Here is a 45,509-nt window from a genome sequence, read left to right on the forward strand (position 1 = left end):
GGATCGCCGGTGCCCTGAGTGATGATGAGCTTGCCGCCCCGGGCCGCAAAGGCCGAGAGATCTGAGCGGCCAAAATCCCATTCGGGATGTTCCTGGCGCCGCACCCACAGGGCTTCAAAATCGTCGTAGCTCAAATCGTGAATATCCATCTTCGGATCAGCCGTCAGCCAGCGCAGAATCTGCTCTGAAATTGGCATCACAAGCAGGCGGCCGTCGGGCCGGCGTCTAAAATAGCCGTAAAGCGGGTTGCCAAAGGGCAGAGGCCACTGGCGAATGGCCGGTCCAAAACTGTGTCCCATGCGCCTGCCGTCCCGGGTAAAGGGACCGCGCCACGTCTTCACCATGACTTCGAAATCCCTCTGTGTGATAGGGCCAGCAGTGGTGGCGACCCCGACCAGTCCATTGAGATACGCTTTAAAATCCGGATCGTCCTCGTCAAAGGGGCGCTCGCCGATGGCTTGATCTGCCCGCGCCAGAGCGTAAGCCGCCTGATATTTTTCAAGGGGCACGATGTGATGTTCATTTTCCTCGACAACCACTGGCCAAAGGCTCGCAAATACCACATCCCATTGGTAAATCGCCGGGGCGTCGGCCCAAAGTCCGTCGTAGTCCGCCGGATAGCAGACCCCTTCGGTCAGCACCTGCCGGCCGCCGCCGGACGTTCCCTGCAGATAGGATTTTTTCGGCGCTTCGCCGTAGGCCAGGGTGGTCACCGCCTTGCCCCAGACCGTTGTCTCGTGCAGCGCGCGGCCGATCCAGCTTTCAATGTGATGCCATTCCGGGGTGCCGTCCGCCTTAAAGCCCCAATCGCAGTTAAGCCGAGTGCCTGAGTCGTTGTCAGACGCGGCGCAGGCATAGCCATTCGCCAAGGCGACCGGCCAGCTCAAAACGTTAAACCGGCCAGAAGTGTACCAATCAATTTCGTTGTTGGTGCCGCCGCCGGCAATCCCCATAAAACAGCCATTCCATTTCGCCGGCAGGTAAACCCGGAAGGCAGCGGTGTGGCCGTCGCCGACGTCCTGTCCAATTCGCACCTCCCAAAAAGGCCCGAGGGCGGTCAGCGGCGCTTTGCCCGGCTCGGTGTACTGCCCAGCCGGATAATAGGTCACGCCGCGAAAGGAAAGCCCCGGCCCGTGGCTGAGCAGACGGCCCATCGCGTCCGATGTCGCCTGCGCCCGCAGCCTGTCTGAGTAATCTGGCAGCCCCGCTGCATCCACCCACTGATACAGCGGATGGCCGAGCCACACGTTGATGCTCGAGTCTGGTTCTTTGACGAGATTCATTTTCCGTTTCATGTTATTCCCCCTAGCCTGTGCCTATTATCGCTATTTTAGTTTATTATACTGCTCAGGGTCTCGACTTGTACAGGCAGAGAAATGCCGGGAAAGGGCAAATATCCGAAAAAACCGGTGTGCTGTGCACACCGGCTGAAATCATCTTTATAAAGTTGTCAGGGCTTCGCCTTTTAAAGTACCCGTCTTCCAGGGAATCAGCGCTTCGTGGCCGCCAGAGCGCCGATCAACCCGGTTGATCCACGCCGCTTCATGAGCCGCTTTTGCGCGAAGGGAGGGATTGGTCGTGTCAAGGCCATTGAAAGATTGGTTGACGACCCACCATTTCACGCCGATTTGCGCGCGTTTGAGATCATCCTCCAGCCGTTCGGCCTCGTATACCGGCGTCGCTTCCGGCAGGGTCACGATGATCACTTCAGTCTCATCGCTTTTGAGGCGCGGCAAAAGTTTTTTCACGGCTTCCGGCGTTTTCCCCTGGGTCCGCTTCAGTTCCTTGTCGTAGCTGTCTGTCGATTCGAGCAACAGCAGGGTGTGGCCGGTCGGTGCTGTGTCGATCACGACGATTTCATTTTCAGACTGTTCGACTAAATCAGCAAAAGCGCGGAACACCGCAATCTCTTGCGTGCACGGTGAGCGGAGATCTTCTTTGATATAGTCGAGATCATCTTCTGAAATCCCCGTGGCGAGCGCTTCCTGTATCACCGCGTTCTGATATTTTTTTAGTTCTTCCTTTTCGTCGATATGACTCATGCGCACGCCGTCGTGGGCGTCCAGTACAAATTTTAAATGGGCCGCCGGGTCCGTCGTTGCCAAATGCACCTTTTTCCCTTTTTTCGACAGATCAAGGGCAATGGCTGCCGCGACAGTGGTTTTCCCCACACCGCCTTTTCCCATGGTGAAGATCACCTTGCGGTGATGGGCGGCGATGTCGTCGACCACATCCGCCAGCTGGTACAGATGAGAAACGTCAATCGTCTGCTCTGCTGCTGCCGCGTGATCGCTCCTCAGCATCGCGCGGACGTTGTCGATTCCCGTGATGTTGTAAGTGCGCATCGGAATCTGGGTGGTGTCCATGTCTTGCAGAGCTTCCGGCATTTCCGCAAGGGCCCGTTGCTGTTTGTCGTACAGCGCTTCGGACACCGGGTCGCTGCCTTTTTTCGCGACGGCGTTCATGACGAGCACCTGCCGGTTGAGGCCCAGCTCCCGCAATTCGCGGGACGCCCGAGCCGCTTCCTTCAACGGGGTTTCTTCCGGCCGCGCGACCAGCACCAATGTCGTCTGCTCAGGATCCGCCAGTGTCGCCACCGCCTGCTGATACACCTGCTTCTTTTCGTCCAAGCCTGAGAGCTGCCCGAGACAGGACGCGCCGTGCTTACTCTGCTGAATAAAGCCCGCCCAGGCTGATGGCAGCTGCAGCAGGCGCAGGGTATGCCCTGTCGGCGCCGTATCGAAAATAATCTGGTCGTACTTTCCTTGAACCGCAGGATCGGTCAAAAATTCGGTGAATTCATTAAACGCGGCGATCTCTGTCGTACACGACCCCGACAGCTGTTCTTCCATATTTTGAATAGCTGATTCCGGCAATACCCCCCGGTACGGTGCCACTGCGCGCTCGCGGTACGCTGCGGCCGCCTCAACCGGGTCTAAATTGGCGACGAAAAGATTGGGCACTTCCGGAATCGCGGTGCCTTTATTGTCAAGATCTGCCGAAAACACGTCCTGAAGGTTGGACGCCGGGTCTGTGCTGACAAGCAGCACTTTTTTTCCCTGATCGGCGAGGAACACCGCGGTGGCGCAGGCCGTCGACGTCTTGCCGACGCCGCCTTTCCCGGTAAAGAACACGTACTTTGTCTGCGTGACCGCCGCAGGATTGAATGGTTCCATTTTGATGCCTCCGATGTTGTCAGCAGCAGCCTCCGCCGCAGCCACAGCCTGTGTCCCCGTCGTCGTCTGAATCCGGCGCGTCCGTCTGCGGGTCGTCGAGTTTCAGCCAGCCGAAAACTTCCGCGTTGCTCGGATAGCGGTCGGTCAAAACGACCGTGTCGTCGAGCATCGTTATCGGCAGAGCGTCCGTCCCCCGGACCGCCAGCATATTCTTGACCGTTTCGTTTTCGGCAAAGGCCGCCGGTGCACTGTTCAAATTAAAACGTTCCACTTCGACGCCCGCTTTTTTCAAATCGTCAATCAGCGTCGAGATCCGCAGCAGCTCCGGATCGATTGAAGGGCCGCATAGCCCTGTCGAGCAGCACATCGCCGGTTCAAAAAGTTGCAGTTTTTTCATTGTTTTGCCTCCTGAATGTATATTCGTTTTTTCCGTAAATGTTTCTCCCTGATTTGCCTTTCCCTTCGGCGGCACCCAGGGGGTATCTTCGCCAAAATAGGTGATCGCGCCAGCCGGGCAGCGCGTCCCGCAGCCGTGACAATGATCGACGCAGCCCACAGGATTGACCACCTGGGGCGTCGGCGCCGCGCCGCGGTCATAGACCCCGTGGCCGCACATCGCAATACATGCGCCGCATTCGCGGCAAAGGTCCCGATCGATGACCGGATACCAGTTTTCAGCCATTTGCCTATCCTCCTTTTTTACATTTATATATTTAAATTTATCAATGTATTGAGCAAAAACCCGCCCCTTCAAACGCTGTTTCAGCCGCAGGCGGGCCCTGAGCACTCTGACTCGACCGGCCTGCAGTCCAGCGCGGCGATAAATTGCTGGAAGGCCCGAAGGGTGTCGCAGTTCAGCGAATAATAGCACCATTTGCCCGCTTTTCTGACGTTGACCAGGCCGCAGTCCCGCAGAATCTTCATATGGTGCGACAGCGTCGGCTGAGAGATGTTCAGCGCTTCCAAAATGACACAGGCGCATTTTTCACAGCCCGACAGCGTCTGCACGATTTTCAAGCGGTTGGCATCGCCAAGGGCCTTGCAAATCGATGCGGTATCGATGGTTTCCATCTTATCACCTCTCACTTATTTCATATTGATATTGATCTATGTATAGAAGTTTATCAGATATATAGATATTCGTCAATATATAAAGCAAAAAAATAACAGACCCCACGCCGGGCCTGCTATTCTATTCTTTACCCAAATACAACGTCCAAAATCATCATCACCGAGAAACCCAGGGCGAACATCATGACGCCGACATTCGAATGGGCGCCGACGGACATTTCCGGGACCAGCTCTTCGACAACGACGTAGAGCATCGCGCCGGCGGCAAAGCCCAAAAGGGCCGGCAGCACCGGCACGATGAGATCGGCAAAGAGAATGGTCAAAAGTGCCGCTGCCGGTTCCACGGCGCCGGAGCCGGTGCCGGATAAAAAGGCCTTGGCCTTCGACTGCCCCGCCGCGCGCAGGGGCATCGAAATGATCGTGCCTTCCGGGAAATTTTGGATGGCAATGCCGACGGAGAGGGCCATCGCCCCCGACACGGTCATGCTTTTTCCGCCGAGGAGCAGCCCCGCGTAAACGGCGCCGACGGCCATCCCCTCCGGAATGTTGTGAAGGGTGACGGCGAGGACCATCATCGTCGTCTTGGCTAAATGGCTCTTGAGGCCTTCGGGCTGATCTTCGTCGAGGTGCAGATGGGGGATCAGCTCGTCGAGGAGCAGCATGAAAGCGGTGCCGCCCCAAAATCCGCCGACGGCCGGCAGAAAGGCCAGCCGGCCGAGGTGCGCGCTCTGCTCCATCGCCGGAATCAAAAGGCTCCAGACCGAAGCGGCGACCATGACGCCGGCGGCAAACCCCGTCAGCGCGCGCTGCAGCCCCTCTGACATTTGCTCCTTCATCAAAAAGACACAGGCCGCGCCGAGGGTCGTGCCGATAAATGGGATCATCAATCCCTGAAAAATAATGAGATTCATGTGTTTATCCTTTCCTTCCGCGTATTGCGGAAAACGTTCATTCTCTGCTGTATGATTATCCATTTTAACAGAAGTGATGCGTCTGGAAAAGATCAAGGTGGAGACTGAATCCCACCTGTCCCTTTAATTCATCGCGCCAGCATTCTATCGATACAAGGTAATTGCCGTATTTTTCACGGAATAATCGTATATCTCCACCAGTCTTTTCGCATCGGACAGTTCTGCCTTGCGAATTGCAATCATTGGGATTCTCCTTCAAATTCTAATTAGCTTTTTCTCTCTTATGTCTTTCGAGCAACAATAGCATTAACATCACTGCCCATATGATCCATGCAATCAGCGTTCCCTTCATGGGAAAGACAAAGTCAATAACAGCTCCAATTGCGAAAGGGATCGTCCATAACATATTCTGTTCGGCGCTTCGCGCAAAGAAAAAACGGACAGCGATTAAACTGTCCGTTATGCATTTGATTTGAGGATGCTGCCTATATCCTGGCCGCTATAAAAAATACGCACAATGTTCACCGTTTTGCTTTCATTGTTTATTATATAAATCACGACGTATTGATCAACTGGAACTTTGTGTGTATTTCTGCTTTTCCAGGGCTCCCAATCCACAAAAGCAAATCGTGAAGGCATCTGATCGAGCGATCTTATTTCATTTCGGATTCTATTAACCTGATCTTTTGCAATGTCAGGCACTTGCAGATCGTACGCGATATATGCGTAAATATTCCGCAAGTCATCATATGCTTCGGGCGCGTAGATGATCTCGTATAAATCACTCATATGCCAAACGCGTCATCCAACATGGCGTCCACTTCATCTGCCGTATAAGCATGACCGGATTGGATCGATTCGTATCCCTTGGAAAGTTCTGCATTGAGTTCATCGTGCGACATCGACCCCAGCGCCTTTGGTTTATCATAAGGAAGTTTGAGACTAATCGGAAAACTTTTCGTTAAAATAATTTGGCTGTAAAGCATCTGGATCGCGCTGGATGGTGAAATGCCAAGGCGGTGAAGGATGTTTTCAGCGTTTTCTTTTAGGTCTGTATCGATTCTTGCGTAAACAGGTGATGTCTTCGCCATAAAGATCACACTCCTTTTTTCTTTATTATAGCATGTTTATCAATTATCGCAAGCATACGCAAGCGTTTATTGTTTTTCATGTTGCAAATTCGCGCTTTAGGGCAAATAAAAAACGGACAGCGATTAGACTTGTCCGTTATGCATTTGATGATAGGTCGAACGCGTCATTTAGTAAAAATCTTCCATGTTCAAATGCTCTGGTCTTTACCTCTATGACCACATAGCAATGAAGCGTCACATTATAAAAAGCATATCTAAAAACTGTTCCGTTTCTCCAGCAGCGAGGCGATATTCCCGTCCAAGGAATGTGAAACCAGTTCCAAGTTCTAAAAGAAAACGCTGGATATCGCTTTCGATTGGATTATTCATCGTTCACACGCTCCATTTTGTTCCGCCTTATTTTCCTTCCGCTTCCGTCAATTTTTGATACATCTTCATGAGTTCTGCGACACAGTCAGATTCGCTCATCTTTCTCGAAAAGCCGTAGGCCTGCATCACCGCGCGGTCGTTCATCTGATGTGCCTTACGAAGCTCCGGCGGCATCGTCAGCGGATCGTAAAGGTCGGCTAGAGAACTGTCCGGATAAAGGTCGCGGGCGTCGAGAATCGCCTGCGCGGTTTTCTCAATTCTTTCCTTCTGCGCGGCTGTTGGGGTAGGCCAGGGGAAATTGTTGTAGACGATGTTTTTGGAGTAACGATAATCGCTTTTAAGTCTGCCGCAAACCGTACGCATCCAGGCGTTATGAACGTTAGAAGTTAAAACAGCAAAATCGAATAAAGTAGCATTAGGCACAATTTGGACAGCATCTGAAGCAATAATATCAGATGTCATGAATCCTATAGGAATATATCTTCGACGCTCTGAAGACACGCGCGGTATCATTAAATAATCTACATTATCAGGTTGCGTTATTTGTGCGAATAATTGAGGAACTTTAGCATATCCTTGTGTTGTTTTTGCTCTTGAATTGAGACGAAATTCTCTTACTGACTGAACTTTTTCTTTTAATATTTTGCTTTTGCTGATATCTGATGGTGTTGCATGTTTAAGCCAAAGGCACCAGCGTTTTTTGTTATTTAAGAATTCAGCTGCACCAATATATTCATGCAACCATTTAGAAAGATTTGGTTCTTTTTTTATTATTTCGTTTCTTTCTTCTTCGGATATGACAAAAAAACCACCGTCACGAGGTTGATTGCCAAAACACATTTTTGGAACGTCACATAATGGTGTTCTTCTTTCTGCAATAAAAACATCGCTGCCATCAAGCAAATAAGGGTTAATGTTTTTTACTATAGTTTTGTTATTTTCATCACTAAACAATATATTATTGTGAGAATTGTTCAGTGAAAATCCAATGATGACACAATGAACCGCTGCTTGATGCGTTGATTCACTGTTCCATCTGAACGTTTGATAAGCGAAATTGATATGAATATGGTATTGATTTAATAAAACCTGCCATAAAATGGGAACCTGCGAACCTTGGCAAATTGAATTTGTAGCAACAAAGCAACATTTGATTTGTGTAGATTGAATGTATTCAGCAGCTATTTTAAACCAGCATGTAACATAATCTAAATCCTGAACTTCATTTTTCGACATTTTATCAAAAATATGCTGAACATCTAATTTTTGAGGACTTCCTTGTGGCATAATTGAAGAACCCACAAACGGCGGATTCCCCATAATATAGTTTAGTTGATTCGATGGCACGACGTCATTCCAATCGATCCGCAGGGCGTTGCCTTCGACGATATTGGCGTTAGTGGTCAACGGCAGAAAGTCGAGTTCGGTCTTGATGATGCTCTCAGTCTCTTGCATCATCTGGCTTTCGGCGATCCACAACGCGGTTTTGGCGACGGTGACGGCGAAGTCGTTGATTTCAATGCCGTAGAATTGCGAGATAGACACTTGAATCGGGTTGCGCATCCCTTCGAGGGCGTACATGATCTGCCCATGCTGCAGTTCGGAGATTACCTCGTTTTCAATCCGCCGCACCGATAAATAGGTCTCGGTTAGGAAGTTACCGGAGCCGCAGGCCGGGTCTAACAAGACTCTATCTTTGATACAATGTACCTGTGTCAAAGATGCGCTCCGACACCCGTGAAAAGGCTTGATTTCAGGGCTTTTGCGACTTCTGGCAGGCGCAATCCGGTCTGTGAATCTTCTCCGATATGCTGTTGCTGCTCCGGCGCTCATTCCGGCTGCGCCTCCTTTCCGAAACCCCTAAAGGGCAATCCTTAAAAAGTATGGGTATCCTTAAATTGTGTTAGGAAACCTTAAAAGGTTTACATACTACCTCGTCAGCATATCCACGGCTTCCTCTTCCGTAGAAACAAAGAACACATCCTTGCCTTTGTTACTCTCATAGATGAAGTCCTTCAACGGCTTGCTGGTGTAATGAGAGCAGTCACCGTAAATTGCGATGCGTCCACCATAGTTGATGTACTTCTGCAAAATCTCTCCGGCCAGTCCGCTGCTGAGGATAAAGAAATCTTCGACAATCAGTTTTTTGTCGATGACAATGTCCTTAGTACCCGCATCATATTTCGCATTCATCAGCACATCCAGTGCTGACTGTGCATCTGTAATTACCGGCTCGTCTGCGATCACAACGGCGCAGATGGTGCCGTTCTTTTCTATCTTCTTAAATTCCATAATCGTTATCTCTTTCAAATCATATCTAAAGTCAGTTGCTCATACTTTTCCGGCATTCAGCCCGTATAGGCATCCTCTACTGTGTTCTTAAAGTTCTGTTTTTCCAGCCATTCTCGTTCTTCATCTGTCTCCGGAATATCGCTCCGCTCGATCTTGAAGATGACAGGCCGTGTGCCGTCGTTGCAGCAGTTCGATCCAATAGGACCGGCCGTCTTCATCTTCGTTGCCTTTATTTTTCCATCTGTTGATGAATTGTCGTGCTGCTTCGCGCTGTTCTGCGTCAGTCATTACCGTGTTCTCCCCTGTCTTCAATCGTTGTGTCTTATTTTACCATATTTTGTTCGGCCTTTGCGGCAAAGAAAAAACGGACAGCGATTAAACTGTCCGTTGTGCACTCGATGATAGTTCGAACGCGTCGTCCAATATGGCGTCTACTTCATCTGCCGTATAAGCATGACCGGAATGAACCGATTTGTATCCCTTGGAAACTTCCACATTGCGTTGATCGTGCCCAGCACTTTTGGATGTTCGTAAAGAAAAGCTTCCGATAATTTGCTTGAGCTTCCGCTGCTGAAGCATCCGCTTATGACCACGCTTCCGGGTTTTGAATCGTGCAGATTCCGGGTTTTAATTGAGCAAAGGATGTAAACCGAATCATGTTATAATAAAGGAGATTCTATCGAAATAAGGGGTGATTTTATGATTCGCAAAACACAAGTCAAACACGTGGAACACCTTGCCGGAGGCAAAGGCACGGTTAAAATTGAACATATCATTGATGAAAATGAACTCCTCGGCGCTGCACGCATGTACGCCAAGGTCACGATTCCGCCGGGCGCCTCTATCGGCGTCCACACCCACACCGGGGAAACGGAACCCTATTACATCCTCGAAGGGGTTGGCGATTTCCGGGACAATGACGGCTCGGTCACGCCGGTGGTCCCCGGGGACTGCTGCCTCATCAAACCTGGAGAATGCCACGGCATGAGCAATCCCTACAACGCCGATCTGGTGTTCATGGCCCTGATCTATTTTGACATCGACCACAAAAAATAAACCAGGCCGCAGACAAACACCCCCGTGCCATATGACGCAGGGGTGTTGCTTTAATTGTTTGAGATTATATGATTTTTTACTGCACCGAAAAATCCGATTTCGGCGCACCGCACACCGGGCATTTGAAATCGTCAGGAAGATCTTCCCATTTGGTGCCCGGAGCGATGCCGTGTTCCGGATCGCCTTTAGCTTCGTCGTAGGTCCAGCCGCACACGTTGCAGACGTAGACTTTGCTTTCGGATTTGGCCGGCTGTTCCGGCGTTTCTTCTCCGGCGAGGAGTTCCTGTACCATTTCCGGAATGGCTGCGAAGTCGCCGTCTTCCGGATTCCACAGGGAGCGGACGCTGGCGTCGACGACGTCAAAGCCGTCGGCGGCAAGGCGTTCTTTCAAGAGCTTCACCGATTCGCCGCTCCAGCCGTAGCATCCGAAGGCCGCGGCCTTTTTGTTTTTAAACTTCAGAGTTTTCGCAAAGGCGAGAAAGGCGCTGACGCTGGTGAGGACTTCGTTCACGCAGGTCGGCGAGCCCACGGCGATGGCCTTAGACTTAAACACTTCAGTCATGAGTTCGTTCTTGTCCGTTTCGGCGATGTTGAAAACCTTCACCACGGTGTCCGGGCTCTGTCTGTGAATTTCGTCGGCCACCGCGTGAGCCAGGGTCTTGGTCCCGTTCCACATCGTGTCGTAGGCGACGGTGATCTGATCTTCCTGATAGGCGTCCGCCCATTCGGCGTACTTCTTAACGATCTGTTCCGGATGATCCCGCCAGATGACGCCGTGAGCCGGCGCGATCATGTCGATGGGCAGGTTCAGCTTCGCGATTTCGGCAAGCTTGCGGGTGACAAAGGGCGCGAAGGGATTTAAGATATTGGCGAAGTATTTCATCGCTTCTTTATACAAGATGGCCTGGTTCGCCTTGTCGTTGAACATTTCTTCGACGGCGAAATGCTGGCCGAAGGCGTCCATGGAGAACAGGATGTTGTCTTCTGTCAGATAAGTTGCCATGGAATCCGGCCAGTGGAGCATCTTCATTTCCACGAAGATGAGCTGCTTGCCGTTGCCGACGTAGAGGGTGTCGCCGGTTTTGACTTTGTGGAAGTCCCAGCCCCGCTTGCCGTACTGGCCTTCGATGCTCTTCACAGCGGCGGCCGTGCAGTAAATCGGCGTGCCCGGGATTTCCTTCATGAGCGCCGGCAGGGAGCCCGAGTGATCCTGTTCCCCGTGGTTCATGACGATGGCGTCGATTTTCGACAGATCCCCGCCGAGTTCTTTCCGGAGGTTGTCGATAAAGGCGTCCCGATGGGACATCCACACCGTATCGACCAAAATGGTCTTGTCTTCTTCGATCAGATAAGCGTTCTGACTCGACCCGTTTTTCACTGAATATTCGTCGCCGTGGAACTGCTTCAGTTCCCAATCCATGTAGCCGACCCAGCTCACGTTGTTTTTAACCTGTTTTCTCATCCGTCCCGTCTCCTTATTTATATCATCAAACTTAAAAATCTCTCTTTTTTCCTGAACGGTTTAATTATAGTCCCCGGGCCGGCATATTTCCGTGGTTATGACAACGCTTTTGATTTTTTACGCGAGGTGCAGTTTGGCTTTCGCCGCGGTTTCGATCATGCCTGCTGTTTCTGCCAGGCCCATTTCGTCAGAACGGATGGCCAGATCGTAATGGGACAGGTCTTTCCAATGCTGATGGGTAAAATACTGGCAGTGATTCGCCCGTTCCCGCTCGACCTTCTCGATTTTCGCCCGGGCCGCCTTTTCGTCCAGACTGTCCCGTTCCATAACGGTTTTGATCTTGGCGTCCGGTGAAGCGCTGACAAACACATTGAAGCTCGGCACCTTGTCTTTCAAGATGAAATTGCCGAGGCGGCCGACGATGACGCAGGGCGCCTTTTCAGCGAGCTCGAGGATGATCTTTTCCTGGATGTCAAAAATCCGTTCGATGACGGGCAGCTCATCTTCCTGAGTCGTCCCCGCCGCCCAGAAATACAGAGAGTGAGCCAAGGGTCTGTCGATGATCTGATCGTTGTCCGTTAAAATTTTTTCGGTCATCCCGCTTCTTTTGGCCGCTTCGTGAATGATTTCTAAATCGTAATAGGCGATGCCCAGATCTTCGGCGATTTGCTTTCCGATCGTCCGGCCGCCGCTGCCGTATTCCCGGGCGATGGTGATCGCCCAGCTTTTCTGCGGTTCTGTTTTCGGACTTGCGGCTGTTTTCGTTTTTTCCGGATAGAGCCAGCGGTCCCGTTTGGCGCCAAAATGCCGGTTGACCACCCCTAAAATGTTGCCCACCAGAAAAGCAGCGATCACTGTGCCGATGCCGACGCTGCCCAACTGATGAAGCAGAACCATGCATGTGGCGAAAGAAATCACCACCATCGAGACGTCAAAGCCGATCTTAACTTTTGAAAATTCGATACCGGTCACATCAGAGACGGCCTTCATGACCCCTTCTCCGGCGAGAGGCATGATGTCCGGCGGCAGGTAAAAGAAAATCCCTACGGCGACGATCACCGAGCTGATGCCCACCATGACGAGACGGATCACGAGATTCGACGGAGCCGGCAGAAAATGCATCGTCCAATTTCCGAAAGTCGTAAAATACCCGAAGACGACCCCCACGGCAATCTGCAGCAGGTTCTTGATCTTGAAATGCCGGCGCAGCAGGACAATCTGAAACAGCACCAGAAAGCAGTGAAAGATGATGGTCGCCCGTCCCATTTCGATGCCCCAAACGCAGGTCATCGTGTAGGGAATGGAACTCACCGGGGAAACCCCGAGATCTGACTTCACCGAGACCGCGATCCCGATGGTCATGATAAACAAGCCAAAAAGATAACTGGCAAACCGTCTTCCAAGATGCTGATTCTTACGCATGCAGACTCCTTTCTTTTTTCATCTGATGACAAACCTTTTCCAAAGCCGTTTTGAGGACCTGCCGTTCTGTTTCAGACAGCGGCGCCAGGACCTTCTCGTCTTCTTCTTCAAAAATCTGCGCCATTCCCAAAGCTTTCTTTTTCCCCTCTGGTGTGAGATAGGCGTACAGGGAGCGGCGGTTGTCCGGCTTTTTCCGCCGTTCAATGAGCCCGGCCTTTTCCATGCCCAAAAGAATACTGCCCAGAGTCGCCGGCTCAATTTCGCAGATCGCCGCCAAGGTCTTCTGATCCTGACCTTCGTGATGAATCAAAGCCTCTAAGACTTTGGGCTGGCCCGAGGTCAGATGCAGTTCTGCTCTGGCCCTCGCCATAATATCCCGCCTCAAAAGTGAGTGGGTTTTCATAAGTGTATAGTGAAATGACATGACGCACCTCCTTTTAATAAGCTTTCTTATTGTATGGTTTCTTATTATATTTGTCAAAAAAAAGAACGGCCTTTTTTAATCAAGGCTGTTCTTGAGAAATTTAATAAACTTCGTATGGTTCAATCGCTTTAAATAAGGACGTGGTGGTCATTTCGTTTTCCGCCACGATCTGGTCCATCATGTCCTCGATTTCCGCCACGTCGGGCAGGGGAAAATTGAACACGGTGATTTCTTTTCCCATGTCCCCGGGAATCACCAGATGGGGCGAAATGAGTACGACGTTTTTCCGGGCCTCGGAGTTGTGCAGGGACGGGATCAGGAAATCAAAGATTACGTCCAAAAGCACGAAGATGAGATCTATCATCTAAATTTAAGCCACTACGATCTGTGGGGCATTCTCAAATATGCAAAATCAAAGGGCGTTGAGCCCAATGATTTGACCATTAGGGAAATCTCGCAGTTTTGGAATGAATAAGACGGCAGTGCTGAGCTGCCAGAAGATACCCCCGCCTGCCGCATTTCTGCAGCAGACGGGGGTTGTACGCTCTCACGCATCCTCATTCACATAGCGTTTTCCCGGCCGCATCGGTTTCGCTTCAGGGTGGGCTTCCTTCACCATTATGTACAACAGCGCCAGATCCTCGCTGTGGTCGTCTTCCCGTTCTTCGTAGTCCAGGGTTTTGATCACCGACCATTGAAACGCCGACGGGTCGGCATTGTAGGCTTCCTGCATTTCCCGGTTCGGCCAGGAACCCAGTTCCAGCTGGAAGGAAGAGCCGTTGTAATCCGCCTTGGTGTCCGTTGATTTCGCGATCCACATGTCATCGCCGTTGGACCAACACACGATCCCCATTTCCGGATGGCGCCGGTCGTACTGGGCCCGGAGTGCTTTTTTCTTGGTTTTGTCCATTTTTTCTCTCCAAATATTTTTATATTTTTTAATTCATTATAACAGTTTTTTTCTTTCCCGATCAAACACCAGCCCCGCCACCGCTAAATTCACCAGGCCCAGCGCCGCCGCCAGCAGATAGGTCCGGCTTCCGGCCACTGCAGAGACCACGAGGGACGAAACGAACTGGCCAGAGAACTGGGCAATGGAGTAGCCGCTCAGATTGCGTGCCTTCGTCTCCGGCGTGCTCCGCTCGACGGTCAGGTTGTTGATCAAAGGCGTCGAGAACCCGAAGCCGATGCCCATGATCGGCGCTGCGGCGAAGAGCAGGCCGTGATGGTTCAGGGCCACGAAATACAATAAATGGCCGACAGTAAAGCAGAGCGCCGAAACCGTCAGGGAGCATTTTGCGGAAGTTCTGCCGACGAATTTCGGCATGAATCCGGCGAAGATCACCGCCACCACTGAAATGGACGCCAGGTAAATCCCGCTGAAGGCGGCGGAATACCCCATATCGGTCTGGATGTAGACCGGCAGAGAGACGATGGCCGTGAAGAACGTCAGCATGCTGATGAAAGCCAAGGCGAGGACTACGGAAATGCCGCTCTGCCCAGATTTGAGCGCCTTGGTCTGGTCGATTTCTTCGCCGTCGTAGGCCGGGGCCTGTTTCGGCACAAAGGCCAGGATCAGAATCAGGGCTGCCGCTGCGATCAAATAGATCAAATAGGACGCGTTCCACGCGATCTCGGTCAGCACCCCGCCGAGGCTCAAAAAGATGACCCCGCCCATTTCAATGGCCATCCCCTGCACGGCGATCATCTTCAGGCGCGCCTGCCCGTGATAGAATTCCGAGATCAGACTTGTGGACGAGGTCATGACGGCTGCGCAGGCCATCCCGAGCAGAAACCGGTCGAGAAGCTCGACGCCAATATTGGGCATCACCGCGCCGGAGACCCCGAAGAGGGCGTAAAAGAACAGGCCGACGCAGATCGTCTTGTAAGCGCCAAAGCGGTTGAGCACTTTTCCCGTGCCCAGCGCCCCGCACACGACCCCGAGGGACGGCACGGTGATGAGCCAGCTCGTGGAAAATGTCATGGCGTAATGGCGGCCAATGGCCGGCAGCGCCGAGGTCAGCGCCTCCCCGACCATGATGGTCAGGCTGCTCGCGAGCATGATCGCGAAAACGCCCATAAAAGACAGCGGTTGTTTTGTTTTTTCGTTCATACGCAAATTCCTTTCTTTTAGTCTTTACCATAAAAAAAGTTCCGGAGATTCGGAACTTTTGAGAAGCCGTTATTTAATGAGATACCCGCCGAAGAACACGCACAGCTTCGGGTTCGCTGTCACCGCTGCAAAGGCCTGGGCGATCTGGGCGCTGTTCATGCCGGCGAAATCGCAGCCACTGAAGCCGCAACCGCTATTTTTACTTTAATATCATTTTTCATCCGATATCTTTCCCCCTTATTAATCTTTTATGTATAGTATTACATTTATAATTATTTACCTAATATTCTGCTATTAAGATACTATAACTTCAAAAGATATACATAAATTTATATTTAAAAATAGGGGCTTATCGATAATCAAAAAGCGGCTCCTAAGCAAACGCCAATTTGACGTTTGCTTTGCATAAAAATTTCACTTACCGATCGCTCCGTCTTCTGCGGAAGCTGTGTCCTTTGTCACGGTACATGTTAAAGTCAGACTCCGTGAGCAGCGCGTCAAAATCGGTCACCTTGCCGCACCTGCAGGCATAGCCGATTGCCATGCTGATGCCATTGTTGACCGCGCTCTGGCGCATATGATGGATCAACAGGCGGATATCCCGTTCCTCCAAATCTTCAGTCACGACGACGAACTCGTCGCCGCCGGTCCGGAAAACGCTGTCCTCACCCGCACATTCTCGGAGCACCCGCGCCGTTTCACTGATCAGTACATCACCGGCGTGATGGCCTTGGGTATCGTTGGTGTTTTTCAATCCATTCAAATCGATAGAAATCACGCCCAAGGTGCCGTCACCCTGCCATGCCTGGATGCGCTGTTCCAGCGCCCAGCGGTTGCCCGCGCCGGTCAGCTGGTCGATCAGGCTTTGTTTCTCCAGCTCCCGCATGCTGTTCCGGTTGCGGACCATCACCGCGATGAAATCCGTCAGCGTCGAATACAAGACGCTTCCAGTATTAAAGCTTTCTTCCGACGGGTTGACAACCAGTGTAAAGCCTTCCGTCTGATTCTGAAGGAGCAGATGGCCGGAGACAAAGCTGTGCACGCCGTGGATTCGGAATGAGAAATTCGGATGAACCTTCTGGTATGCGTCCATATCGCGGACCATGACCAGATGCTCTGAAATAAACTGGGTGTACAGTGCCCGAAGCTCGGTCTTCGGGATGCTCTGCAGCTCCGCCTGAAGCGGGACAACACCCGGCGCCGTCCATTCGTAGGTGGCGCTGACGGTATTATCGTCCCCCTCTTCAAAAATGAGGAAGCGCTCCGGCTGCATGTTCTCAGCGATGCTCGAGATGGTCTTCTCAATGCCCATTTCAGGGTCAGCCTCCTGCATCCCGCGGAAGATGGCCTCGTTCGCCCGCATTTCCTGGTAAAACAGCTCCCGTTCTTTCGCCATGGAGTCGAGATATTCGTTCAGGTTAAAGGCAATGGTCATCTTCAACGTGCGATTCTCCCAGATGGTCAGGAAAGAACGAACGATTAGATTTTCCCCGGTTTTATGGTTCATATGATTGGCCGAAAACGCGCGGTCCATCCGCAGCATCAAGTTGGGGCAGTCCCGGCACGGCGTGTCAAAGCCCTCGAGTGTCCGATAACAGCGGCATCCTTCCAAGCTGGCGTCCGAATCGACGCCGAGAACTTTCCGTGCAGCTTGGTTGAGATAGACCAGCTCGTAAGAATCCGGATCGCTGATGACAACGTGTTCCGGCAGATCATCCAGCACTTCCCGCCTGATGTAGATGCGGTCTTCCGTGTAGGGTTTGTCTCCAAACGCCTCTTTTTCCGCGCTGCTCAGCCTCCGGATCAACAACTGAAGCATTTCATCAAGACTCAGCACCTCCGAGCCGTACACCACCGCATGGGTCAGCACCGGAACGCCTTGTATCCCCTGCTGCTTCCACAATAGCGGCAGCATCTCCGCTACCGTTTTGAGTTTTTCTTCCACATTCCCCATGCTTTTCCGCTGGCAAAAGCAGAGGAAACAGCAGAGGCCGATCCGCGCAATCGTCCATCCAGGCGTCAACACTTTCCGAAGGGCCTCCGATATTCTCGTTAGAATCACTTTCCCATTCTCGGTGCTGTTGCGCATCACTTCCGCGAAGGCGGGCACATCAATCAAAAGCCCAGTATAATCTAAGTTTTTCAAACGGAAATGGTCCGCGTAGAGCAGGCCGGCCTCAATCGCGCCTCGGAAGCTCAACAGGCCTGTTTCCGGATCGACCAGCCCCAGACGGTTTTCTTCCTCTCGGTTTTCCGGCGCGCTGCCCCAGACCATGTTCAGTGTTCCCGCAATTTCCTTTTCCCGATACCAGGGGGCGCGGTCCACCCGGACGTCCTGAAGCCGGCCATCGACCAGCGCCATCTCCTCTACTGCACCGGCTTCCTCCCCGTCGCCTTGTATTTTCTCCCCGTTCAGGCTCAGCTCTGCTGCGTCGAAGTGGCAGCCGATGTCTTCCGTCTTTTTTCCCAAAAACGCTGACGCATCGCGAACGCCTTCCTTCTCCTTAAGGCTTTGACTGGCGCCGAGAACCCGTCCGTCTCGGTCTTCCCAGTAAAATAAATAGGGCGACGTTTCGCAAAGCGTCCGGAAAAGATTGGCTTCGTCCGAAATTTCCGGACGGGTGGTTTTGCCTTCCGATATGCCGAAAGACCGGCAGAACTCCGGAAGAAGGGTCTCACGGTCGCGCTTCCGCTCCCAGATATCCTCCCGTTCACAAAGGAGGATATTCTTCGCCGTGCTCTTGTAAAGCATCAGCGCCTCGAACACCGACCAGCGGTACGTGCCGTCCGCCCGGCGGATGCGCACCACTTCAGATTGGATCGATCCATTCTCGATTCTGGTTTGAGTTTCCACTTGTTCCGGGGTGATGAACGCCAAAAAACGCGCCCGGTCATCCGGATAAACCAGATGATCCACGAAAAAGCTGATAAAATCGCGCATCGTGTGAGGCGCCCGCTGCCGATTCACCTCCGGATGGTTGGAGCGCAGCACACTGACCGCGTCCTTGCTGCGGTCGAACAGATAAAACCCTTCGTAAAACTGGAAGATATTGCGCAGTGTCTGATCCAGCGTTTTCGCTTGTTGGAGTGCTTCGTTATTGCTGATGTTGTAAAGGTGAGCCTCGCCGACCCACAGGCGCTTGTCCCCGGCAATCCAGCGGACACTCACCCGCATGTACTGGCCATTATCCGCGTAGGTCAGGGTTTCCTCCGACTTCGACCACAGTGCCTTCGTCATCAGGTGCTGAAACCGGCCACGAAAAGGATACCTCGCGTCTACAAGGTTGGCGTTGGCTTCAGCCATGTCCCGAGTGCCGGTGCTTCTCAATTCCCGCTTGTAGGCGTCATTTTCGATGAGAAGGGAAATATCCGTTCCGTCGAAGCTGAAGAGTGCCGTGGGCGAATCGGAAATCACGTTGACGCTTTCCGCTGCATCCATCAAATGGGCTTCCTCCGGCCGCTCTATCCGAAGGCCTTTGCCGTGGATGAAAGAAAATGTATCGTCATACCGCATTGGCCGCCCGTAGAAATACCCCTGGATCCGTCCGCAGCCGATCTTTTTCAGGAAAGCGACCTGTTCCTTTGTCTCTACCCCCTCGGCCAGCGTCTGCACGTCCAGCATCCTGGCCATGGTCACCACCGAGGTGATGATCTGCCGGCTTCGGTCGTCAAAATGGCTGAAAAAGCCCATATCGATCTTGATCACGTCAAAATGGTAGTTGTGGAGAGAATTCATCGAGGAGTACTCGCTGCCGAAATCGTCCATCCACACCTGATAGCCGGCCTGCTGAAATTGGCAAATTGTCCTGGACATGCTCAGATGGTTTCTAATCATGACCCGTTCGGTGATTTCAAAGCAGAGCACGGTTTTCGGAATCTGGTAGCGCGCAACCGTCTTCTCAATGGTTTCGATGGGGTTGGCCACTTCAAAATCGTAGGCCGAAAGATTCATCGAGACGGGAACCAGTGGCAGGCCGTTGTCCATACGGTCGCGGATCAGCCGGGCCACCTGTTCGAGGACGTAGCGGTCCAGACGGTTGATGAGCTGCGCTTCCTCCAGCACCGGAATGAAGACGTTGGGGAAAATCATACCGAGGGCCGGATCTTCCCAACGCGCCAGCGCTTCAAACCCGCACAATTTTCCGGTCAAGGTCCGGATCACCGGCTGAAAATACACCTTGATGTAATGCTTCTTCAGCGCCTCGTTGAAATGACGCAGGACATAGCTTTTATTGGCAAGTCTTTCACCCATCTCGGGCTGGTAGATGGCGACGCTGCGGTTGCCGTCTCTTTTGATGCTGTCGCAGGCAATTTTGGCCGAGTCAAAGGCGTGGCGCAGCGTGTCCAGCGTATCCTCTTCCGTCGCTTTGTAAATCCCTGCCTTCATTTGGATCCCGTCGTCGTGGATGTAGCCGTTCACCTCATTGCAGACCTGCTCCAGCTTCACTTCGAGATCCGCTGACGGCAGCAGCGCAGCGAAATGGTCCGCCGTCAGGTGGCCGACCAAAGCGCCTGGAAAAAATCCGGTAATGGTCTCGGCCATTTTCTCCAGGCAACGATCCCCCTGGCGCATGCCGTACTGTCTATTGTATTCTTTAAAGCTGGTCGCATTAAAGCTGACCGGGCAGAGCTCGCGCACCGCAGCAGTGTTTTGCCGCTTTTGCACTTCTTTGAGCGCTGCTTGCAAGAAATCGTGCATGCCCAGCACGCCCGTTTTATCCTTTTCCCTCAAATCGCTTGCCATCTCCTCTGACGAGAAGAGCAAGAGCACATAAGCCTGGCCAAAGGGGGTCTCCTTCAGCGTGCCGACCCCCTCCGCCTTCCTAAAATGCCCTTTTTTGGTTCGATAATGGAAGTGAAACACAAAATGCTCCGGATGCTTGCCGGCAAGCTGTGAAAGGGCCTTGTAATCCTCGTCTTCCATCAGATTCCGAAAGTTGGCAGAAAAAAACGACAGAAAATCCTCCGCGTCTTCGCACTCGTAGAGTGCCGCCGTCTTCTCGTTGGCCATGACGATGCGTTCTGTCCCGTCCGCAAGAACAATGCAGACGCCGCCCTCGATCAGATCAAAATAAGATTGGCACTGTCCCTGCAAATGCGGGTTCTGTTCCGGCCGATTCATCTTCATATCATCCATGCCGCTCACCTCGCGCCGACCCATGCAAATTTAGAAAATAACATTGACATTGCCTCCTTGTTCTCACCGTCTGTTCCCTCATTTTGACCGCCGAAGGGACGCAGCCTGAGCTGAAACACTTCGAGCTTGAACCTTTCCGTCTACCAGACTGGCGTTTCATTTTCATTCATTTCTTTTTGTTTTATATTACCATATTTTTGTGTGCCGAGATAAAAAAAAGCAAACGCCAAAATTGGCGTCTGCCTCTGTATAAAATCTTCCACATCTAATCAAACTGGCTCATCCGCCATTTCCTCAAGTTTTTCCAATAACGTTTGTCTGAGTTTTTCGAATGCCGGGATAAAACTGTCACGGATCATGATGAGCAGCTCGTCAATTTCCGCCTCATTGTAGAGACGAACCGACAGGTTTCGCTTTTTTAACATCATCAGCCAAACTTCGGCGTCATCGACAAAGCCAAATTTATATCCAAGCTGGAGCATCTCTCTCGGCGAGCCTGTGTTGGCTTCGGCAATCCCGTGCTCTCTCATGACCGCCTGCAGCGCTTTCCACGCGAGCTCAAAAGTTAAATTGAACTGCCCAACCACACCCGTTCGATAAATCTCGTTATCATTTGCCATTTCAAAATCTGCCTGCTGCAAAACGGCTAAACAATTCGAAAAATTGTCAAACTTTTTCATAGAGCACGACACCGTCCTTTTTAATTTCATCTTTCAGCGCATCTGAAACGGGATGATTCAAATCAACCACATCAAACATTAAAAGCGAATGGGTTTTTTCTTTAAGGTCCCAATAAAATCCATCGACATCTCCCCCGAGTACAGCGAGATCGATATCGCTTCTTTTTGTATGCGTCCCTCTTGCCCGCGATCCGAATAAAATAACCTTTTCAATTTGGTGCTCATCAGCAAAACGCGTCAAGTCTCTGACGACCCTTCCCGGAATATTGTATTTCATCGCCGATCCCCTCCCAAACCGGAATTATCAAATTTAGTTTTATTTTACCACATTTTTCTGAGCCCTCCGAGCCCAATAAAAAAAGCAAACGCCAAAATTGGCGTCTGCTCTGAATCGGTATAGATCCCTTTATTGGGTCCCGGCCAAAATATCCTGAACCCGGTGCTGCAATTCCGGCACCACTTGTTCCACAAACCACGGATTTTTCTTCTGCCATCTAAAATTGAGCGGGCTCGGGTGCACAATCGGGAAATAGTCCGGCAAATAGTCTTTGTACGCCGCGACGGTTTCGGTCAGATTCCGCTTTTTACGCTTCTTGAGGTAATAATCCGAGGCATACTTACCGACCAGCAAGGTCATCTGAATGTTTGGCATGGTCTGCAGCATGGCCGGATGATAGGTCTCGGCGATGAATTTTCTCGGCGGGAGATCCCCGGTCTTCCCCTTGCCCGGATAATAAAAATCCATGGGCAGAATGGCGATGTCCGGCGAATAAAAAATCGCTCGGTCAATGCCCATCCACTGCATCAGCGTCTCACCCGATTTGTCGTTAAAAGGGATGAGAGTTTCTTCGACCTTCCGGCCCGGCGCCTGCCCGATGATGAGGATTTTCGCCTCCGGACTGACCTTAAATACCGGCGGCACGCCCCGTTTTGTGTAATCCTGATTGCGTTCGTCCGCCTTCAGCTTTTCGACAATGTCCTTGATGGTCATGTGATCCCCCGCTCCTTCCGTGCTCTTTTTAATGATAAATTGATTGTGACACATCATCGCTCGACTGTCTGTTGTTATAACAACACCTTTTTGTCCCTAATAAAAAAGCAAACGCCTATTTTGACGTTTGCCCAAACTGTTTTCTTCTGCTCAGTCCGTGGCATTAATCCACACAGGCCACTTGGTTTTTGCCGCGCCGCTTCGCCAAATACATGGCCTGATCGGCAAGATCCACCATCCGCTGCCAACCACAGCCTTTAGTGGTATAGCCGATGGAGACGGTCAGTGAAATCTCTGTGCCGTCCTCTAGTTTCACTCGCATGCGCCTGATCACTTCCATCAGCTGTGACGCAATCTCTTGAATGTCTTGTCCGGCATCGAGGACGATCCCGACAAATTCTTCACCACCGTAGCGGTAAAAAGGGACTTCCACCTTTTCTCCAAATTCGGCAATGGTCCTTCCCAGCGTCTGCAGGCACAGGTCCCCCGCCAAATGTCCGTAAGTATCGTTCACTTTTCTAAAATCATCAATATCCAGCATCATGACAGCCTGAACGAGATCGCCGATTTCCCGTCCTGCCCGATTCAGCGTGTCGTACAGACCGAGCCGGTTGTTTAACCCTGTCAAGTGGTCGCACCGCCGGCCGCGGTCTGCCTGCGAATACGAATCCCAAATGGTCTCGGCTTCTTTTTCAAGGACCTCTTTTTTATATTGGCGCTGCTGACGCTTTCTTTCTATTTCAAGTTCTTCAACATGTGTTTTTTCTTTTGAAATATCCACGCCGTAGATCACACTCTCGACATGCCCATTTTCGGGATTGTCAATCAGTTGAGCGGTGATTCTTGCCCACCGGATCGAGTGGTCATCGAAATAAGACTGGGTTTCAAGAATGATCTGGTGTTTATTTCTAGCGTACGCTTCCAATTGCGCCTGCCGGTTAAAGGTCTCGAAAAATTTCTCCTGCCCGTCTTTGCTGGGGACGAAGGCACCGACCTTCCGGACCAGTGTATCGACATCCTCGATATTTTGCAAATTTCTGGCATTTTGCGCATGGCCGCCGGAGCTCAGCCACCGGTCCGCCGTCAAATCGACGTGGAACACGCCCTGCCCGTCTGGAATATTTTCGAGGATCGACCGCAGATGACTGGTGTAACGGCGGTGAGAGGTTTTCGTATTGGTGACGTCTTTGCCGTATTCGATGAAGACCTTCCGGCCGTTCCAATGGGTGTAGCGCCCCTTCAATGCGAAAATATGCGCGCCGTCGTCCACTTCAATCTCTTTTTCCGTTTCGGTACCCATCTGCTTCATCGGGCAATGGCCGCACGGCCCGTCCAGGCCGAGCATATACTGATAGCACTTTTCACCATGATACGACTTGTCCGGATGCCCCGAGACCTGCCGCGTCATTGCATTGGCAAAGACCATGGTGTAATCCTCCGGGCAGCAGACTTGGATAAACTGCCCGGAGTGGTCGACCAAATCAATCAGGTTGTCGAAATCGACATCGCTTTCCATCGGCTGAAGGACCGCCGTATTGTCCCGCGCGATCTTGTCTTCAAAAGACACCAAATACTCGCTGAACGCCGCCGCGCTCATGGGCTTCGCGTAATAATACCCCTGAATATAATCGCAGCGGTGCCGCTTCAGGAAGTCCAGCTGTTCCGCCGTTTCGACCCCTTCCGCAACGGTTTTTAAACCGATTTTGTGGCACATCTCAATGGTCGAGATGATGACGGCGCGCACCACAGATTTTGTCGCGATCTGATCGATAAAGGATTTGTCGATTTTGACGACGTCGAAGGAATAATCGCCGATCATCCCCAAAGAGGAGTAGCCGCTTCCAAAATCATCCAGCAGAATATGCGCCCCCATCTGCTGAATCTGTTTCAGCAAATAGGCACAGTTCTCTTTTAAGATGGCGACCGACGTTTCGGTGACCTCGTAATTCACAAATCCTTCCGGCAGCGCGCTTCGACCGCCCAAATCGAAAATATCATTGATCAAATGCTCATTGTAAAAATCCTGCCGCGACAAATTGACCGAAACCGGCACGAAGGGCAGGCCCTGCGCCATCATTTTTTCCTGAAAGGCGTAAACCTGCTTCAGCATATAGCGGTCCAGCCGGGTAATCAGTCCCCCTTTTTCCAAAGTCGGAATGAAAAGATTCGGCCCGATCACGCCTCTGGACGGATGGATCCAGCGCACCAAAGCTTCGGCTGACACAATCTTTTCATCTGCTGTTCGAATAATCGGCTGAAAATAAATTTTAAAGTCCTGATGGTTGAGGCTGTTTTGAAAATTGGACAGGATCTCCGCGCGGTCGATATACGATTGGCGCATCGTCTCGTTAAATATCGCACAGCCGCCGTATTCTTCCCGCTCTGCGCATTCTTTGGCGAGAATGGCCCACTCGATCATATTGGATACCGCGGCCTGTCTGTTCTCGATCTCGTAAATCTCGCAGCGCAGATGCATGTGCAGCATCTGGTGGTCGCTGTGCCATTCCATGTTCAGAAGGGCGCTCCAGTTGGTGCTTTCAATGCGTTTTCTTTCGACCAGAAAAACAAACCAGTCCGATTCGATACGGGCCGAGACAGCCGGCTGCAGCCAGCTCGTCTTCAGGCAGTCAAAAACGTAGCGCAGGATCTGGTCGCCGCCGTCGATCCCGAAAATATCGTTGACCGCTTTGAAATTGTAAATATCGAACATCACAATGGCGTAGTCCCTTTGATCGTTTTCCTTCAGAATCCGTTCGGTTTCCCGGATAAAGCCCTTTCTGGAGTAACTCTCGGTCAGCGCGTCGTAATATTCCTGCTCCAAGAGCTTTTTTAACTCATCCCGGTTTCTCGGCAATTTGGCCGCAACCATTTCGCTCTCGCCCACGGTGCTGCAAACCAGCGCGTGTCCCATTTGACCGCCGCCCAAATCCATCTCCACCGCGTCGACAGTTTCGTAGATGCCGCGAATGGGATCCATATAGGTCCGCGGCCCGCAAATGTGATTGGCGACCGGGCAGGGCGGACAGGGTTCATCCAGATTCATCAGGCATCGATGGCATTTCTCGCCTTTTTTTAGCTGCGGATACATCGCTTTGATCGTTGGGTTATAACTGACGATGTTATAATCCTGATCGATGACGTACACGCCAGAGGATTGGTCGCTCATATTTTTCTCTCTCCTATTGAAATTTTTCTCAAACTTACCAATGGTATTATATCATACTATTGAAAATTTGAAAACGATCACTGTGAGACCGCAAAAAAATCGGCAGCCGGTTCGCCATGCAAACCGAGACCGCCGATGGCTGGCGCTTCTTTTATTTTACAGCGTCCAACGCCTCATCAATTGGCGTATCGCCGCCGGTCATATAGATGACTTTGCCGAAGGTGTTCGGCCGATCGAGCACCCCGGCGAGAACTGCCGCGACGTCCGCAATCGGGTTGGTCGTGCCGTGTTCGGGATTCACCTCAATTTTGCCCGCCGCCGGTGCTTCCGTCAGGACGGACGGCCCGACGATGGTGTAATCGAGCGCGGTGTTGCGGATCAGCCATTGATCGGCGAAAAATCGAGCGATATCGTAATTCACAATCGATGCGAGGGACGGTTCGCCCTGCCATTTTTCAGGCTGGAGGGAATAGATCGAGCTCAGCTGAATGTAGCGCTTGACTCCGGCCCTTTCGCAGGCCTGCATCAGTTTGACGCAGCCGAAAGCGTCGGTCTGCAGCAAATCTTTTCCCCGGGAGCCCGCGAGAAAATACACAGCGTCCATGCCCGCGACCTGTTCCGCCAGGGCGTCGACCGCTCCGTGAAGGTCCAGCGCCTGAGGAAAGATGTTGGCCCCTTTGACAATGGTGTCCGGATGGCGCGAACCCGCGTAAACCGCGTGCCCCTGCCCCGCCAGAATGCGGATGGTTGCTGTAGCGACCCGGCCGCTGCCGCCGGCTGCAAAGATTTTCACAATGACCACCTCCGTTTGTCTTATTTTCTCATCTTACCAAATCTCAGCGCGAAATGGTCGATGTATTTTTATAAGTGCACTTTTCTTAAAGAAAGTGTTCTGAGAACCCATACGCTGCCGCCGATGGCTTTTCTAAACGATAACGTCACGCCTCAAATAAATAAGGGGCGAAACAAATAGGCAAATAATGTATCCCTTCTTTTTTGCTAACATCTTTCTGTGACAAGACGTACAATTCCCCAGCGCTGGCAGACCATTTTTCTTTAAATGCGTTCAGCGATGCGTGGCGGCCCGTTCCAGAGGACTTGACCTCAATGGCAGAGACCTTTGTCCCCTTGGTAAAAAGAAAGTCGATTTCGTAGTAATGCGTGCTGTTTTTTTTCTTCCACGTGTGATAATACAATTCTCGGCCGGAAGCCGCCAACATCTGGGCGACCACATTCTCGTACAGATATCCTAGATTCGCGGGCAATTTGTCAGAAAGCAACTGCGTGTAAAGGACATTTTCGATTTCTGGCCTGTCCATAAAGAGCAGCGTGACAAACAAACCGGTATCCGCAATATAAAGTTTATAACTATCCAAATCTTGACTGGCTGATAGGCTGACCCTCGGGTCAGTTGAATTGCTGCAAAACAATACGGTTTTGGAGTCAATCAACTCACTGATCATCTCCTCTTTAACCGTATGCGTCATTCTGCCAATCGTGCTCGGCACGTAAAACCGCCTGACATCTCTTGCGAGTTGAGCCGGAATCGCGTGAAAAATCTTTGCCGTGCGCCCCGTCGCATCGATTTTTTGAAAATCTTCTTCGTAAAGCCCAATGATTTCTCTTTTAATTCGATCGATCTCTGCAAAGTTCTTGCCTTCTGTGTAAGCTTCCACTGCCTGAGGCATCCCGCCAACTGCCATATAAATTCTAAAATCCCGCATGATTTTACGGATGGTCTGCCCGATTGGTTTACCTGTTTCGTAAATTTTCCGATTCAACGCGTACATCTGACTGCCTGATACCAAGCAAAATTCTTCGTAATCCATCGGATAAATCTGAATTTTCATTTCTTCCGACGGAATCAAAATATCGCGTACATTTTTTCTGATGGAAATGAGCGATCCAGTTTCAATATAATGATAGCGCCCATCCTTTACCAAATGTTTGATGGCCTGCCTTGCTTTCGGGAAGAGCTGAACTTCATCAAAAATGACAACGGAATGCCCGACGATGAGCGAAACCCCGGTTGCCGCCTGAAGTCTGAGAAAAAATAAATCTAAATCGCCAATATCATCAAAACAGGCGAGCACTTCTCCAGAAGCATTGCTAAAATCGATCAGCAAATACGCGTCGTATTCTTTTTCTGCAAAATGCTGGGCGATTGTCGATTTTCCGACACGTCTCGCCCCTTCCAGCAAAACGGCGTACCGATCTGCATATCGATTTTTCCAATCCAAAAGTTTCTGATAGGCTTTTCTCTCAAAATACATGATTCACTCCTCCTATACCTTTATTTTAAGGGGAAGTTTACATTTCTTCAAGATTATTTTTACCAAAATCTGCAGTTTCTTCAAAACTTTTTTTGCCAAAAATTGCAGTTTCTTCAAGATTTTGATCATCACACAAAAAAAGAAGGCCCCTGACGAGAGAGGCCTGAAGCTTAATGAATCAAATACCCGCCGAGGAACACGCAGAGCACCACCAGCGGCAAAATATAAGTCAGATAGGTTTTGGTCAAGGGCGATTCCGGCATGGCGAGTCCCTTGCCGGTGTTCACCTCGTGGATGAAGCCGTCGTAGCCCCAGCCCATCTTGGTGACGCAGAAGAGCAAATAGACCAGCGAGCCGAGGGGCATCAGGTTATTGCTCAAGATGAAGTCCTCGAAATCGAGAATCGTCGTGCCGACGCCCATCGGGTGCACGCCCGAGAGCACCGAGAAGCCCATGGCGCAGGGCAGCGACAGCAGGATCATCGCGATCGTGTTGATCAGGCAGGAGGTCTTCACCGAAACGCCTTTTAAATCGGTCATGTAGGCGACGATGTTCTGGAACACCGCGATGACCGTCGACATGGCCGCGAAGGTCATGAACAAAAAGAACAGCGCGCCCCAGATCTGGCCGTGGGGCATGTGGTTGAACACGTTGGGCAGGGTGATGAAGATCAGTGACGGCCCGGCCGTCGGCGTCACGCCGTAGGCAAAGCAGGCCGGGAAGATGATCAGCCCGGCCAAAATGGCCACAAAGGTGTCGAGGGCTGAAATCGTGACCGCTTCTCCCATGAGCCGCTTGTCCCGGTCGATGTACGAGCCGAAAATCGCCATCGATCCGGTGCCGATGCTCAGCGTGAAGAAGGCCTGGCCCATCGCCGCGAATATCGTCTTGCTGATGCCGTATTTGACCATGTGGTGCAGGTTGGGCTTTAAATAAAAGGCGATGCCCTTTGCAGCGCCGGGCAGCCGCGCGGAGTTGACCGCCAGCGCCGCCATCAGCACAATGAGAGCCACCATCATCACTTTGACGATGCGCTCGACCCCGCCCTGGAGGCCGCCGGCGCAGACGCCGAAGCCGATCAGCACGACCACGATCATAAAACCGACGCAAAGCCTCGGATCGGCGGTGACTGCCGCAAAGGCCGCGGCGATCTGCGCGGCGTTCATCCCGACAAAATCGCCACGGATCATCTTGAAAAAGAACAAAATCATCCAGCCGGAGATCGTCGTGTAATACATCATGAGCAAATAATTGCCGGCCATCGCAAAGTATTTGTAAATGTGCCATTTCGATCCCTTCGGCTCCAGCTGCTCGAAGGACAACGCCGTCGAGCGCCGGCTCGCCCGGCCCACGGCGAATTCCACGGTCATGATCGGAATGCCGAGGATCAGCAGGAAAAACAGGTACAAAATGACAAAGGCGCCGCCGCCGTAGCGGCCGGTGATGTAAGGAAAGCGCCAGACGTTGCCGAGGCCGATGGCGCAGCCGGCCGACACCAGAATAAAGCCCAGCCGGCTCGAAAAGGTTTCTCTTTTTTGATCTGCCATAAAAGTCCTTTCTTTAATGAATCAAATAGCCGCCGAGGAAGACGCAGAAGACGACAAAGGGCAGCACGTAAGTCAGATAGATTTTTGAGACGCCGCCTTCGGGCATGCGAAGGCCTTCCCCTTCGTTGGCCTCGTGAATGAAGCCGTCGTAGCCCCAGCCGCTCTTGGTGACGCAGAACAGCAGATAAATCATCGAGCCGATGGGCATCAGGTTGTTGCTCAAGATAAAGTCTTCAAAATCGAGAATCGTCGTGCCGACCCCCATCGGATGCACACCGGAGAGCACCGAAAAGCCCAGAGCGCAGGGCAGTGACAGCAGGATCACAACGGCCCCATTGATCAGACAGGCTTTTTTCACCGAAACCGACGTCAGATCCGTCGCGTAGGACACGATGTTTTGAAACACCGCGAGAACAGTCGACAGCGCCGCAAAGGTCATGAACACGAAAAACAGCGCCCCCCAGATCTGGCCGTGGGGCATGTGGTTGAACACGTTGGGCAAGGTGATGAAGATCAAAGACGGCCCGGCCGTCGGCGTCACCCCGTAGGCGAAGCAGGCCGGGAAGATGATCAGCCCCGCGAGGATGGCCACCAGGGTATCCAGCGCCGAAATCGTCACCGATTCGCCGAGCAGGCGCTTTTCTTTCCCAATGTACGAGCCGAAAATGGCCATCGCGCCGATGCCGATGCTCAAGGTGAAGAAGGCCTGGCCCATGGCCGCGAAAATGGTCCGCCCGATGCCGTACTGAACCATGTGGTGAAAATTCGGCGTCAGGTAAAACCGAAGCCCCTTCGAGGCGCCGGGCAGCCGCACCGAATTGACCGCCAGCACGATCATCAGCACGATCAGCGCCGTCATCATCACCTTGACGATCCGTTCGACCCCGCCCTGGAGGCCGCCGGCGCAGATCGCAAAGCCGAGCACCACCACCAGCACCATAAAGCCGACACAAAGCCACGGATTCTGGGTCACCTGAGTAAAAGCGGCCGCGATTTGATTGGGGCTCATCCCGGTGAAATCGCCGCGCAGCATCTTGACGAAAAACAAGATCAGCCAGCCGCAGATGGTCGTGTAATACATCATCAAAAGGTAATTTCCAGCCATCGCAAACCATTTGTAGACGTGCCATTTTGTGCCTTCCGGCTCGAGGCGTTCAAAGGACATCGCCGTCGAGCGCCGGCTCGCCCGGCCCACGGCGAATTCCGCCGTCATGACCGGAATGCCGAGAATCACTAAAAAGAACAAATACAAAAGCACAAAGGCGCCGCCGCCGTACTTCCCTGTGATGTAGGGAAACCGCCAGACATTCCCAAGGCCGATGGCGCAGCCGGCGGAGACCAGAATAAACCCCAATCGGTTCGAGAATGTCTCTCTTTTTTTCTCCATAAAATGAATTCTCCTCTACTTAATTTCTTATTTGCTCGAATATTGTCCGATCGACAGCTACCCTAAATAGCCGCCGATCATGATCACCGCGATGAGAACCGGCAGCACCACACCCATGTAAAACCGGCTGGCGCGCCCGCCGGGGAAGCGCAGGCCCGTCCCGGTGTTGACTTCCGACAAAAAGCCGTCGAAGCCCCAGCCCGCTCTGGCTGTGATAAACAGCACGTAAATGATGGAGCCGACGGGCACGATGTTGCTCGACACGAGGAAATCCTCGAGATCGAGAATCGTCGACCCAGCGCCCAGGGGCTGGACGAACGACAAGACGTTGAAGCCCAGCGCGCAGGGCAGCGACAATACAATCAGCAGCACCGCGTTGACGGCGCAGCTTTTCTTGAGGGGCAGGCCCGTCACATCGCGGAAATTGGCGATGATGTTCTGAAACACGGCGATCACCGTCGACAGCGCCGCGAAGGTCATGAACAAAAAGAACAGCGCGCCCCAGAACCGGCCATTGGGCATATGGTTGAACACGTTGGGCAGGGTGATGAAAATCAAAGGCGGCCCGGAGGTCGGCTTGACCCCGTAGGAAAAACACGCCGGGAAGATCACCACACCGGCGAGGATCGCGATCACCGTGTCCAGCGCCGCAATGGTCACCCCTTCGCCGAAGAGGCGCTTCTCTTTGCCGATATAAGCCCCGAAAATTCCCATGGAGCCGATGCCGACGCCGAGGGTGAACAGCGACTGGCCCATCGCCGCGTAAATCGTCTCCGGCAGGGTGTGCAGGGTGAGCTCGCCTGGGGTGGGCTTCAAATAAAAAGCCATTCCGGCCTTGGCGCCGGGCAGCCGCAGAGAATTGACGGCGAGCAGCACCATCAGCACAAAAAGCGCAACCATGATGCCCTTGGTAATCCGCTCGACCCCGCCCTGGAGTCCGCCGGCGCAGATGCCAAAACCGAGGGCCACGATGACCGCCATGAAGACCACGGACACCACCGGGCTGGCGGTCGTCGCCCCAAAGGCCTGAGCCACGCCCGCGCTTTTCAAGCCGACAAAATCACCGCGGGCCGTCTTGAAAAAATACAGCAGAATCCAGCCGGCGATGGTCGTGTAATACATCATCAAAAGGTAATTGCCGGCCATCGCGATCCATTTGTAGGCGTGCCACTTCGTCCCTTCCGGTTCGAGCACGTCGAAAGAGCGCATCACGCTCTTCCGGCTGGCTCGCCCGACGGACAGCTCCGCCGTCACAATCGGAATCCCGAGAATCAGCAGAAACAGAATGTAGATCGCCACAAAGAGCCCCCCGCCGTATTTCCCTGTGATGTAAGGGAAGCGCCAGACGTTGCCGAGGCCGATGGCGCAGCCGGCCGAGGTCAGAATAAAGCCCAGCCGGCTCGAAAATTTTTCTTCATTGGTTTGATTGGTCATGTGCGTTTTGTCCTCAAATGGATTAAGATAGATTTAAACAATGGTTTTTATTCTACCACATTTATGGGCAATCGTCACAAATCTTTAAAGCCATTTTAAAGTAATTGCCGATAAAATAAGGTCTTGCTTAAGAACGAAAACACAAGAACACGATGATCGATAAAGGAGGTCATGATATGAGTGTACTCACCATTACAAAAGATAACTTTGAACAAAGCGTGCTGCAGGCTGACAAGCCGGTGCTCCTCGATTTCTGGGCCAGCTGGTGCGGTCCGTGCAAAATGGTCTCGCCGATGGTCGACCAAATTGCCGAAGAACACGACGAATTCATCGTCGGCAAGGTCAACGTCGACGAAGAACCGGATATCGCCAAACAATACGGCATCATGAGCATCCCGACGCTGATGGTCTTCAAAAACGGCGAAATCACCAACCGCCAGGTCGGTGCGATCCCGAAGGACCGCATTCTCGCCCTTTTGGACTAATTTTAACGGACACGCAAAAACGGCCAGCCGAAAATTTCGGCTGGCCGTTTTTTGAATATGCCGCTTTAGCCCGCAATGGCGCGCACGGTGTTTTCGTACACTTCCGCCAAGGTGTGACGGCTTAAATCCTCTTCAAAATCGCGGTGAATGGCTTCGAGAATATCGTCCAGCGCGAAGTGAATGTTGCGGCCGACCGGGCACTTGAGGTTGGGATTGCTGTGAAAACGGAACAGCGCTTCCTCCCCGTGGGTTTCCACCGCGCGGTACACGTCCCGAAATGTGATCTGATCCAGCGGCCGGGTAATGGCCATGCCGCCCGGGCCGCGCTTCACTGCAATCAGCCCCGCTTTTTTGAGCTGACCCATGATGTTGCGGATGATCACCGGGTTGCTGCCCACACTCGCTGCCAGAAATTCACTGGTCACCTTTTGATCCTTTGAAAAATAAGCGGTCGCCGTCAGTACGTGAATGGCGATCGTAAATTTTGTTGAAACCTGCATTGCCTGCCTCCTATCAAAACGAAGTACGTCCTATCTGTAATATATTAGATATCATCCCTTTTGTCAAATTTTATTGACGCACTTTGCAAAAAAACAGACCGGCCGCCGACGCCGCCGATCTGAAAAGTTCACACTGGCCCACGCTCAACGGTTGAGAATTTCTGCCGCTTCTTCGCCGGTCATGCCGTCTTGGACGCCGAGGGCCCTCGCCGCTGCCGTCATTCCCTTGATCGGATTGTGCAGCACCGCGTCAAAATCTGCGCCGCCGACGAGCACCGCCGCGTCGCCGAATTTGTCGGCTGCGTCCAGATTCAGGTAGCCGCACATCAGATAGCCCTTTGCACATTGAATCAAAATCATGTTCGGATGGCCTTCGCCGCCGGGGGACTGAATCAAAAGGCCTTCGCTTCTTTTGCCGTCTATTTGAATGTTATCGATCGTAATCATGGTTTCACCTCGGATTTGTTATTTACCTTGATTTTACCCTCACCGCCCTGCCGTGTCAATGCGGCAAAGCTTCTGCCTGTGCTATAATAAAACCAACGCAAACAAAAGGAGGCATCTTTATGTTAGGAGCGGTATTGGGCGACATCGCCGGCTCGATCTACGAGCGTCATCCCATTAAAACGACGGATTTTCCGCTGATTCAGGACGGGTCCGCCTTCACCGACGACACGGTGATGACTTTCGCTGTCGCCAAATCTTTAATCGAAGCAGACGCCCAGGGGGCGGGGGCGCTTAAAAAAGCGCTGGTCCAGAATATGCAGGCGCTGGGACAGGCCTACCCAGACCGAGGCTATGGCGGCTATTTCAGCCAATGGCTCCGCGCCGAAAATCCCAAGCCCTACGGCAGTTTCGGCAACGGCAGCGCCATGCGCGTGTCGCCGGTGGGCTGGATCGCCGCTTCGGTAGAAGAGGCGGCCCATCTGGCCAAGATCACAGCCGAAGTGACCCACGACCACCCCGAGGGCATCAAGGGCGCCCAGGCCATCGCCGTCTGCATCGTCCTCGCGCGCCAGGGCGCGGACAAGGACACAATCCGGCAGACCGTCACAGATCGTTTCGGCTACGATCTATCGAGAAATCTCGACGCCATCCGCCCGGATTACCAGATGGACGCCACCTGCCCGGGCTCTGTGCCCGAAGCCATCACCGCTTTTCTCGAAGGGCGGGATTACGAGGGCACCCTCCGCCTAGCCATCTCCCTCGGCGGCGACAGCGACACCCTCGCCTGCATGGCCGGCGGCATCGCCGAAGCGGCCTTTGGCATGCCGGCAGTCCTCCGCGAAAAGGCTTACGCCATGCTGGACGACAACCTGCGGCGGCTGGCCTGCGCCTTTTCGGCCTTCCGGTTTGGAAAGCTCGGCGCGTGATGGGTTTGAATTGAAAGGAGACGACATGTCCAAAACAAAAAAATGCGCGATCCTCTTCCCCGGCGTCGGCTACGGCGTCGACCGGCCCCTTTTGTATTACAGCGCCAAGCTCGCGAAACAAGCCGGCTGGGAAGTCCGCACCGTCGGCTACCCCGAGTTCAAAAGCGCGGCCATCTCCGACATGCGCCGGGATCAGGCCCGCCGAGAACGGGCTTTTGACCAAGCGCTGAATTCGGTTCAGGGACAGCTTCGGGCTTTTCCCGATTACGACAGCTACCTCTTGATCGGCAAGAGCATCGGCACCATTCTCGCCGCCCATCTGGCGGCCGGCACCTTTCAGCGCAAAACCGTTCACCACATTTTTTACACCCCGCTGAAAGAAACCTTTGATTTTGCCCGGGACGGCTGCGGGATTGCGTTCTGCGGCGACGCGGACCCGTGGGTCGGCCGCGAAACCGTCGCCGCCGGCGCCAAGGCCCGCCATCTGCCGCTGACGGTCTACCCCGGCGCCAACCACTCCCTCGAAACCGGCGACGTGCTGCACGATCTCGACACCTTAAAAGACGTCATGCGCCGCACCGAAAATTACATCCAGACCCTCTAGCCGCCCCTTAAGAAAAACTTGTCCTTTCAAATCTATAATACCTTTGCAAAAAAGACCAAGGAGGTTTCACCATGAGTTTAAAAGACATCGGCGTCAAGCCGATTTTATTTCCACAGCCGACGTACATGATCGGCTCCTACGACGATGACGATTCTGTCGACGTGATGATGATGGCCTGGGGCGGCGTCTGCGCCCGGGACATGGTCGCGCTGAACATCGGCGCCCGCCACAAAACCAGCGAAAACATCCGCAAGCGCGGCGCCTTTACCCTCGCCGTTCCGGGAACGGACACCCTCGCCGAATCGGACTATTTCGGCATCGCGTCGGCCAACGACGTCGCGGACAAGTTCGCCAAGACCGGCCTGCACGCCGAAAAGAGCGCCCACGTGGACGCGCCGGTCATCACCGAATATCCGCTGACCTTCGAATGTGAAGTGGTTGAAATTCAAGATCAGCCCTACGGCCAGCGCATTCTCGGCAAAGTCGTCAATATCGTCGCCGACGAATCCGTCCTGACGGCAGACAGCAAGGTTGATGCTGAAAAACTCGGCGCCTTCGCTTTCGACGGCGACCAGAACGGCTATTACGCCATCGGCAGCCGGGTCGGCACCGCCTGGGGCAACGGGAAAAAGTATATGCAGTAAAACAAACGCCCCGGTGTAAAACACCAGAGCGTTCGAAATGAATTCGCGATTATTTTTTCTCTTTAATCGACGGATTGAGCTTTAATCCCGCCAGCGCCGGCCAGTCCTGTTCGAGGTCGGACGCGTCAAAGGGCGCGCCATGCCCGGGATAGATGCGTTCGGGCTGTGCGTCGATCATGGTCCGCCAGCTGTCCCGGTAGGTGTCGGCATCGCCAATCCAAATTGTCGTCTTCATGGGCCAGTCCGGCCGGTTCTGAGCGGCATCGCCGCAGAACAATGCCCCGTCCCAGAGCAGGCCGATGCTGTCCGCTGTGTGGCCAGGCAGGGCGAGCACCGCCGCGCCGGGCAGGATCCCGCCGATCGCAACGTCCTCGATCCACAAAAAACGGGCAAGCTGTTCCTCCGCAATCGTCGGGAAACGGTGACGGCCGTGGCCGTCCCGGACCATCTGCCGGCAGACGGCGGCCGCGTTGTCGTCGGGCACGCCGCCGCCCGGCCCGTTCTGCCCTCGGCGAAGACCCGACAGCGCCTTTTTTGAGGCCAAAACCTTGAGCGCAGGCGCCATTTGCATCACCTCGTTGACAAAGCCGGCGTGATCGTCGTGGGCGTGGGTCAAAAATAAATAATTGAGGGCCGATACCTCGATGTCCGCCGCCTGCATCCGGCTTAAAAAATTCGGCCAGTCCTCCGCGTAGCCCGTATCCACCAAAACCGTCAAGTTCCGGTTTTGAATCACCCAGCTGTGGACGAAATCCGTCCCGCAATCGACAATTTTCATTGGTTTTCCTTATCTTCTTTACAAATAATACACGTGGGGCACGATCGCTTCGTAATGGCCGTCATCCATGCGAAAGCCCCGTTCGATGGTCCCAAGGGGTTTAAACCCGATATCCTGATACAATTTTAGCGCCGTCTGATTCGTCGCGACAACGGCATTGAGCTGGATGAGGCCATAGCCCAAGTCCCGGGCCTGGGCAATGGAATCCTCGACCAGCAGGCGGCCGATGTGCTGTCCGCGGCGCTCCCGGTCGACAGCGTAGCTCGTGTTGGCGATGTGGCCGCAGCGCCCGACGTTGTTGGGGTGCAGGATGTAGAGCCCGACGATGGCGCCGCTTTCGATGTCAGCGGCGATGCCAGTGTAATCCTGTTTCGCGAAAAAAGCGCGGCCTTCTTCGTAGGACAATAGGTTCGTCTGCGGAAAGGCATTCCCTTCTGCCACGATCTGATTCCAGATGCGCACCATGCTGCCGACTTCTTTTTCTTTCCATTTTCTCACTTCAACTGTCATATTTTCCCTCCAGATGTTTTGTATTTTCAATGTCAAGCGCCCATCCGGCACTTTATTTTATGAAATTGAATATTTTACATTATATCATATCCGGCGCGCGCAAAAGAAAAAAGAATGTAAATTCGAATGACGGCATCATTCTATCCTGTAATCTGTGTAATTGTATTGAAATAAATACAAAAAAAGATAATATTTTGCGATTGCCTTGCATTCTGAAAGAAATCCGCGTAGGATACGGGTAAATCCAATGGAGGAGGTTGAAAACATGACTGCTCTTAAACGCCGCGGCACATTTGCCTATTTTCTCGTCCTGGTGACGATGCTTCTGGTTTGGCCCATGGGCGTCATTCTGATGTGGGCGTACACCCCGTGGTCCAAATCCGTCAAGGTCGCCATCACCATCTGTCTCACCATTCTCACCGTTCTGACGGTCCACTCCGTCTGCTATTTTCGCATCATGCCATCTTAATCATCATTTGTCATCTCCACCGCTGCCTCTGGCAGCGGTTTTATTTTTCCGAAAGGTTTTCGAAAACCGGGCTGGCCAGCAAATCGTCGATCAGCTGCTTGGCGTCTTCTACCGTTTGGGCGCTGTCATTTTTTTTGCCGCTGGCAAAAATGAATCCCCACAGCCCATAGGTTAAAAACGCATCGATCTGTTCCACACAATACTTCGTCTTCAGCCGGTCCGCATTTTCTTTGCCAAACATTTTCAAATTCTTCAGGACAAAATGATAATACATGGTCACCGCCGGACTCGCTTCTGTCTGCGCTGCCGAGTGGACAAATGGCGCCGTCACTTCGATGAGCACCATGAGAAAATGCTGACAGGAAAGATTCAGCTTATGATCGGGATTATCCTGTTCTAATTCTCTAAAACGTTCCGTCGCCTCTTCCTGGATGTCCTCGAAGCAATGCTCGAGCAAGTCGTACTTGTCGCCGTAATAGGTGTAGAAGGTGATGCGGCTGGTGTTGGCCCGCTTGCAGATCTCCGTCACCGAAATCTTTTCAAAGGGTTTTTCCAAAACCATCTGCCGCAGCGTATTTTTTAAATTTTTTTGAGTTTTTACGATCCGTTTATCCATGTTTCCTTACACTTCTTGAATGATTTCATATTAATTAGACATATTTCACAAACGGTCATTGCGCAAAATTTTGCCAACGCTTATAAATATGTTTATCCATCTAAATTAACATCGACTTATTATTTGTATTCTTAATCATACAACCATACAATCAATTTTACAAGTGTATAATTAAATCTTTAACCCGTACGCAAAAAAGGCGCCGCCATTCCCGGCGGCGGGGCCGGCTCCGCCCCGAATACACGCACGTGCCGGCTTTTTGAAATGATCGGCGTAAAAAATTTGAAAAAAAAAGACGAACATCTTATAATAGAATACAAATTAATTTTTCATGCAGAAGGGAGTCAGAAATGAACTCAAAGAAATTTCCCGAACAATCCAAAGAATCCGCCACCATGATTGACGCCGCAAACGATCTGCTGACCGAAATCACCGAGCTGGCCAATAGTCTCGACGATGTTCTGGACCGCTACCTTGGCATGTACGATTTTGAATCCATCGACGATCCTTTTTGGAGCGACGCCCTCGAAGGCATCGACGTCAGCAAAAACAATTTGATCAACGATCTCGACGACTTGACCGGCAGCATCAGCCCGGTGCGCGGCCTCGAAAAAGGCCGAGTCGATTTTGAAACCAAAGACGAAATAGGGAGATGAGCATTGTGGCATCACGACTGAAACGCAAATGGCAGGCTTTTCTCGACCGCCTGGCCCGGCAAAACAGCCAGGCCTTCGACGGCGGCAAGCCCTCTTGCTGCAGCGACACCAACAAGAAAGTCACGCCGAAGGAAGCCGCGCACAAGCACTAATGGGCGCGCCATTCAACTTTTTTCACACAAGCAGCCATTTTCGGCTGTTTTTTTCTTGTGTTCTCTGATAAAATAGAGACGTTTATTTGAATCCCATTTTGCGCTGCGGCGCATTTTAAATTTACAATTAATTTAGATTTTCAGGAGTTTTACTTGCAAACAGATTTAACGCAAAAGACCATCGCCGAATTGAAGCAGATGGCCGACAAATTATCTTTATCCTACAAGAGCAAAATTCGGAAGGCCGACCTCATCGCCCTGATCGCGGACGCTCTGGCCGAAGAAGAAAAGCAGCGCGAAAAAGAAAATCGGCAACATCAAAAGAAAGAAGCCGCGCACATCAAAAACCGCTACAAGCTCAAGGACAACTTGAGCGATGCGACTTATTCCGAAGGGCCGGTCAAGATTCTGCCCGCCGGCTACGGCATCATCGAGCGGGACGGCGGCGCTCTGCCGGTTTACGTCTCCTCCTCCCAGGTGCAGAAGTTCCGCGTGGAAACCGGTGACATCCTCGGCGGACGGGTGCGCTCGCCGAAAAAGGGCGAAAAGTACGCGGCCATGCTCTTCCTCGAAAAGGTCAACGGCGTCAAGACCGCCGATTTGATCAAAAAAATGGAAAAGATGATGAACCCGCCGAAGAACAACCGCGCGGACCGCTACGCGAAAACCCAGACCGGTGTGCTCGACGTGAATCCGGAAGGCTACGGCTTTCTGCGCATCGAAAAGAACTGCTACCCGGGGGACAACGACGTCTACGTGCCGGCCAACATCATCCGGCGCTACAACCTGCGCACCGGTGATTTGATCGCCGGCCACCTTCGCAAATCCGACGAGGGCGAAAAGCAGGACGCCCTCCTCTACGTCGAGACCGTCAACGGCGCCATCCCCGAATCCATCGTCCACCGTCCCCAATTTGAGCGGCTGACGCCGATTTTCCCGCGGGAGCAGATTTCCCTGGAAACCCACCGCGACGCCATCTCGGCCCGGATCATCGACTTGTTTGCCCCCATCGGCAAGGGGCAGCGCGGCCTGATCGTCGCCCCGCCGAAATCCGGCAAGACGACACTGCTCAAAGCCATCGCCAACGGCGTGCGCCAGAACGCGCCGGACATCAAGCTGATGATTCTCCTCGTCGACGAGCGGCCCGAAGAAGTCACCGACATGGAACGGTCGGTCGACGCCGAAATCATCTACTCCACCTTCGACGAATCGGCCCACCGGCAGCTCAGCGCCGCCCAGATGACCCTCGCCCGGGCCAAGCGCCTGGTCGAACAAGGACAGGACGTGATGATCCTCGTCGACAGCCTGACCCGCCTCGTGCGCGGGAACAACCTCGTCATCGAGCCCTCGGGCCGGACGCTGACCGGCGGTCTCGACCCGGCGAGCCTCCACTTCCCGAAGCAGTTCTTCGGCAGCGCCCGCAACATCGAAGGCGGCGGCAGCCTGACCATCATCGCCACTGCCCTCGTCGATACGGGCAGCCGCATGGACGACATCATCTACGAAGAATTCAAGGGCACCGGCAACATGGAGCTCCACCTGAACCGCGACCTCGCTGAACGGCGAATCTACCCGGCCATCGACATCAAGCGCAGCGGCACCCGGCGCGAAGAACTCCTGCTCAGCCCCGAAGCCCTTAAAATGTCGACCAATATCCGAAAAATTTACGGCAAGGACGGCGCCGACGAAATGGCCGAAAAAATCATCCTGCTGCTCACCCGGACGGAGAGCAACGCCGTCTTCCTCAAACGGATTCTCAAGAATTAAAGATACAAAATACAGGCGCCCGCTCAAATCCATGAGCGGGCGCCTGCTTGTTAATTTAAATCCATATGGTAAAAGGTTTTGTACAGCCGCATTTCCTCCGGCGTGTCGATGCTGGAATGGAAGACGACGCCGCCCGGCCCTTCCTCCGGCCGCCGGAGGGCCTCTCTCTTGGCGAGGACCCGGCGCAGCTCTCTGGCCGTGCCGCGGCCGCCGTCGTACAGCTTCACGTCATCGCCGAGGACCCGGCGAATCTGCTTTTTCACAAAGGGATAATGGGTACAGCCGAGGACCAGGCTGTCGATTTTCCCGCGGTAGGGCCCGAGAAAGCGTTCGAGCATCGCCGCCAGGTCCGGCGCGTCGAGACGGCCGCCCTCGATGCGCTTGGCCAGCCCCGGGCAGGACTGGGAGGCGCAGTCGGCGTAGCCCGCGTACCGTTCCCACAAATCGTGGTATTTTTTTAAGGAGAGGGTCACCGGCGTGGCCATGACGAGCACCCGGTGGCTGCCTGCCGAGGTGGCCGCCGGCTTCAGCGCCGGTTCGATGCCGACGATCGGAATCGTGAACGTGGTTCTCAGCAAATCCGCCGCGGCGCTCGTCGCGGTATTGCAGGCGATGACGATGGCCTTCACGCCGTCGTCGACCATGCGCTGCGCGATGGCCATGGTCATCTGCTGGACCCGTTCCACCGACTTTTCGCCGTAGGGCGCGTTGGCCGAGTCGCCGAAAAACAGAAACCGCTCGTCCGGCAGCTCCCGAGTCATTTCCTGAAGGACGGAAATCCCGCCGAGCCCGGAGTCAATGACCCCAACGTAATTGTGAAATGCTGGTCGCATAAGGCCCTCCTTGTCGTGTAATCTTTTGATATTATACGTCATTTTTTATTTAATTGAAAGAGTGGTGAACAAGTAAAATTTCTGTGTTATAATAATCCCTACACGAATTCATACAAAAGAGGTTCAGTGTTATAATGCGAATTAAAAATATTGTACAGACAAGCATCGGTTTCGCTGCGGTGCTTGTTTTTTGTTCCCTGTTTGCGGTCGGTGCCCGCGCCGCGAGCTTAAGCTCCTACATCGCCTACACCCAGGCGACGGGCAGCTTCTCTGTGCTGGGGTCCTCCGAATCCGACGAGGCCTCTCCCGACGCGCTGATCCCCGGCAAGGCGCCGGGCCGCGACACCCAATCCGACAAAAAAATCGTCTATTTGACTTTTGATGACGGCCCATCGGAAAACACCGACGCCATTCTCTCCATTCTGAAGCAGAATCACATCCACGCCACCTTTTTCGTCTCGGGCATGTACCCCCAGTACCGCCATTTGATCAAAAAGGCTTACGATGAAGGCAATACCATCGGCCTGCACACCGAAACACACAAATACGACATCTACCGCTCGGAAGACACCTATTTTAACGATCTGAACCAGATCGCCCAAATCGTCAAATCGGAAATCGGCTTTGTGCCCGCCTACGTCCGCTTCCCCGGCGGCTCGTCCAACACCGTGTCCCGGAATTACGCCCAGGGCATCATGGGTAAACTGGCCGCGGAATTGAACAAACGCGGCTACCAGTACTACGACTGGAACGCCGATTCCACCGACGCCGCCCACAGCGAGGACGCGGTGGACGACCTCGTCAAGCACGCCACCGCCTGCAATGACAACAACGTCGTGCTGCTGTGCCACGACGCTCCCGGCAAAGGGACGACCGTCCAGGCGCTGCAGCGCATCATCGACAATTACCGCTCCCGGGGCTACACCTTCAAAGGGATTTCCCGCAATTCTTACGCCCCCCATCAGCCCATTGCAAATTAATGAAACGGAGAACGATCTTGAAACACCTATCCCAATTATTCGAACGCGTTTTTACCAAGTCTCTCGAAAACAGTGACCGCACCGTCTACGACCTATTCGACTGGCAAACCGTTGACGTCTCATTAACCGACTACCGCACCGGCCAAATTGCCTTCGAAATGAAAGGCCTGGAATTCCCGAAGGCCTACTCCCAGAACGCCTGCAACATCATCGCGAGCAAATACTTCAGAAAAGAAGGGGTGCCCGGCACCGGCCACGAAACGTCGATGCGCCAGGTCGCCGACCGTCTCGTCGGCTTCTGGACCGACGCGCTGCGCGAGGAAGGTCTCATCGACAACGACGCACAGTGGCAGATCGTCTACGACGAGCTAGTCTTCGCCTTCTTGAGCCAGATGTGGGCGCCCAACTCGCCCCAGTGGTTCAACACCGGCATCAAACGCAATTACGGCATTGAAGCCGAATCGGACAACCTCTATTACTACGACGAAAAGGCCGGCAAAGTCGTGCTGTCCAACGACCGCTACACGCGGACCCAGTCCTCGGCCTGCTTCATCCTCTCGATCAAAGATCAGCTTTTGGGCGAAGGGTCGATCTCCGATCACTACGTCTCCGAAACGAAGCTCTTCAAAGGCGGCTCCGGCGTCGGCACCAACTTCTCCTCGCTGCGGGGCGTCAACGAAAAGCTCTCCTCCGGCGGCAAATCCTCCGGGATGATGAGCTTCCTCCAGGGGCTCGACCGCAATGCCGGCGCGATCAAATCCGGCGGCACCACCAGACGGGCGGCCAAAATGGTCATCGCCGACATCGACCACCCGGAAATCGAAGCCTTTATCAATTGGAAGGCCCACGAAGAACAAAAGGTTCGGGATCTGGGCAAGATGGGCTACGACACCAGCATGGACGGCGAAGCCTACCAGACCGTCTCCGGCCAGAACGCCAACAACTCGGTGCGCGTCAACCGGGATTTCATGGACAAGGTCATGCATTTAGACGACGACCCGGACGCCACCTTGACGCTGAAGGGCCGGGTAGACGATCGGGTGAACCGCGACGTCAAGGTCCAGGAGCTTTGGCACGAAATAAATCAGGCTGCCTGGGAATGCGCCGATCCAGGGCTGCAGTTCGACGACCGCTTCAACGCCTGGCACACCTGCCCGGCCGGCGAGGACGGCAACGTCGGCGCCAAGTACAACCGGATCAACGCGACCAACCCGTGCTCGGAATACGCCTTTCTCGACGACACCGCCTGCAACCTGGCCTCCATCAACGTGTACCGCTTTTATCACGACGGCGTCTTCGACGTCGAACGCTTCGTCCACTTGGTGGGATTGATTCAGCTGGTGCTGGAAGCGTCCATTTACTGGGGACAGTTCCCCACTGAGGAAGTGGCCCGCAAGAGCTACCTCTTCCGCACCACCGGCCTGGGGCTGGCCAACATCGCCTCATTGGTGATGGATGCCGGCTACCCCTACGATTCCGACGAAGCGCGGAACATCGCCGCGGCCCTCGCCGGCATCATGACCGGCGCCTCCTACGCGGTGTCCGCGCTGATGGCTGAAAAGGTCGGGCCCTTCCCGTGCTACGCCGTCAACGCGCCCTACATGGCCCGGGTCATCCGCAACCATGCGAGGATCGCCGGCGCCCGCACTGACGCCTTTGAAGATCTGGGATACGACCCCTATATCGTCGACCATCCAATTCTGAATCAGGTCGGCATGTCCAACCTGTCCGACACCGTCAAGCAGGTCTGGCACGACGCGATGGATCTGGGCGAAGCCTACGGCTACCGCAACGCCCAAGTGACCGTCATCGCGCCAACAGGTACGATCTCCTTCGCGATGGACTGCGGCGCCACCTCGATCGAACCCTTCTACAGCCAAGTCGTGCTGAAAAAGCTCATCGGCGGCGGCGCGATGCAGATCGTCAATCCGGTGCTGGAAACGGCGCTGCACCATTTAGGCTACCCCGATGACCAGGTGCAGGCGATGATGGATTACCTGCTCGAAACCGACGACAACGGCATGCTGAAGCACGGTGGCCTGAAGGGCGCGCCTTATATCAAAGAAAAGGATCTGCCGATTTTCGACTGTGCCAACGACATTCGACCGGAAGGCCACGTGTTAATGGTCGCGGCGATCACGCCGATGATCTCCGGCTCGGTCAGCAAAACCGTCAACATGCCGAACAGCGCGACGGAAGCTGACATCGCGAACATCAACCTGATGGCCTACCGCTCGGGCTGCAAGGCCATCGCCACCTACCGCGACGGCTGCAAGGCGGCCCAGCCGCTGTCAACCGGCGGCCAGCAGGACGGCAAGCGCAAGCTGACAGACCTGAGCTACGACGAACTCATCGATTTGGTCCAGAGCAATGCCAACGTGCTGGAACGCAAAAAGCCCAAGGGCATCCGCAACAGCCGCACCCACGCGGCCAAGATCGGCGACATCGAGCTGTACATCACCGTGTCCTTCTACGACAACGATCAGATCAGCGAAATCTTCGTCTCGACCGACCGGGAAGGCACCGTCGTCAAGGGGCTGCTGGCGTCATTGTCTAAGTCGATTTCCCACATGCTCCAGTACGGGATCCCGCCGAAGGACATCTCCGCGATGCTCAGAGGCCAAAAGTACGAACCTTCGGGGCTTGTGCTGCGCCACCCCTACATCAAGAGCGCGTCGTCGATTTCCGATTTGATCTCCAAGGTCATCGACATCGAATGCGGCGACTATTCCCGCTGCCAGGTCAAGCCGACCCACCACTACAAGCGCTCCGAATTCGTGCCGACTCAGGTCGACATGTCCTCGATGTCGGGGATGACCGAGCTCGACGACGGCGAACAGCCAGCCGACGACGCCGAATCCGGCGAACGCCTTTACGGTGAAATCTGCCCGAACTGCGGCAGCGACCGGATGGTGCGCAACGGCACCTGCAAAGTCTGCCTCGACTGCGGCTCCACCACCGGGTGTTCCTGATTCACACACGCAAGAAAGCCTCAAACGCAATGTTTGAGGCTTCAGACTGTAGACAAACGAGGCTCTGAGAAAATACTCAGGAGCCTCGTTTGATTTAATATCAAGCTGCAATTTGTAGATTTATAAATTGAAATCGAAATATAGGACGATTCGGTCCTGAGTGGTTCT

The 45,509-nt window shown here is 53.3% G+C and carries 44 protein-coding genes (1 of these 44 cut by a window edge); 11 read left to right on the forward strand and 33 right to left on the reverse strand.

The annotated features are described in order from the left end of the window. The 11 genes from FYJ52_RS05220 to FYJ52_RS10035 form a co-directional block, all read right to left on the reverse strand. A protein-coding gene (locus FYJ52_RS05220; protein WP_154576171.1) for a tannase/feruloyl esterase family alpha/beta hydrolase crosses the window boundary here: on the reverse strand, nucleotides 1-1,295 show its 5' portion. Its footprint begins 280 nt before the window's first position; 1,295 of the gene's 1,575 nt are visible here — the first part of the coding sequence; the start codon lies at nucleotides 1,293-1,295; its stop codon lies beyond the left edge, outside the window. Between the two features lie 144 nt (nucleotides 1,296-1,439). Beyond that, nucleotides 1,440-3,176, reverse strand: a complete 1,737-nt coding sequence (arsA, locus tag FYJ52_RS05225) for an arsenical pump-driving ATPase (RefSeq protein ID WP_154576172.1) — start codon at nucleotides 3,174-3,176, stop codon at nucleotides 1,440-1,442. Nucleotides 3,177-3,195: 19 nt separating this feature from the next. Further along, a complete protein-coding gene (arsD, locus tag FYJ52_RS10140) occupies nucleotides 3,196-3,858 on the reverse strand; it encodes an arsenite efflux transporter metallochaperone ArsD (RefSeq protein WP_235901544.1) in 663 nt (220 codons plus the stop codon). 80 nt (nucleotides 3,859-3,938) lie between these two features. Next, entirely contained in the window at nucleotides 3,939-4,247 is a 309-nt protein-coding gene (locus FYJ52_RS05235) for an ArsR/SmtB family transcription factor (RefSeq protein WP_154576173.1), read from the reverse strand. A gap of 128 nt (nucleotides 4,248-4,375) precedes the next feature. Then, entirely contained in the window at nucleotides 4,376-5,158 is a 783-nt protein-coding gene (locus tag FYJ52_RS05240; RefSeq protein WP_154576174.1) for a ZIP family metal transporter, read from the reverse strand. A gap of 459 nt (nucleotides 5,159-5,617) precedes the next feature. Continuing rightward, nucleotides 5,618-5,947, reverse strand: a complete 330-nt coding sequence (locus FYJ52_RS05245; RefSeq protein ID WP_154576175.1) for a type II toxin-antitoxin system RelE/ParE family toxin — start codon at nucleotides 5,945-5,947, stop codon at nucleotides 5,618-5,620. Next, on the reverse strand, nucleotides 5,944-6,249 hold the full coding sequence (locus FYJ52_RS05250) for a type II toxin-antitoxin system RelB/DinJ family antitoxin (RefSeq protein ID WP_154576176.1): 306 nt from the start codon (nucleotides 6,247-6,249) through the stop codon (nucleotides 5,944-5,946). The genes FYJ52_RS05245 and FYJ52_RS05250 overlap by 4 nt, the downstream gene beginning before the upstream one ends. 234 nt (nucleotides 6,250-6,483) lie before the next feature. Continuing rightward, nucleotides 6,484-6,618, reverse strand: coding sequence for a PDDEXK nuclease domain-containing protein (locus FYJ52_RS05255; RefSeq protein ID WP_366933440.1), 135 nt, complete (start codon nucleotides 6,616-6,618; stop codon nucleotides 6,484-6,486). A gap of 27 nt (nucleotides 6,619-6,645) precedes the next feature. After that, nucleotides 6,646-8,451 carry a class I SAM-dependent DNA methyltransferase gene (locus FYJ52_RS05260; protein ID WP_154576177.1) on the reverse strand — a complete coding sequence of 602 codons (1,806 nt, stop codon included), beginning with the start codon at nucleotides 8,449-8,451 and terminating at the stop codon, nucleotides 6,646-6,648. A 96-nt stretch (nucleotides 8,452-8,547) separates the two neighbouring features. After that, nucleotides 8,548-8,910 (reverse strand): DUF4180 domain-containing protein, encoded by a 363-nt coding sequence (locus FYJ52_RS05265; protein WP_154576178.1) that lies wholly within the window; start codon nucleotides 8,908-8,910, stop codon nucleotides 8,548-8,550. Between the two features lie 56 nt (nucleotides 8,911-8,966). Beyond that, on the reverse strand, nucleotides 8,967-9,128 hold the full coding sequence (locus FYJ52_RS10035) for a TIGR04076 family protein (RefSeq protein ID WP_205960769.1): 162 nt from the start codon (nucleotides 9,126-9,128) through the stop codon (nucleotides 8,967-8,969). A 481-nt stretch (nucleotides 9,129-9,609) separates the two neighbouring features. Between FYJ52_RS10035 and FYJ52_RS05270 the strand changes: the two genes are divergently transcribed. Beyond that, complete coding sequence (locus FYJ52_RS05270) at nucleotides 9,610-9,966, forward strand: cupin domain-containing protein (RefSeq protein ID WP_154576179.1); 357 nt, start codon at nucleotides 9,610-9,612, stop codon at nucleotides 9,964-9,966. A gap of 76 nt (nucleotides 9,967-10,042) precedes the next feature. Here FYJ52_RS05270 and FYJ52_RS05275 read toward each other — a convergent pair whose 3' ends face one another. The 16 genes from FYJ52_RS05275 to FYJ52_RS05350 all read right to left on the reverse strand — a co-directional run bounded on the left by FYJ52_RS05275 (nucleotide 10,043) and on the right by FYJ52_RS05350 (nucleotide 32,002). Then, complete coding sequence (locus FYJ52_RS05275; RefSeq protein ID WP_154576180.1) at nucleotides 10,043-11,428, reverse strand: rubredoxin; 1,386 nt, start codon at nucleotides 11,426-11,428, stop codon at nucleotides 10,043-10,045. A 117-nt stretch (nucleotides 11,429-11,545) separates the two neighbouring features. Beyond that, nucleotides 11,546-12,850, reverse strand: coding sequence for a cytidylate kinase family protein (locus tag FYJ52_RS05280; RefSeq protein WP_154576181.1), 1,305 nt, complete (start codon nucleotides 12,848-12,850; stop codon nucleotides 11,546-11,548). Next, nucleotides 12,843-13,274, reverse strand: coding sequence for a MarR family winged helix-turn-helix transcriptional regulator (locus FYJ52_RS05285; protein ID WP_154576182.1), 432 nt, complete (start codon nucleotides 13,272-13,274; stop codon nucleotides 12,843-12,845). Before FYJ52_RS05285 ends, FYJ52_RS05280 begins: the two co-directional genes overlap by 8 nt. A gap of 100 nt (nucleotides 13,275-13,374) precedes the next feature. Further along, nucleotides 13,375-13,638, reverse strand: a complete 264-nt coding sequence (locus FYJ52_RS05290; RefSeq protein ID WP_154576183.1) for a hypothetical protein — start codon at nucleotides 13,636-13,638, stop codon at nucleotides 13,375-13,377. Between the two features lie 183 nt (nucleotides 13,639-13,821). Beyond that, complete coding sequence (locus FYJ52_RS05295) at nucleotides 13,822-14,184, reverse strand: GIY-YIG nuclease family protein (protein ID WP_154576184.1); 363 nt, start codon at nucleotides 14,182-14,184, stop codon at nucleotides 13,822-13,824. Nucleotides 14,185-14,220: 36 nt separating this feature from the next. Continuing rightward, a complete protein-coding gene (locus FYJ52_RS05300) occupies nucleotides 14,221-15,387 on the reverse strand; it encodes an MFS transporter (RefSeq protein ID WP_154576185.1) in 1,167 nt (388 codons plus the stop codon). A 418-nt stretch (nucleotides 15,388-15,805) separates the two neighbouring features. Then, nucleotides 15,806-20,524 carry an EAL domain-containing protein gene (locus FYJ52_RS05305; protein WP_205960770.1) on the reverse strand — a complete coding sequence of 1,573 codons (4,719 nt, stop codon included), beginning with the start codon at nucleotides 20,522-20,524 and terminating at the stop codon, nucleotides 15,806-15,808. Nucleotides 20,525-20,793: 269 nt separating this feature from the next. Continuing rightward, a complete protein-coding gene (locus FYJ52_RS05310; protein WP_235901545.1) occupies nucleotides 20,794-21,144 on the reverse strand; it encodes an HI0074 family nucleotidyltransferase substrate-binding subunit in 351 nt (116 codons plus the stop codon). A gap of 46 nt (nucleotides 21,145-21,190) precedes the next feature. Continuing rightward, on the reverse strand, nucleotides 21,191-21,481 hold the full coding sequence (locus FYJ52_RS05315; protein ID WP_154576188.1) for a nucleotidyltransferase domain-containing protein: 291 nt from the start codon (nucleotides 21,479-21,481) through the stop codon (nucleotides 21,191-21,193). 129 nt (nucleotides 21,482-21,610) lie between these two features. Continuing rightward, nucleotides 21,611-22,195 (reverse strand): uracil-DNA glycosylase family protein, encoded by a 585-nt coding sequence (locus FYJ52_RS05320; RefSeq protein ID WP_154576189.1) that lies wholly within the window; start codon nucleotides 22,193-22,195, stop codon nucleotides 21,611-21,613. Between the two features lie 163 nt (nucleotides 22,196-22,358). Continuing rightward, a complete protein-coding gene (locus FYJ52_RS05325; RefSeq protein WP_154576190.1) occupies nucleotides 22,359-25,361 on the reverse strand; it encodes an EAL domain-containing protein in 3,003 nt (1,000 codons plus the stop codon). 151 nt (nucleotides 25,362-25,512) lie between these two features. After that, entirely contained in the window at nucleotides 25,513-26,154 is a 642-nt protein-coding gene (locus FYJ52_RS05330; RefSeq protein WP_205960771.1) for an NAD(P)H-binding protein, read from the reverse strand. 145 nt (nucleotides 26,155-26,299) lie between these two features. Beyond that, entirely contained in the window at nucleotides 26,300-27,634 is a 1,335-nt protein-coding gene (locus FYJ52_RS05335; RefSeq protein WP_154576191.1) for an ATP-binding protein, read from the reverse strand. A 170-nt stretch (nucleotides 27,635-27,804) separates the two neighbouring features. After that, nucleotides 27,805-29,181 carry a sodium-dependent transporter gene (locus FYJ52_RS05340; RefSeq protein WP_154576192.1) on the reverse strand — a complete coding sequence of 459 codons (1,377 nt, stop codon included), beginning with the start codon at nucleotides 29,179-29,181 and terminating at the stop codon, nucleotides 27,805-27,807. Between the two features lie 13 nt (nucleotides 29,182-29,194). Next, a complete protein-coding gene (locus tag FYJ52_RS05345) occupies nucleotides 29,195-30,568 on the reverse strand; it encodes a sodium-dependent transporter (protein ID WP_154576193.1) in 1,374 nt (457 codons plus the stop codon). A 57-nt stretch (nucleotides 30,569-30,625) separates the two neighbouring features. Then, nucleotides 30,626-32,002 carry a sodium-dependent transporter gene (locus FYJ52_RS05350; RefSeq protein WP_154576194.1) on the reverse strand — a complete coding sequence of 459 codons (1,377 nt, stop codon included), beginning with the start codon at nucleotides 32,000-32,002 and terminating at the stop codon, nucleotides 30,626-30,628. Nucleotides 32,003-32,178: 176 nt separating this feature from the next. On the opposite strand from FYJ52_RS05350, the gene trxA reads away from it, so the two are divergent. Then, entirely contained in the window at nucleotides 32,179-32,487 is a 309-nt protein-coding gene (gene trxA, locus FYJ52_RS05355; RefSeq protein WP_154576195.1) for a thioredoxin, read from the forward strand. 65 nt (nucleotides 32,488-32,552) lie between these two features. Here the strand turns inward: trxA and FYJ52_RS05360 are convergent, their stop codons facing one another. Beyond that, nucleotides 32,553-32,987, reverse strand: a complete 435-nt coding sequence (locus tag FYJ52_RS05360; RefSeq protein WP_154576196.1) for an Rrf2 family transcriptional regulator — start codon at nucleotides 32,985-32,987, stop codon at nucleotides 32,553-32,555. Between the two features lie 144 nt (nucleotides 32,988-33,131). Further along, nucleotides 33,132-33,434 (reverse strand): YunC family protein, encoded by a 303-nt coding sequence (locus FYJ52_RS05365; RefSeq protein ID WP_154576197.1) that lies wholly within the window; start codon nucleotides 33,432-33,434, stop codon nucleotides 33,132-33,134. Nucleotides 33,435-33,553: 119 nt separating this feature from the next. On the opposite strand from FYJ52_RS05365, the gene FYJ52_RS05370 reads away from it, so the two are divergent. The 3 genes from FYJ52_RS05370 to FYJ52_RS05380 all read left to right on the forward strand — a co-directional run bounded on the left by FYJ52_RS05370 (nucleotide 33,554) and on the right by FYJ52_RS05380 (nucleotide 35,608). Then, nucleotides 33,554-34,360 (forward strand): ADP-ribosylglycohydrolase family protein, encoded by an 807-nt coding sequence (locus FYJ52_RS05370; RefSeq protein WP_154576198.1) that lies wholly within the window; start codon nucleotides 33,554-33,556, stop codon nucleotides 34,358-34,360. Between the two features lie 25 nt (nucleotides 34,361-34,385). After that, entirely contained in the window at nucleotides 34,386-34,964 is a 579-nt protein-coding gene (locus FYJ52_RS05375) for an alpha/beta hydrolase (protein WP_154576199.1), read from the forward strand. A 71-nt stretch (nucleotides 34,965-35,035) separates the two neighbouring features. Further along, nucleotides 35,036-35,608: a flavin reductase family protein gene (locus tag FYJ52_RS05380; protein WP_154576200.1), complete on the forward strand. Its 573-nt coding sequence runs from the start codon at nucleotides 35,036-35,038 to the stop codon at nucleotides 35,606-35,608. Between the two features lie 49 nt (nucleotides 35,609-35,657). On the opposite strand, the gene FYJ52_RS05385 is transcribed toward FYJ52_RS05380, so the two are convergent. Together FYJ52_RS05385 and FYJ52_RS05390 are read right to left on the reverse strand one after the other, a co-directional pair. Continuing rightward, nucleotides 35,658-36,386: an MBL fold metallo-hydrolase gene (locus FYJ52_RS05385; RefSeq protein WP_154576201.1), complete on the reverse strand. Its 729-nt coding sequence runs from the start codon at nucleotides 36,384-36,386 to the stop codon at nucleotides 35,658-35,660. An 18-nt stretch (nucleotides 36,387-36,404) separates the two neighbouring features. Next, a complete protein-coding gene (locus tag FYJ52_RS05390; RefSeq protein WP_154576202.1) occupies nucleotides 36,405-36,896 on the reverse strand; it encodes a GNAT family N-acetyltransferase in 492 nt (163 codons plus the stop codon). 265 nt (nucleotides 36,897-37,161) lie between these two features. Here FYJ52_RS05390 and FYJ52_RS05395 point away from each other — a divergent pair, with 265 nt between their 5' ends. After that, complete coding sequence (locus FYJ52_RS05395; RefSeq protein WP_154576203.1) at nucleotides 37,162-37,365, forward strand: hypothetical protein; 204 nt, start codon at nucleotides 37,162-37,164, stop codon at nucleotides 37,363-37,365. A 40-nt stretch (nucleotides 37,366-37,405) separates the two neighbouring features. Here FYJ52_RS05395 and FYJ52_RS05400 read toward each other — a convergent pair whose 3' ends face one another. Then, nucleotides 37,406-37,981 (reverse strand): TetR/AcrR family transcriptional regulator, encoded by a 576-nt coding sequence (locus tag FYJ52_RS05400; protein ID WP_154576204.1) that lies wholly within the window; start codon nucleotides 37,979-37,981, stop codon nucleotides 37,406-37,408. A gap of 350 nt (nucleotides 37,982-38,331) precedes the next feature. On the opposite strand from FYJ52_RS05400, the gene FYJ52_RS05405 reads away from it, so the two are divergent. The 3 genes from FYJ52_RS05405 (at nucleotide 38,332) to rho (ending at nucleotide 40,556) form a co-directional block, all read left to right on the forward strand. Beyond that, the gene (locus tag FYJ52_RS05405; RefSeq protein ID WP_154576205.1) at nucleotides 38,332-38,637 is read left to right on the forward strand and encodes a hypothetical protein; all 306 of its coding nucleotides are present in this window, start codon (nucleotides 38,332-38,334) and stop codon (nucleotides 38,635-38,637) included. A 5-nt stretch (nucleotides 38,638-38,642) separates the two neighbouring features. Then, nucleotides 38,643-38,789 carry an LDCC motif putative metal-binding protein gene (locus FYJ52_RS05410; RefSeq protein ID WP_154576206.1) on the forward strand — a complete coding sequence of 49 codons (147 nt, stop codon included), beginning with the start codon at nucleotides 38,643-38,645 and terminating at the stop codon, nucleotides 38,787-38,789. Nucleotides 38,790-38,942: 153 nt separating this feature from the next. After that, a complete protein-coding gene (rho, locus tag FYJ52_RS05415; protein WP_154576207.1) occupies nucleotides 38,943-40,556 on the forward strand; it encodes a transcription termination factor Rho in 1,614 nt (537 codons plus the stop codon). A 50-nt stretch (nucleotides 40,557-40,606) separates the two neighbouring features. On the opposite strand, the gene murI is transcribed toward rho, so the two are convergent. Next, complete coding sequence (gene murI / locus FYJ52_RS05420) at nucleotides 40,607-41,389, reverse strand: glutamate racemase (RefSeq protein WP_154576208.1); 783 nt, start codon at nucleotides 41,387-41,389, stop codon at nucleotides 40,607-40,609. A gap of 134 nt (nucleotides 41,390-41,523) precedes the next feature. On the opposite strand from murI, the gene FYJ52_RS05425 reads away from it, so the two are divergent. Together FYJ52_RS05425 and FYJ52_RS05430 are read left to right on the forward strand one after the other, a co-directional pair. Further along, nucleotides 41,524-42,369 carry a polysaccharide deacetylase family protein gene (locus FYJ52_RS05425; RefSeq protein ID WP_154576209.1) on the forward strand — a complete coding sequence of 282 codons (846 nt, stop codon included), beginning with the start codon at nucleotides 41,524-41,526 and terminating at the stop codon, nucleotides 42,367-42,369. 17 nt (nucleotides 42,370-42,386) lie between these two features. After that, complete coding sequence (locus FYJ52_RS05430) at nucleotides 42,387-45,341, forward strand: vitamin B12-dependent ribonucleotide reductase (RefSeq protein WP_205960772.1); 2,955 nt, start codon at nucleotides 42,387-42,389, stop codon at nucleotides 45,339-45,341. Nucleotides 45,342-45,509: the final 168 nt, after the last annotated feature.

It is taken from the genome of Pseudoramibacter porci (assembly GCF_009696145.1).
In the GTDB taxonomy this organism is placed as follows: domain Bacteria; phylum Bacillota; class Clostridia; order Eubacteriales; family Eubacteriaceae; genus Pseudoramibacter; species Pseudoramibacter porci.

Excerpts from the sequence above, each read along its gene's own strand:
- FYJ52_RS05300 (WP_154576185.1), bottom strand. The coding sequence starts at position 15,387 with ATGAACGAAAAAACAAAACAACCGCTGTCTTTTATGGGCGTTTTCGCG.
- FYJ52_RS05335 (WP_154576191.1), bottom strand. The coding sequence starts at position 27,634 with ATGTATTTTGAGAGAAAAGCCTATCAGAAACTTTTGGATTGGAAAAAT.
- FYJ52_RS05285 (WP_154576182.1), bottom strand. The coding sequence starts at position 13,274 with ATGTCATTTCACTATACACTTATGAAAACCCACTCACTTTTGAGGCGG.
- FYJ52_RS05275 (WP_154576180.1), bottom strand. The coding sequence starts at position 11,428 with ATGAGAAAACAGGTTAAAAACAACGTGAGCTGGGTCGGCTACATGGAT.
- FYJ52_RS05315 (WP_154576188.1), bottom strand. The coding sequence starts at position 21,481 with ATGAAATACAATATTCCGGGAAGGGTCGTCAGAGACTTGACGCGTTTT.
- FYJ52_RS05270 (WP_154576179.1), top strand. The coding sequence starts at position 9,610 with ATGATTCGCAAAACACAAGTCAAACACGTGGAACACCTTGCCGGAGGC.
- FYJ52_RS05240 (WP_154576174.1), bottom strand. The coding sequence starts at position 5,158 with ATGAATCTCATTATTTTTCAGGGATTGATGATCCCATTTATCGGCACG.
- FYJ52_RS05320 (WP_154576189.1), bottom strand. The coding sequence starts at position 22,195 with ATGACCATCAAGGACATTGTCGAAAAGCTGAAGGCGGACGAACGCAAT.
- FYJ52_RS05305 (WP_205960770.1), bottom strand. The coding sequence starts at position 20,524 with ATGGATGATATGAAGATGAATCGGCCGGAACAGAACCCGCATTTGCAG.
- trxA (WP_154576195.1), top strand. The coding sequence starts at position 32,179 with ATGAGTGTACTCACCATTACAAAAGATAACTTTGAACAAAGCGTGCTG.
- FYJ52_RS05400 (WP_154576204.1), bottom strand. The coding sequence starts at position 37,981 with ATGGATAAACGGATCGTAAAAACTCAAAAAAATTTAAAAAATACGCTG.
- FYJ52_RS05360 (WP_154576196.1), bottom strand. The coding sequence starts at position 32,987 with ATGCAGGTTTCAACAAAATTTACGATCGCCATTCACGTACTGACGGCG.
- FYJ52_RS05290 (WP_154576183.1), bottom strand. The coding sequence starts at position 13,638 with ATGATAGATCTCATCTTCGTGCTTTTGGACGTAATCTTTGATTTCCTG.
- FYJ52_RS05375 (WP_154576199.1), top strand. The coding sequence starts at position 34,386 with ATGTCCAAAACAAAAAAATGCGCGATCCTCTTCCCCGGCGTCGGCTAC.
- arsA (WP_154576172.1), bottom strand. The coding sequence starts at position 3,176 with ATGGAACCATTCAATCCTGCGGCGGTCACGCAGACAAAGTACGTGTTC.
- FYJ52_RS05385 (WP_154576201.1), bottom strand. The coding sequence starts at position 36,386 with ATGAAAATTGTCGATTGCGGGACGGATTTCGTCCACAGCTGGGTGATT.
- FYJ52_RS05325 (WP_154576190.1), bottom strand. The coding sequence starts at position 25,361 with ATGAGCGACCAATCCTCTGGCGTGTACGTCATCGATCAGGATTATAAC.
- FYJ52_RS05250 (WP_154576176.1), bottom strand. The coding sequence starts at position 6,249 with ATGGCGAAGACATCACCTGTTTACGCAAGAATCGATACAGACCTAAAA.
- FYJ52_RS05310 (WP_235901545.1), bottom strand. The coding sequence starts at position 21,144 with ATGGCAAATGATAACGAGATTTATCGAACGGGTGTGGTTGGGCAGTTC.
- FYJ52_RS05390 (WP_154576202.1), bottom strand. The coding sequence starts at position 36,896 with ATGACAGTTGAAGTGAGAAAATGGAAAGAAAAAGAAGTCGGCAGCATG.
- FYJ52_RS05280 (WP_154576181.1), bottom strand. The coding sequence starts at position 12,850 with ATGCGTAAGAATCAGCATCTTGGAAGACGGTTTGCCAGTTATCTTTTT.
- FYJ52_RS05340 (WP_154576192.1), bottom strand. The coding sequence starts at position 29,181 with ATGGCAGATCAAAAAAGAGAAACCTTTTCGAGCCGGCTGGGCTTTATT.
- FYJ52_RS05245 (WP_154576175.1), bottom strand. The coding sequence starts at position 5,947 with ATGAGTGATTTATACGAGATCATCTACGCGCCCGAAGCATATGATGAC.
- FYJ52_RS05365 (WP_154576197.1), bottom strand. The coding sequence starts at position 33,434 with ATGATTACGATCGATAACATTCAAATAGACGGCAAAAGAAGCGAAGGC.
- FYJ52_RS05295 (WP_154576184.1), bottom strand. The coding sequence starts at position 14,184 with ATGGACAAAACCAAGAAAAAAGCACTCCGGGCCCAGTACGACCGGCGC.
- FYJ52_RS10035 (WP_205960769.1), bottom strand. The coding sequence starts at position 9,128 with ATGAAGACGGCCGGTCCTATTGGATCGAACTGCTGCAACGACGGCACA.
- FYJ52_RS05395 (WP_154576203.1), top strand. The coding sequence starts at position 37,162 with ATGACTGCTCTTAAACGCCGCGGCACATTTGCCTATTTTCTCGTCCTG.
- FYJ52_RS05260 (WP_154576177.1), bottom strand. The coding sequence starts at position 8,451 with ATGAGCGCCGGAGCAGCAACAGCATATCGGAGAAGATTCACAGACCGG.
- murI (WP_154576208.1), bottom strand. The coding sequence starts at position 41,389 with ATGCGACCAGCATTTCACAATTACGTTGGGGTCATTGACTCCGGGCTC.
- FYJ52_RS05345 (WP_154576193.1), bottom strand. The coding sequence starts at position 30,568 with ATGGAGAAAAAAAGAGAGACATTCTCGAACCGATTGGGGTTTATTCTG.
- FYJ52_RS05370 (WP_154576198.1), top strand. The coding sequence starts at position 33,554 with ATGTTAGGAGCGGTATTGGGCGACATCGCCGGCTCGATCTACGAGCGT.
- FYJ52_RS05405 (WP_154576205.1), top strand. The coding sequence starts at position 38,332 with ATGAACTCAAAGAAATTTCCCGAACAATCCAAAGAATCCGCCACCATG.
- FYJ52_RS05425 (WP_154576209.1), top strand. The coding sequence starts at position 41,524 with ATGCGAATTAAAAATATTGTACAGACAAGCATCGGTTTCGCTGCGGTG.
- FYJ52_RS05350 (WP_154576194.1), bottom strand. The coding sequence starts at position 32,002 with ATGACCAATCAAACCAATGAAGAAAAATTTTCGAGCCGGCTGGGCTTT.
- arsD (WP_235901544.1), bottom strand. The coding sequence starts at position 3,858 with ATGGCTGAAAACTGGTATCCGGTCATCGATCGGGACCTTTGCCGCGAA.
- FYJ52_RS05265 (WP_154576178.1), bottom strand. The coding sequence starts at position 8,910 with ATGGAATTTAAGAAGATAGAAAAGAACGGCACCATCTGCGCCGTTGTG.
- FYJ52_RS05255 (WP_366933440.1), bottom strand. The coding sequence starts at position 6,618 with ATGAATAATCCAATCGAAAGCGATATCCAGCGTTTTCTTTTAGAACTT.
- FYJ52_RS05235 (WP_154576173.1), bottom strand. The coding sequence starts at position 4,247 with ATGGAAACCATCGATACCGCATCGATTTGCAAGGCCCTTGGCGATGCC.
- FYJ52_RS05380 (WP_154576200.1), top strand. The coding sequence starts at position 35,036 with ATGAGTTTAAAAGACATCGGCGTCAAGCCGATTTTATTTCCACAGCCG.